This is a genomic window from Pseudoalteromonas sp. SR41-4 (genome assembly GCF_014163985.1).
Lineage (GTDB): Bacteria > Pseudomonadota > Gammaproteobacteria > Enterobacterales > Alteromonadaceae > Pseudoalteromonas > Pseudoalteromonas rhizosphaerae.
The window spans coordinates 1-57,671 of record NZ_JACJEI010000028.1 but is presented as its reverse complement, the minus strand read 5'-3'; the positions used below and the strand labels follow the sequence as shown (position 1 = coordinate 57,671).

Genomic DNA, 57,671 nt, shown 5'->3' with positions numbered 1-57,671 from the left:
CGCCGACAATAACGACATCAAATTCCATGGTTTCGCGTTCGACCATATTAACCTCTTTTATGTGACGGACCTGTGCCTTTACGAGGGCAATTTCATACTTGCAAATGAAACGTTACAGGCGATGAATAGTTTAAGGTTATTTTAGGTTGACGTTTACGTCAACAGGAAGTAGTCTGATTTCATAAAATAAATAGGTTGACGTACACGTTAGCTTGTAGGTTTAAATAATTATGGAGTTCCTATGAAAGTTCTCGTTCCAATAAAAAGAGTTATCGACTACAACGTAAAAGCACGCGTTAAAGCAGATAATAGCGACGTTGATCTAACTAATGTGAAAATGGCACTTAACCCATTTTGCGAAATTGCCATTGAAGAAGCTATCCGCTTAAAAGAGGCGGGCACTGCCACTGAAGTAATTGCTGTAACCATTGGTGCTAAAGCATCTCAAGAACAATTACGTACAGCACTGGCACTGGGCGCCGATAAAGCGATTCATATTGAGACTGACGAAAAATTAGAATCACTGCACGTTGCAAAGTTGCTTGCTAAAATCGTCGAGCAAGAAGCCCCTGAACTGGTGATTTTAGGTAAACAGTCGATTGATTCAGATAACAATCAAACAGGTCAAATGCTGGCGGCTCTTACCGGGCGCGGGCAAGGTACGTTTGCATCAAAGGTCGACATAGCAAATGGCACTGTTAATGTGACGCGTGAAGTTGATGGCGGTTTACAAACAGTGGCATTAAAGTTACCGGCTGTAGTCACAACAGACTTACGTTTGAATGAACCTCGTTATGCATCATTGCCAAATATTATGAAAGCCAAACGTAAACCACTTGAGGTAATTGCAGCTGATAGCTTAGGTGTAGACTTAACCCCGCGTATCGAACTTGTTGCGGTACATGAACCGGCAAAACGCAGTGGCGGTATCATTGTTGATGATGTAGCGCAGTTAGTTGATTTATTAAAAACACAAGCGAAGGTGATTTAAATGAAAACATTAGTTATAGCAGATCATGACAATGGCAGTTTAAAGCCTGAAACTTCTAAAACCATAAACGCAGCATTAAAGCTTGGTTTTGCTGTTGATGTACTAATTGCTGGTGAAAACGTAGCACCAATGAGTGAAATAGTGGCCAGTATTGCAGGTGTAAACACCGTGCTGGTGGCTGATCATAGCGAGTATGCGCATCAGTTAGCTGAAAACATCGCAGATTTAGTATTATCGCTTGCGCCAGATTATTCGCATCTTGTTGCTAGTGCTACTACAACGGGCAAAAACTTTATGCCACGTGTTGCCGCATTACTTGATGTTGCACAAATTTCAGAAATCATTGATGTGGTTGACGCTGATACATTTAAACGCCCAATCTATGCCGGTAATGCCATCGCAACTGTAAAATCACTGGATAGCAAAAAAGTGCTCACCGTTCGTGCAAGTAGCTTTGATCTGCAAAGTGAGCAAGCTCCCGCTGAGAGTCGTGTTGTTGATTCTGTGTTTAGCAGTGAATTAAGCGCATTTGTAAGTGTTGAGCAAACCGAATCTGAGCGCCCAGAGTTAACTGCTGCGCAAGTGGTTATATCAGGTGGACGCGGTATGCAAAATGGCGAGAACTTCTCATTACTTAATGGTATTGCCGATAAACTAGGCGCGGCAATTGGTGCGTCTCGTGCTGCGGTTGACGCAGGCTTTGTACCAAACGATATGCAAGTGGGTCAAACCGGTAAGATCGTTGCGCCTAACTTATATATTGCTGTAGGTATTAGTGGCGCAATTCAGCACTTAGCGGGTATGAAAGATTCTAAAGTGATTGTGGCTATCAATAAAGATCCCGATGCGCCAATCTTCCAAGTGGCGGATTATGGTTTAGTAGCAGATTTATTTGATGTGCTACCAGAGCTTGAACAAGCACTCTAATTTATAACGATTCTGGTTGTTAAAAGCTGTTGTGATCAGTTCGCTGATCACGCGGCTTTTTTTCTTTTATTTTACCAATCAGAAAGTCTGTAATATCTAACTAAGCAATTACCATGAATAAAGAGTATCACCTGTCGTTTAGTGAGTTGGGTGCATTATTTTTTAACACAGATTGCCTTTTTACACTTTTTTTGCGCAAAATGTCAGGACACGCTAAGCTGAGGCTAAATGACTAGAAATTTAGAACTAAAAAATTAATAATCAATAAGCTAGCTTCACCCTTATCCCTTACATTTTTTAGAATACGTTGAGACCTCGCAGTGAAAACCAAAGCAATCCGCAATTTTTATATCAATGAAGAGCAGTCGGTCTATTTGCTTTCGCACCATGACGCAAAAAAACACCGCCAATGGTTGAATATCTGTATTAAGCAACTCACTAATTTAGGCTACAGCCAGGTTGAAATGATTGGCTCGGGTGCTTTTGGATTTGTATTTGCGGGTTTAGATGAGCGTAAACTTCCTTGGGTGTTTAAATTTTCACGTATCACCTTGGCGCAAAGTGTACGTGATCGACTTGAGGACGAAGCGTATATGCTCTCGCAAGTTGATAACCCATTAGTGCCTAAGTTTTATGCTTTTGAACGGATAAAAAAGCAGGGCATTTTAATGATGGCCCGCGCGCTGGGCGAAGACTTAGAAAAAGTATCACTTAAAAAAGGCCGCTTTAGCGCCGCAGCAATCACCAGTTTAGCGCTAAAACTGCGTAATGTATTAATAGACCTTCGCACTCAGCAAAATGGCATAACGCCACAACCGATTGTGCATGGCGATATCAAGCCTTCTAATCTAGTGTGGGATGAACATACCCAAGGCTTATCGCTGGTGGACTGGGGCAGCTCTGTGTATGCCCAAATAGACAGTAATGGCGAGCCAATTACCAGTAACTTTATGGATTTAATGTCTGGCGATTTAAGTACCACCAATGCGCGGATGGGGGATGTGTATTTTATTGGTGATGAGCAAATGTCAGGTGCTAAATCATCGCCGCGTTTTGATGAGCAAGGCGTGGCGTCCACCTTATACGCACTGGCTTCTGCACAGTCATGCCGATTTGGCGCGCAAGTGATCCCAGCCAGTTCATTAGGGCTCCCTATGGAGCTTGCAAAAGTGATTGACGGTATGCTCTCTAAAAATAAAATTACAAGAGACGGGGCGGGTGATTACTTTATGCGTAATATGCCTGCTATGGCTAAAGCATATTTACCAGAGCTCAATTTAGCTGAAAATGTGCGAGCCAATATTCCATTTTGGTTTGGTAACGATGACGAACGACCTGATACTGTGGTTTATAGCTCACGTAAACAATTTTTACGCCAAGCCGACCACAATCAACAACTGCTTGATGTAAATGACGCTCAATTGGACCGGTATTATAAAGAATTCCTGTTTGATACCGGTGATACTGAAAAAGCATTTTTAGCCTCTATCAGCCGATTAGCAAAATACCCAGTAGTAGGGGGCTTAAGCTTTCATTGGAAAGAAGAATCACTGTTCGTTGAATCATCACTGATCATGCATGATGAAAGTTTAGGCCATGCTTTTACCCAAGCGGTTAATAATACCGTGATGTTGGCACAAGGCATTCATCAAAAAGGCTTATTTAAGTGTTGTTTATTTGATGCAAGAAAGACCATTCAACTGGAGCGTGATGGCACAGGGGCATTTAAGTTTGAACAACTTCCAGAGCTTGACTATGAGGTAATGAATTTAAAAAGCTCAGAAGTCACCCGACCACATTCTTATTTTGAAGACGGTAAAGATCCGGACGAGCAACTGCAGCTACCTAAAAAAGTGATCAAATGCGTATTTGAGTTAAACCAAATACATCATACCGGCTGCATTATTTTTGAAGCTTTACCAGATAGAATGAAAATACATCATTATTATCGTTTGTTAGATGGCACTAAAGAAGCACAGTTTAAGCGCTTGCTTAATAAGTTGATGCAATATGCGGTGAGCATTACTGATGTGGGGGTTGCCGGGTTTATGAAACTACCTTACAAAAATACCCGTGAGTTTGCCTTGTGTGATCGCCAGCCTGATTTTTTCTATCCTAAAGATCCTAAACGTTTTGGCGCTTAATTTTGCCGTGTAAATACGTTAAACTAATGCATCAAAAAAAGGATAAATAATGGCAAAAACTAAGCCCGCAATCACTATGCAAAGCTTTGGTATTTATACAAAGTGGGACTCATCATCAAAAGCCTTACCGCAAATTCAAGCATTTACCACAAAAGTACCGGCACAACTCGATGTGGAGTTTGGTTTTATCATTAATATTAAAAAAGCCAAAGGCGAAAAACTTCATTATTGTATATACCATCCTGATATACCGGATGCTGATGGTGAGGTAATGCCACCATTTGACGGCTTTGAATACGTTAAAGACAATGACTGGCACTTTTACCTAGGTGATACCTTGTGGCAACCCATCAGCAATAAAATAGGTGACTGGCGTATGACCATAGAGCTAAACGGCAAACTGATTGCAGATAAAACATTTTCAGTGTTTGAACAAGAGTCAATGTCAGAAATTGAGTTTTGGCAAAAGCGCGGGTATTAAATACTTTATGTGTATATAGGCTTATTGTATTTGTAGTAAGTCTAATTGTTGAAAATAAATTAGGACGAGGTGGTTACTCCACCTCATGAAATAAATTAGATTTTAATTACTTTGAGCCAGCTCTTTTCTAATAATCTCTGCGCCTGCGGTTAACGCATTGAGCTTACCTCTTGCAACTGCGCGAGGTAGCGGGGCCATACCACAGTTAGTACACGGGTAGAGCTTGTCAGCATCGACAAACTGCAGTGCTTTACGTAGCGTATTTGCCACTTCCTCTGGTGTTTCTATGGTATTGGTGGCAACGTCAATGGCGCCTACCATTACTTTTTTACCGCGAATAAGTTCAAGTAGTTCCATTGGTACATGAGAGTTGTGACATTCTAATGAGATAATATCAATATTAGATTGCTGCAGTTTTGGAAATGCTTCTTCGTATTGTCGCCATTCTGAGCCTAACGTTTTTTTCCAATCTGTATTGGCTTTGATGCCATAACCATAACAAATATGTACGGCCGTTTCGCATTTAAGGCCTTCAATGGCTCTTTCTAAACACGCAATTCCCCAATCATTTACCTCATCAAAAAACACGTTAAATGCAGGCTCATCAAATTGAATGATATCAACCCCCGCAGCTTCTAGTTCTTTGGCCTCTTGATTAAGAATTTTGGCAAATTCCCAAGCGAGCTGTTCGCGGCTTTTATAATGGTCATCATAAAGTGTATCTATCATGGTCATAGGACCTGGTAGCGCCCATTTGATCGGTTGTTTGGTTTGGCTGCGTAAAAACTTAGCATCATCAACAAAAACCGGTTTTATACGACTAACAGGGCCAATGACTGTCGGTACACTGGCATCATAGCGATCACGAATTCTCACCGTTTTACGGTTTTCAAAATCTACACCGTTAAGGTGCTCAATAAATGTGGTAACAAAGTGTTGGCGTGTTTGCTCGCCATCACTGACAATATCAATACCTGCGCGTTGTTGCTCTTGCAGAGAGATCCGTAATGCATCGTGTTTGCCGTCAATTAATTCATCACCTTGAAGTTTCCAAGGTGACCAAAGAGTCTCTGGCTCTGCAAGCCATGAAGGTTTAGGTAAACTGCCTGCAGTTGAAGTCGGTAATATTGTTTTGCTAATAGATGTTTTCATAATAAATAATGCCATTTATTTGGGTTAACTTTTTAAGTTGCGATTGAATCTAACGATTGAACTCGCTATTACGCGTAATTAGCAGACCATTGCTCAAGCACTGTTTGATATGGCTTGATGAAGTGCTGCTCAGCAAATTTCCCCTGTTCATTCGCCAATTTACTGCGCTCTTCACGGTCATAAACAATTTGCGTGAGTGAATGATCTAGGTTCTTCAAATTTGGTTGATATGATTTCCCCGCAGTCGCATTGGCATTATAGATCTCTGGTCGGTAGATTTTTTGAAATGTCTCCATTGTGCTAATAGTGCTAATAAGCTCAAGATGAGTGTAATCATTTAGCAAATCACCAACAAAATAAAAGGCTAAGGGCGCTACACTATTTGGCGGCATAAAATAACGCACCTGCAAGCCCATTTTTTTGAAATATTGCTCAGTCAAAGACGGTTCATTTGGCTGATATTCAACACCTAACGCAGGGTGTTGATTTTCAGTACGATGATAGGTCTTGTTATCCGAAACACTTAGGCATATTACTGGCGGCTTTTTAAAGTGCTTTTTGTAGCTGTCAGAACTAATAAAATATTTAAATAGTTTGCCATGCAGCTCGCCAAAGTTATCAGGAATACTAAATTTAGGCTGATCTTTATTATGTTTTTGCAGTAATACGCTAAAATCATAGTCGCGCACATAGGAGGAAAAATTATTTCCTACAATGCCTTCAATGCGTTTGTTAGTGTGATGATCAACAATATTTGTTTTCAATATTTCAATCGATGGAAAGCTATTACCACTGCCAGCAATATCCATATCAACAGAGATGATTTCAAGCTCTACAGAATAACGATCCGCTTTTGGGTTATCCCACTGCGCCAAGGCATTAAAACGGTTATCGATCATTTTTAAGGCGTTGCGTAAGTTTGCTTGGCGATAACTGCCTCTGGCCAAGTTTGCAAAATTGGTAGTGATACGTGTATTAGCTGCTGGATGATAATTTTCATCGAGACAAATACTCTTAATAGTAAATGTGAAATCTTTAGTCATTGTGATCTGTATCCAATTATCTGATTTAAAACCTGCGTTTATGCTGTGCTCTTGAGCGAATTAACGTTACTGATCTCTCGGTAAGTGATGTTCACAGTTTTTGTGTTGTGCCTGATGGCTTGATTAAAACCGCTGTAAAACTGTGTTGCCTCTAAGAGTTGAGCTATTTATACGTGTATCGGTACATGAATAAAAACGGTTTAATTTCACCTAAAACATGAGCTGTATTCATCAACTAATAATATTGCACGCCATTAGCGATAAATTATCTGAAGTGGCACTTGAAAAAACAGAGTTCCAACTTGGCTATCCAAACATTTAGACTTCTAGGCGGGTGACTTGTATTTATTTCATCTAAAACATGAGGATTATTCAGGGCTTAATGTAGCCAAATATATCAATAGGCATCAGTTATATTGATATACTCGCGGCCAATATGGTGAGTGATAGCTGCTCAATAGGAAATAGAATCGCATTCATTTAGCATGAGTGCTCCCAAATTATAATAAGAGATAAACGCAATGAGTGAATTGATAATGTTGATTTTATACTGCGCCTTACTTGGCAGTGGCGTAGGTTTTTTAGCAGGGCTGCTAGGTATTGGGGGCGGACTGGTTATTGTTCCTGTGTTGAGTATTATTTTACTGCATTTTGAAATTCTACCAGCTGAGCAAGTCGTTATTGCCGCAATTGCAACGTCATTAGCATCAATATTATTTACATCAACGTCTTCCGCAATCGCACATCATAAAAATGGCAATGTTCCATGGACTCTTGCTCCTTGGGTAATGACGGGCGTTGCACTGGGGGCGCTTATCAGTGGCTTTATAGCGGCACTATTACCTGAGCAGGTTGTTCGCTTAGTGTTTGCTGTCACAGTGGTACTTATTGCGATAAAGATGTTTGTAAGTAATAAGCGTGAGCCATCGGTTGAGCGTGACATGCCCAATAAAGGTGTGTTAACCATTATGACCACTATCACCGGCGGCTTGTCTGCGATGATCGGTATTGGCGGAGGCGCGCTTTTGGTACCATTGTTAACGTTCTTCTCAGTCGATATGAAAAAAGCCATAGGGTGTGCATCCGCATGCGGCATTGTTATCGCATTATTTGGTTCAATTGGTTACATCAGCTCAGGTAGCACTGTGTACCAGCTTGCCGATGGATTTACTGGATTTGTGTATTTACCAGCGTTATTCGGTATTATTTGCACATCCTGGTTTACCGCCCCGTTAGGCGCCAAAGCCACCCATCACTTACCGGTTTCTTTGATCAAAAAAATCTTCGCCGCATTGTTGCTAGTAACCGCTGTCAAAATGATTATGTATTAAATGAAAGGGTGCTGCAGTGATACGATTAGAGCCAATAATTAATCAAATCGGCTCTATTTACGTAGGCTAGCTCTTTAAGCGCAGCGAACCTTAATTTCTTTGTGAATAATTCACTAAAATTTTATTGCACAAAGAGGAAAGAATGAGAAATAAATGAGGGCTTAAATCTGAAAAAGCTAAGTCGTTTTTTAAATGAAAGTACATTAGAACATTTATGAAAAGTATCCGTATAAACGCAACAAAGCTGGCACTGCCAGCTTAATTATTAAAACATTTGTTAGCACCTAGCACCTAGCACCTAGCACCTAGTTACCCCAAGGATTACTGGCATTTGAGCGTTGTTTACGCGTCCGTGCACGATCTTTGGCTTCTTTTTTCGCTTGAATACGTTTTGCGTCGCTAAAACTTAACTCACATGGTTCACCCGGTTTATGATCTTCAGGAATAACGCGGTCACGTGGTGGTAGTTCATATTGAACATCATCGGGTTTAGGTAGATTTTTTAATCTATAAAGATAAAAGTTTTCAACTTTATCTTGTGCCCACTGGGTTTTACGCAAAAATTTAACTGCAGATTTGATGTCAGGGTTGTTTTTAAAACAATTTAGCAGTAGATAAGCATGTAAAAGCTCCCACCCATATTGATCAACTAACTCTGATACAACTTGCTCAAGTTTAACGCCTTGTAGCGGGTTATTGCCGAATAAATCTTCATTACTCATGTTTTACACTCTTTTCTAAAATCTAATCCCAGAATTATAATTTTTATCACGATAATTTGATACAAGAATATCAAGTCAGTTTGCTTGTGTAATTTACATTTGTTTACTTTATCGGTAATATTAGCGCGCTTTAATAAGCATCGGCATGACGCCACAACATTGGATGATAGATTTAAGGAATAATATACATGGGTCTTTTTAATAAAATTAAAACACAAGCTACCACTATTGGTTCAAATATCAGCGAATCAACGTCTAAACTAAGCTCTGATATGAGCACCTCAATGAAAGAGAACTCAAAGTTATCGGCGATCCGCTCTGAGATCACTTCAATAGAAGGGCAGCTAAATATTGGTTATCAAGATATTGGTAAAAAATACGTCGAAAATTTACTAGAAAACCAAGGACAAAATATCGAAAGTGCTTTGCAAGAAGCATTAAACCGTGTTGAACCGTTACTTGAGAAAAAAATTGAGCTTGAAGATGAAGCTATTGAAATTGAGAAAAAGCTAAAAGATCAAATCATCATTCAAGAAAAAGCAATTTTTCAAAAAGAATACGATCAAGAAAAAGAGAAGCTTGAAAAAGCCGTTAAACTTGATGTGATCTCTGTAGCAGAAAAAGAACAGAAATTAGCTAAAGCACGATTAAAGCTTGATAATTTTGACACTATTCGTAAAGTTAAAAAACAGTATGAAATGAGTTTAATTTCAAAAGACGAATTAAACGAAAAGCTTGCTGCTTTAGGCGTGTAATGACGAAGAAATTAAAGCTTCTTTTACAAGAAGCTTTAATAATACCAATTGAGTTAAATATTTAACCATTCTGGAGGGCTAAAAACTACGTCAGTAATTTTTCAAGTAGAACAACGGCATGTCAAAATTCCTGTCTTGTTATTACTGCATTTCTATGTCGCTATAAATACTTAGTAACTTAACACGATTGGTATAACTTTTTTTTACTGTTGGCAATTTACTACTACACGGCCTCGGATATTTCCGGCCATCAGCTCATCAGCCGCGTTAATAACCTGCTCTAAATTAATTTCAGTCGATATTTTATCTAAGTAGCTCTGCTCAACAAGCTCACCTAGACGTTGCCATGCTTGGATGCGGTCGACCTTAGGACGCATTACACTGTCTATGCCGATTAATGAAATACCACGCAAAATAAACGGCGCAACGGATGCAGGAAAATCCATGCCTTGTGCTAAACCGCAAGCAGTAACAACACCGCCATACTTTAAAGAAGCACAAATATTAGCAAGGGTATGACTGCCAACTGAATCAATGGCTGCAGCAAAACGTTCTTTTGCTAATGGCTTACCTGGATTTGATAGCTCATTTCGGTCGATCACTTCAGAGGCGCCAAGTTGTTTTAAATGTTCGCTTTGATTTACACGACCTGTTGCTGCAACTACGGTAAAACCTAGTAGATTAAGTAAATAGACGGCAAAACTACCTACACCACCGTTTGCACCCGTTACTAAAATATCACCAGAGTCGGGAGTGATGCCTTGCTTTTCAAGCGCAATAATACTGAGCATCGCGGTGTAACCGGCAGTACCAATTTGCATGGCCTGATTAGGTGTTAACGACGTTGGGAGTGGGATCAACCAATCGCCATTAACAGCGGCTTGTTGAGCCAGCCCCCCCCAGTATTTTTCGCCAACACCAAAGCCATTTAGTAATACCAACTGATCAATAGCGAACTCGCTAGAATCACTGGCTATTACTTTACCCACTAAATCAATACCCGGCACCATAGGAAATGAGCGCACCACGGGGCCTTTTCCTGTAATAGCTAGACCATCTTTATAATTTAGGGTGCTGTAAAGCACATCTAGTTTGACAGGGAGATTGGGTAATTCGCTATTATTTAGTGTTTGTACTGACGCGGTATACTTATCGTCAGTATTATTTATAACAATGGCTTTAAATTGATTGTTCATCTGGACTCCATTTAGACCGATCGTCTTTTAATTGTTATGCAAAAAGAGCAATTACTTAAGCCGTTACCTAAGCAATGCACGTAAAAACATTTCAGTATATAAAATAAGTGGCTGAGTATTTTTAGTTAGCTTGGCACGCATTACAGCACCTTCCCAGCCAATCCAAAAAAATTCACTCATTTGTGTGGTATTCACGTTGGCTGCAATAACACGCTCCTGCTGAGCTTGTGCCAGGCAAACTTGCACATGTTGTTGCCAAATCTCGTAACTGGTCAATAGTTTATTTTTAAAGTCAGCGCTGAGGTGGTTTAGTTCCTGATTTAAATTACCGACTAGACAACCGCGACTAAAATCGTACTTTTGCATACCCCTTGCTGCACTTTGGGTGAAATTGATTAGTCGCTCTAAAGGAGGGATATCGCTTGCCCCTAGATAGCGAATAAGTTTAGCAACAAAGTAATCGTTATAAGCGTCTATAACAGCTAAGCCGTAGGCATCTTTATTATTAAAGTAGTGGTAAAAAGAACCTTTTGGAACACCTACTTTTTTTAAAATAGTATCAAGTCCTGTGGCACTGAAGCCAAACTCGGTAAGTGTTTCTACCCCCGTAGCAATAAGTAATGCTTTGGTGTCGGCATTACTGCGGGCAACTTTTGGTGGGCGACCACGTCGTGGTGGATTTTGACTGTTTTTTAGCATAAACACATATTAGACCGATCGTATTTATATATGCAAGGATTAATTATTAAACAATTTAAAAAAGTGTACGTGAAATGTGGGCTAATTAAGTGCGAATAAGCCGCAGTAAAGTGGTCTGAAATAAGTTCAAAAATTAAACTTCTTTACTATTAATGAGTTGAAATAAATTTGTCATAATTACATTTTTTATAGGAACTTCATCCATAAACCGCAGTCACAATTAGAGCAGGAAACTGCGTGTTAGTGATTAGATAGTCGTAATTTTTTGTACATATATGGGTCGCACAGAAGATGGTACGACCACTTTACTTTTTTATATGTTAATTCATTTTTGCATCAGCAGCTTAGTTAAAGTCAATTTATTTAATTGCTTTTGTGATTTGAATTTAACAGTTTTATTAACTATTCATTAAATGTAGATGTCACGAACACTACAAATATATAAATATAAAAGGTGAGGATTTACCTATGAAGAGACAGAAAAGAGATCGGTTAGAAAGAGCTCATTCTCAAGGCTTTAAAGCAGGCCTCGCGGGCCGTTCAAAAGACCTATGCCCTTATCAACAAGTAGACCCAAAATCAGAGTGGTTAGGCGGTTGGCGCGAAGCGATAGAAAATCGCAATATGTATAAAACCTAATTTTTAAGTATTGAATTAAAGCAAAAACGCCGCTGTTTATGAAACAGCGGCGTTTTTGTAGCTGGGTTTTAATAAAAAATTAAAACGCGCTAGTATCTTGGAATAAACCAACTTTTAAATCTTTTGCTTCGTAGATAACGCGGCCATCTACTTCAACAGTACCATCAGCCATCCCCATGAATAATTTACGTTTAATAACGCGCTTCATGGTCAAACGGTAGGTAACTTTTTTTGCTGTTGGTAAAATTTGCCCAGTAAATTTAACTTCACCTACACCTAGCGCACGGCCAAGACCAGGACCACCAGACCAACCAAGGAAAAAGCCAACCAGTTGCCACATTGCATCTAAACCAAGACAACCTGGCATGACTGGATCACCTTTAAAGTGACAAGCAAAAAACCAAAGATCAGGGTTAATATCAAGCTCAGCAACGATTTCACCTTTACCATGCTCTCCACCGTCATCAGTGATTGAGATGATACGATCCATCATTAACATGTTGTCACTTGGTAGACGACAATTGCCTTCTCCAAACATTTCACCTTGACCACATAGGATCAAATCTTCTTTTGTATAACTATTTTTAGGTTCCATAACACTTTTCATCGCTTAGAAATTGCCACGTACTTTAGCGTACACTTGTACGCTAAACAACTCGGAGCAGTTAAAAAAATAATTTATTTGCACGAAATACCACCGCTTAGGTGAAGAACATGCTAATTACACGATTAAATCGCGCAATTACTAGCAAAAATCATTATAATTACCGTGATTTTTTAACCAGTATAAAGGAAGTTTATGATCCTTTTTGTTAACGCACTTACCGTAATTGATTTTTCTTACTTGTGTAATAAACGAGGCGCAGTTGGCGAGAGCTGGATTGTTGATTTAACCTTGCATGGCAAGTTAAATGAAGAGTCTATGGTGCTTGATTTTGGCTTAGTTAAAAAGCAAATCAAAGGCATTATCGACCAATGTATTGATCACAAGCTGGCCATTGGCAACCAAATTAACGGCCAAGTTGAAAACCATGGTGACTACACAACACTTGATTGTACTTTTGGTGATGATCACCACTTAGCAATGAGCGCGCCAAACCAAGCGTTTTGTTTAATTGATGCTGATGTTATTAATGAGCAGTCAGTTATTGAATTTTTAATTGCTACAATCATGCCGCAGTTACCAAGCAATATCGATAAAATCGAAATTGAGTTAAAGCCAGAGCATAGTAAGAGCTTTTATTATCACTATAGTCATGGCCTTAAAAAGCACGACGGTAATTGCCAGCGTATTATTCATGGTCACCGTTCGCAAATTGGTATTGCCCTTGATGGAATGGCAATGCCACGCTTACAAAAGCAATGGGCTGATAAATGGCAAGATATTTATTTAGCGACAGCAGAAGATCAAATTCAAGCGCCGCAGCTACAGCACATCAGCGCCAAAGAAAATGACCTCTGTTTTGCCTATACCGCCGCACAAGGCTATTTTGAAATGGCAATAAGTAAAGAACGGTGTGATATTTTACCCATTGATACTACGGTTGAATGTATTGCAGGTTACCTTGCTGAGCAAGTTAAAGCGCAGCATCCTGACAATGACGTAAAAGTCACAGCATACGAAGGTGTGGCCAAAGGGTCCATTTGTTATGCGTAAATTATTAGCCGTTTCGTTATTTGCTACTGTGAGCTTTTTTGCTGATGCAGTGGAGCTAAAAGGTCACTTAACCCAAGGCGGGTTAGTGACGGGTCAAATTGATGGGGTTAAGTCAGTTATTTTTAATGGCCAAGCATTAAAAACCACCGCACAAGGTGATTTTGTATTTGGCTTTGGCCGTGATGCTGAATTAACCCATCAATTAGCCTGGGTTGATGCAGACGGTGTCAAACATCAGCAAGCGATTGAGATCACTAAACGTGATTATAAAATTGATAAAATTACTGGAGTGGCAAGTAAATATGTGTCACCGCCAAAAGCGGTAAGTGAACGTATCAGCCGCGAAGCTGTGGCAGTAAGAAATGCCCGAAAAGTTGACTCTGAGCTTAGGTATTTTTTAGATCCAGTTTACAAACCTGCACAAGGGCGTATTTCGGGTGTGTATGGTAGCCAACGCTATTTTAATGGTGAGCCTCGTCGGCCACATTTTGGTTTAGATATAGCCAACAAAACAGGCAGCCCTGTTTATGCGCCTGTCAGTGGTACCGTTGTTTTTGCTGATAACGACCTTTATTACTCTGGCGGCACTTTAATTTTAGATCATGGCCACAGTGTCACGTCTACCTACATACACTTAAGTAAGCTTGATGTAAAAGTAGGGGATACCATTAAACGTGGTGATAAAATAGCTGAAATTGGTGCGACTGGTCGTGTAACTGGTCCTCATCTGGATTGGCGTTTTAATTGGAAAGGCGAACGCCTTGATCCTGCACTTATGATGTTAGATAAATTAGCAAACCAAAAGTAGAGAACATGACAACTCAAGTAAACCGTGAAGAAATAATTGCTCAGCGCATTAAAGACTCAACGACTTCGGTCACAAAAACAGTATTTCCTGGGCGCACTAATCACCACAATACCTTGTTTGGTGGTGATGCATTGGCATGGATGGACGAAGTTGCATTTATTGCTGCAACGCGCTTTTGCCGTAAACCATTGGTAACCATTTCATCAGATAGAGTTGATTTTAAAGAAGCTATTCCAGCTGGAACCTTCGCTGAATTGATCTCAAAAGTTGTGCATGTAGGCAATACAAGTTTAAGAGTCGACGTTGAAATATTCTTAGAAACAATGCACAGGGATGATAAACACTCGGCAATTACTGGCAGTTTTACATTCGTTGCGGTCGATGACAATCACAGACCTACGCCGGTTGTATGCGATAAGATGATTTATGGTTTTTAAACCGAGTTGTTAAGTTAAGAAAGCACTTTTATGGTGCTTTCTTTGCTTTATAAAAAGAACACATCATACTACATTACACTATTTTATATCTTTAGCATCTTCGTTAAAAAAATAATTAAGTAACCAAGTAGGGGACTTAATCTATTCTCTACTTGGTTACTCATATTCAAGGTATTAAAGCACCATAGCGGCTATCCAGCCAAATATTAGTAATGGAATATTAAAGTGGATAAAAGTAGGCACAACTGAATCCCAGATATGATCATGCTGACCGTCAGCGTTTAAGCCGGAAGTTGGTCCTAAGGTTGAATCGGAAGCAGGGGAGCCAGCATCGCCTAAAGCACCTGCGGTTCCCACTAAAGCTGCGGTTGCCATCATTGAAAAGTTAAGCTCTAAGCACAGTGGCACAAACAAGGTTGCTATTATTGGCACTGTGGAAAATGAGCTGCCAATCCCCATGGTGATCATTAAACCAACTAATAAAATTAGTGCAGCTGCCAAAGGTTTGTTGCCATCAATAATCAATGCGGCGCTTTGTACTAAGCTAGTCACATCGCCTGTCGCTTTCATTACAGAGGCAAACCCTTGAGCTGAGATCATGATAAATCCAATCATTGCCATCATTGCTACGCCTTTACTAAATACGTCGCTATTTTGCTCCCACTTAACTACGCCAAACAAACTAAAAATCATCACCCCAACTAAGCCACCTAAAATCATTGAACCACTGACATTTTGTGCTGCTAAAGAGGCTAATACCGCTGTAATACCGACTAACAATACTTTTTTAGGTTGTTCTACAACCACATTAGTTGCGTGCTCTTGATGTTCATCATGCTGATAATCCCGACGTTTTCTATAACTGATAAACACAGCTACAATTAACCCAACTAACATGCCACAGGCAGGAATGATCATCGCTATAGGTACTTGGGTATTAATGATATCTAAGCCATTTTCCACTAAGTTTTTATGTAAAATCGAGTATAAATAAATTCCACCAAAGCCATAGGGTAAAACCATATATGAGGTTGCTAGACCAAACGTTAAAATACAGGCAATAGCACGTCGGTCTAACCTTAGTTTATTAAATATAACCAGTAGCGGGGGTATCAAAATTGGTATAAAAGCTATATGGACTGGGACTAGGTTCTGCGATGAAATTGCACACACTAAAATTATCAGTAAAATAAAATAGCTTAAATTCGTTTCGCTATTACTACTATTGTTATTTACTTTAGCGAGTAGTTTTGCAGCTAAAATGCGCGTTAAGCCTGATTTTGAAATCGCAACAGCGAATGCGCCTAGCATTGCATAGCTTAGAGCGATCTCAGCTCCGCCAGAGAGGCCTGCGTTAAATGCGTTTAGGGTATCGTTTAAGCTAAGTCCGGCGGTTAAACCGGCGACTAAAGCACTTAAAGTCATAGCAACAATTACATTAACGCGGGCTAAAGTAAGGCCAAGCATTAAAATAACGCCAATCACGACTGCATTCATAGAGTTCTCTTAGTTGTTGTTTTAATTAATTTTACCAGATTTTTACTGTGTTTTTTACGATAAGCGCTAAATATTAGCTGGCGATAACGCACATCGGAGTATAATTGCGCAAATTGCATGATATATGTCCGCTTGTTAGGCAGCTGTTGAGCTGCATATGCTAAAAATTGCAGCGGCGTTTGATTTGACGGTGCAGAAATACCTTGCTTATTACACCAACGCACAACAGTAAGGTAGTCTTTTGCGAGTGAATGCGCTGGCGATTCTGGCTTTTTAGGCCAAGACAAATACACAAAGTAACAAATAAAGGCTAAACATACGGTTGCTATCACCATCAGTGAAATTTGCCAAAGCTGTTTATTACCGAATAATTCTTTTAGCAGGGAAGATTGCTTTTGCTGGTCAAAACCTAACACCCAATTTGTCCATTGGTAATCAAGATTTTCAAGCTTAAGCCTTAACCAGTTAATACCAGCAATATTACTCAATCGTAATAAGCCAAAACTCAAGTTGCTAGTAAATTCGCTATTAAGCTGCAAGTGCTGTGATAAAGATCCGTTTAATCGTTCAGGTGAAACAACCGCAGTTGCATCAAAAATTTGCCAACCTTTATTTTTTATAAATACTTCAACCCATGCATGGGCATCATATTGATAGACGCTCATATAACTATTTTGTTGATTATACTCACCACCTAAGTACCCCGAAACAACGCGGGCAGGAATACCAACACTTCTAAACATAAATGCAGCTGTGCTGGCATAATGGCCACAAAAACCACGTTTATTAGCAAATAAAAACTGGTCAAGGGTGTTGTTACCGGTAATTGGATCGGGCGTTAAGGTATAGCTAAAGTTATTATTGGCAAAGTAGTCATACAGTGCTGAATAAAAAGCCTGATCATCGTTATTATGTTGTTCATACAGACGTTTAGCTAAAGACTGCGACTGTAAATTAGTCTCTTTAGCTAAACTAAGCTGCACGTTTTGATAGTGTGCAGAGCGAGAGAGTTCAGCCAAGCTAAAAGCATAACTCTGGGCTGTATAGCTAATACTATTAGCTAAAAAACGTTTCCGCAGTAGTAATCCATTGCTGGTTGTTTTTACATCTTGATGGGCCGAGTCGGCAAACTGTAAACCATAAAGCCAAGGCTTAGCGCCAGGCTCTGCAAAAATTTGATAACTATATAATGGTTCACCACGTTCAGCTGATGTGGTTTGGTCAATTACTTGTTGGCTTTTTAAAATGTCCGATATTAACCAGCGTTTCCCATCAAACTCATCATGTATAATCGCTCGCCAGTAATAGGGGGAAGATGGCTTTTGCTGATCAAATTTAGCTCGAAATACTAACTCATCTGAATTAGACAGTTTGGCTATATCAAATGGATCAACACTTTCTGACAAACCGGTTTTAGCGAGTTTTGGCCCCGGTAATTGCCAAAATGCGGGAAGTTTCGGTAACAATAATAATAAAAATATCGCTAAAGGTAGTGCTAGCAACAAAAGTTTGCAGCTGTCTTTAGCTGCAATTTTTAAACTATGTTTAGATTCAATCAGCGCTAAAAGCGCAAAATTTAAAATATATAGCATGCTAATTACTAGCGTAGCAAATAAGCTCTGAGAAAATAGATATACTGTTGAGAGACTAAAAAAACTTAACAAAATGATAGTTTGATAATGCTTTTTTGTATTGGCTTGCAGTAATTTAAATAAGCTAGAGAGGATCAGCATCGCAACAAATAAAGTCACCGTATCGCTAAAACCTACGTCATAAAACAAGATCAATAGACTCAAACCGGCCAAAGTATTTGCTAATATGGCATTGGGTTTATTTCTTTTCAATAAGGTAACGGCTAGATTCCAAATACACAAACTAGCTAATAATGTATTAAATAGAGGAGGTAACTCAGTAAAAATAAAACTCAGCACTAAAATATAAACAATAGATAACGACAAATTGATCGCGGTTAAATTATCAGTGACTTTCATTTTCATCCTTTGCAAAACGGCTTAGTGCTTCTAAACACTGTTTACAATGTTCTTTGGTATCACTGATCGCGTATAGTCCTGCTTCTAATTGCAGGCCATAACTAACGCCTTGTGAGTAAGCCTGAGTGACTAAATAGCTTAATTGTTGTAGGCGGGATTCGGTATTTCCTTGTAACTGATTAAAATCAAAAACAACACTTTGGGCTGAATAATTTACAAACTCTTTTACCATTAATTGCTGAGTTTTTGCGTAATGTTTCCATGATATTCGTTTCATATTCATACCAGTTTGATGAATATTTAAACCATCAAATTCATCACTACCATGGCTGTTTTTATGCAGGCCATCATCAGTGTTGTGGTTATTTTGCAAACTAGCTTCATGCAATGGTTTGAGTTGTTGCGGGTAGACAAATACCGTATGTGCTAATTGCATGTAGCTCCATACTGATACTAATCCAAACGGGTACTTGCTGATTATTTTTAATCGGCGCAAGGGGTATTCACCACGTTCTTTTAATCCTAAATCTAAATTAACTATTTGCTTTTGACTGGTTATTTCATCAACGGTTGTGAGGGTTTTATTTTCATAAATAAACTGCAATGATTGACATTTTTTTTCGGTTTTTAGTTGCAGCTCTAATAATGCAGAGCAGGGAGCATAGCTAGCTATATGATTTTTATAATCAATTTTTAATCCTTTAAGATTGCTATAACCCATAAGTAGCGAAAATATCATTACGACAAGCATTAAATAAGCCATCGCTAAAATCAGATTATTCTGATAATTAATGCCTAATATAAAATTAAGCATAGTAACCACTAAAAAGCTCACGCCCAATTTTGATGGCAAAACATATATTGTGTTATGCGTTAAGGTAAGATGTTCGGTATTATGTTTATTTCTTACTAATAGCTTGAATACCTTAGCTTTAAACTGAAACCAAAAAGTAGGGCGCTTTCCTGTTTTATTGTTCATACCTTAAAGTGGCACATCAACAGTATTTATTAATTGTTTGATCTGTTGTGAGCTAACATCATGCTGCAGACCTAAACGATGTTCGCTAACACTAGCAAAAATAGTTTGGACATCATCAGGGGTAACAAAGTCACGACCATCAATAAACGCCCATGCTTTCGCGGCTTTGCCAACTGCAATACTGGCCCGTGGAGATAACGCATTAGCAAATTGGCTGTTATTTCGGGTAGCAGATACAAGCGCCAAAATATAATCAACAACTGGTTCACTTAACATAACAGCACTTACTTTATTTTGTATTTCAATTAATTGTTGTGTATCGATACGTACAGGTAAGTGTGCATAATCACGATTATGTTGGCCTAAAATGAGTTTACGTTCAGCTTCTTTAGGTGGAAAACCCAAACTAATACGCATAAAAAAACGGTCTAATTGAGATTCAGGTAAAGGATAAGTACCTGATTGATATAAAGGGTTTTGAGTTGCTATAACAAAAAATGGTGTTGGTAGGGCATGCTTATCACCATCCATAGTAACTTGGTTTTCTTCCATTGCCTCTAATAAAGCGCTTTGTGTTTTTGGACCTGCGCGATTTATTTCGTCCGCTAAAACAACTTGACTGAAGATAGGCCCTTTATGAAAAGTAAATTTATGCTCATTGGCATTAAAAATACTTGAGCCCAGTATGTCTGAGGGTAATAAATCACTGGTAAATTGTACTCGTTGATATGATAAACCTAATACCGCAGCAAGTGCATGCGATAAAGTGGTTTTACCCATACCTGGCAAATCTTCAATTAATAAATGACCTTGGCTAAATAAGCAGGTTAACGCGAGTTTTATTTGTTGCTGTTTGCCAAAAATAACCTGAGATAAATCATCAATGATCGCTTGTACGGTCTGTTGCATAGTAACCTTGTAGGTTGATAAATTACATTAAATAAGTTCGAGGCGTTTCATCACAGTATCAACTTTTTTAGCATTAAATGGCTTTGCAATAAAACCTTTAGCACCTAGTTCCCAAGTATTTTGAACATTTTCAAGGCTGTTATGGCCAGAGCACATGACAACATGTGTATGTGGGTAATTGTCATTTAAGTATTCAAGAATTTCTGTACCATCGGTATCGGGAAGTTCAATATCGAGAAAGATAACATTCGGAGACTTTTCATCAATCAACGTTTTAGCCGATTCAAAATCTCTGCTTTCAAGAATATCTTCAAAACCTAACTCAGTTAAGATCTGATTTAAGTAGTCACGTATATCTTGAACATCATCAATTATTAGGATTGGTTCTAACGGGCGCACAAATTCCATATTGTTTACTTCTTGTGATACAGCTTAAATTGTATTTTTAATACTATGCTAAGCGATAATGAAGCTCAAGAAAGATACTCGAATTAAACTGTATTATTGAAATAAATCATCACTAAGTCCGATACCGTCTAGTATTGGACTTAGCAGGTGGTTCTAGGTGTGTATTTGCAGAGGTTCGCATTAATATATTTAATAACCTATAATTTATATTATGTTAAATAGAGTGAGTTTTATAAGTAACAACCTAATTACCGTAATTAATAAACGCTATTTTCCCTACTTGCATGCAAATTTAGGTTAAATCAGTTACACCAATTTCAAACACCTAACTCACACATAACTAATTGTTAATGGCTGGTTGTTTAACTTTGACTCTAAACGCACTTTAAAAGCTGTTTTATATTAGCTGACTTTGAGCGCTGCTCATTTACACACAACTATAATGAGCTGCCGATGTTTAAACTTTACCGGCAGCTATGATGGTATTTAACCCTGGCCTAGCTCTGCCGTGATCATAAAATCTTGGTACGATATTTTTACTTGGTTGCCTATATAAGCAAACGTATTTGGTTTTTGAACAGCGTTCATTAGTTCGTGTACTTGCTCAATTGCCAGTTGGCCAGTTAAGAACTTTTCAACTTGAGTGCTGCTAACTGTAACAGCGCTACTATATATAGGTGCGTTTTTACGTGACATTCCGTTTAGTATATTCACAGGCAAGTGCCCTAGCGTTAATTGCTAGCTATCTGGTATCGACTTTTTAAGCGCTAACTTTGCTGCTGTTACTTAAATTTCAACCATATTTACTTACTAATCATTTTTAACTTTACATAATTATATTTGTAAACCATGTTTATATTAGTTACTAATGTAAAGGAGTACGATATGAAACTTATTTCTATTATTGCTGTTACATCTATACTTTGTGGTTGCAGTACATACTTTAAAAAATCCTATATATCTATTGCCGATAAAAATGAACAAACTGTTGGTACCCTCTTTGTTTGGGAGCCAGATACCAGTGCTGCAGTTATCTTAAACGATCCAGATGGAACAATTAGAGCTTGCATGCAAACTGCATTAGCTATTAAAACAACCGATAGCAAAGGTGAAGCAACTATTTCAGAAGCTATTTTGAACTTGTCCAAAACTGCCGCAAGTGTCTCAACTAGTCAAGGCACTAGTTCTGAAAAAGCGCTTGCGCTGGCTGAGTTATCTGGTTCAATTAAGCAAACTGCAAATATTTTAACAACAACTACTGAACGAACTGCTTTTTTGAACATGGGATTATTTTATATTTGCCAACTATCTGCAAATAAATCAATATCTGAATCTACAACTCTACAATTAACATCTGAGCTTATTAAACAAACCGTTACAATGCACAATAAAGAATAAAATTTTGAGTTTCAGCCAGTTAATATCATTTTTAAAAGTAATAAAATCATATTAACGGTAACCCCCTACTCCGGCCACTATTGGATTGTTTCTGCATTAAATAAATACCAATAGAATAACCTGCAGATGCGAGTTTGTCTGAAAATTTCATTTAAAAGTCTTTATGCTCATCATGAGTGATATAGCTCCAAACTAATGCCGTATTCAATATTCGTGATAGTTATTTACATAGAGTGACTAATAATGGTCTTTATTTCTTCAAATATCATTTTTTCAGAAGTCATGCTAAATTAATTCTATGCAAAATTTTTTGCTAAATAACATTATCGATAATATCGATGATGTTGACTTCGGTATTTTAGAAAAAGTAAAAAGAAAAGTTAGCAGTAAATAATGATAAAGGTTTACTACATGTAGCTATTGTATTCACATACATAAGAACACTCCGTGTTGTGGACAATTGTTAGTATGTACCTTAAAAAATATTCACTGGAACTTTATTTATGCATTTTGGCAGTTGAAATAGATGAAGTTAATAAAACTAGCTCAGAACTTCTCCAACTAATATTAGTGATTAGTAGCTAACACTTTGGTTGAAAAAGTTTTAGAGAAATTACTTTATAAAAAATTGCCTACAAGACGTGAACTTCTGATGTGCAAAAGTTACAACAATACTGACTCAAAAGCTTTTGACTGTCATGAGTGAGGTATTTGTTGATACTGTTGCAGATGGATCTTTGTCTATGGCGTAAAAAAGGATATTAATATGCTTAAAAATACATTTAAAATTGCAACTTTACTGTGTGCAACATTAACGATTTGTAATGTTGCAGCCCTTGCTCCTCAAGCAGATCGTGCAGTTATTCAATATATGAGTGCAGATATTTTACTACCAGATAATTCATTGCTTAATGTTGATATGAGCTTTGATTGTGGTAGTGACTTTTCTAAAACGGCGATGATTATAACCAGTGATGCAGGTGCGCATTTACTTGCTACTGCATTTGCAAGTATGTACGGCAACGCAGCAGGTGATCAGGTTTTGCATAGTTGGAACACTAAAGTAAATGAAGCTGACCCTCGAAAGCCTACATTTCTAGTTGTAACTCCTCCTGAAAATGCTCATGAAAATTGGTATAAAAGTACTATATCAAAAGGGGTTAAAAAAACGTTAAATTATCAAGCAGAATCATTAACATCTGAACGTTCTGATGATTTAAACGTAGAGTTACCAATTGTAAAGCCATATTGTGGTTCTAGAGATCACAGGCCAACATCGGCACAATAATGGTCACTAGGAAATGTGTAAGCCAATTTGATTGGTAATAATAATAAAATGGACACCATTATGAACAAGTTACTATTTTTAATCTTCTTTATGTTGAGTAGCACTTATTGTTTTGCATTTAACATGCAGCATTTGAATGCCGCTACCCAAGATAATAACAAGAATATTTATTTTTCTTCACATGATGGTGTCTATCGTTTCGATGGTAGTCATTACCTAAACCTTTCGAGTATCTCTATTTTACCTAAGCGTTGGACAAGTGATGTTATCTTTCAATCACCAGGTTATTTGTATATAGCCTATAAAGATAAAGAGGTGTGGCAATTTAATCTAAATACGCTTGAAGCCGTTAAACTTAGTGATATCGCAGCTAGAAAGCTGGCAGTAAATAATACATATTTATTTATGTTAGCTAGAGAGCAATTAACGTTACTTGATCTAGAAACATTTGAAGTTACTGAGCCGCTTGGTAAAAAAGATAAGATGTTTGATGTATCTGCCTCAGCCAACCATGGGTACATTATGGCAAATGACGGTGTCTACGTGATTAATAATAGGAGTGTACGATTAATTGATGACACACATGTTAGTGACGGAGAGCTAGTTGCTACACCTTACGGAGTGATTTATTTTTTAAATGATCATATGACATCATATTCATACTTGAATGACATAAAAATTGTTAATGACGACATTACAAGTGCAAGACATCTGCGCTTTTCACCTCCATATTTTTTGTATTATGTAGACCGTGGCTCTATAAACCAAGCTGAAATAACACAACTATCAGTGTTACAAAAAGGCATAAACTCCCATCCTCAAGCATATAAAGACTTGTTTGTTGATGATGAACAAAATTTATGGGCATTAGATGTTAATAGCTTTGAGGTCGTTTCATCTAAGGTCAGACTCGATCGTCTTTCAATTGCTTCGATTTACAATGTGATCGCAACAGTAAATGGTAAAACCTGGATAGGCTCTGATAACGGGCTTTATATTTACTCTGACGGTCACTATTCTGCTCTTAACAATTTGAATCAGCAAATCTCAAAACTTGGTTTTTCTGTCACTGCATTACAGCAAGAAGGTGACACGCTGTTCGTTACTACTAATTTAGGTGCATATGCTATTAACTTGACTACACAGCTTGTTACTCAGTTCTTTAAAGGTTATGTAATTAACTTAGCAGTTATTAATAAACAGATTTACTTATCCACAAATGATGAGGGAGTTCAAATATTTGATTTAGCCCTTTCGCAACTCGATTCAGGGTATATCAATAAATTTCTATCGCATAAGACTGCTTGGGCAACTAAAAACCTTGGAGGTATACTCTATATTGCTAATGAAAAGGGGTTGATATCTTTTAATCAACGGGGTGATGCCTCGATTGAACTTGAAAAATATGCACCTATCGCAGATATTCAATTGTTAGGTAATACACTTTATGCAGCAACTTACGGCAGCGGTTTATTTAGAAAAATTAACGGTCAGTGGGAATCTATTGTAAGCCCGCTATATATTAATGAGCTACATTCATTGAGCCAAGAGCTCTATTTATCTACTAACCATGGTATTCACAAGTTTAGTATGGATGATGCTTACACTAATCTTTTAGAAGGTACAGGAGATCATTCTTTTACACCAAATGGAATATTAAGTATTAGTGATAAAATTGTTGCGGTTAGCAACCAAGGCGTAATAAGAGTTGAAAGAAAAAAGCAAGAAACTATACCAAATAGTCGTATTAGTTATATAAGAACAAACACTAAAACGTACTTAAATCCAGAAACGTTAAAAGTGAATAACTCTGGCTGGCTTGATATAGCTTTGACTAATTATAGCTACACGCTTAGCGATCACATTAATTATCAATACCGCTTAAATATGAGTGAATGGCATGATATCCCTACCCCATTAATACAATTAAATAAGCTAAACCCTGATAATTACACATTAGAATATAGAAGCAAAGTTAATGGAGGTATGTGGAGTAAGCCACAGTCTTTCAATTTTTTTGTAAGTGGGCCTTGGTATAGCTCAAATAGTGCTTTGTGGTTTTATGCTTTAATACTAATTAGCTTATTTTTAGGTGTTGCTAGCTTTGTATTCTTTTGGTTGCAGAGTTTTCACCGTGTTTTTAAGTCACATCAAAAGCAATTACAGCGTGAAGGGCTAAGTGTTGCTGCTATAAACTTAGCAAACGGCATAGATTTATGTGGCGGAGATCAAATAATGGTATGTAAAGGCCTTGATAAACTTAAAAAAGCACATGAAATTTTAAGCCCTATTGCTAATAGCCATGCAAGCCTTGGGCAGAACGACTTGGCTACAGCGATTGATATGCTACATATTAAATGTTTATCAAGGGATGGTATTAAGTCGGAATTCAATATCACGCTTGGTAATGAAGTTCTTACTAAACAATTACAGTGTGATATTTATGCGGTGTTATACCATGCTGTTGAGAATATATTTAAACATGCAAGTGCAACTAAAATAACAGTTCACTTAAATAAGATCGATAACAAGTTAATATTGCAGGTACTAGATAACGGTAAAGGCCTATCAATGTTTACCCGCTCTATAAATTTTGGCCTAGGTTATTACGTGATGAATAGTATTGCAAAAGAATATAAACTGCCTATTAAGCGAAGCTCTAGCAGCAAAGGGACTAAGGTAGTAGCCCAATTTCCAGTGATCTTACAACCAAAAAAAATTCAAAAAAGTGAGTTACATACAAGCAAATATCAGCCAAATTAATGGCTGAACATATGGCAGCTGTTGCTGCTCAGCGGTTATACACTTCAACGTGCACTATCAAGCGCTGATCTGATTAATGCAGCGCCGCAGTAAATGGGATGTTTTTACATATTTCAGCTTCAGCGATAAGAATTTCTTCTAATCGCGAATCGACCTCATTTTTATCAAAATATTCATAAGCCAGCTCGACAAATAAGTTTTTATGTTTTTCTTCTGATTTAGCTATTGCCACATAAAAATCTTTTTCTTTGCCGATTGGTAATGCTTGTGCAACTAAAGAGAAACGCTCGTGTCCCCTCGCCTCAATTACGGCACCTACTAATAATCTATCCATTAAAAACTCGTCGCGGCCATTTCTAAAAATCGCGCGAATTTTTTTTACGTACGGATCTTTTTGGTCGTTACCTAAGTTAACATCACGATCAAGCAATAGCTTTAATACTTGTTTAAAGTGGATCATTTCTTCCAGTGCTAAATCGGTCATTGCTTTTACAAGCTTTTGGCGATCTGGATAATGCGACAACATCGACATAGCCATACCGGACGCTTTTTTTTCTGCAGCGGCATGATCTTGTAAAAAGGTGTCAAAGTCTGCCATCACAGCTTCGGTCCATGCAAATGGAGTGTGGTATTTTAATTCGAACATAAATATTTTACCTAAAAACTAATGGCGAGATTTTAACGCAATTGAACTACAAAATCTTGTTACAGCAATAATTTTTAATTACCTTGAGTAGTTACTTCTTATCAAGATGTTGGGTATAGATATTTATCGATTTTACCATTTGCTGTTGATGCAACTTTTAGTGGATGTTTTATTGCATTCCAAGCTGTTACCTTGCCGCCAATATTCATTTTTTCAAACTTTGTCAGTTCAGTTTGTAATTGCAAAAAATCACAAAGCTGATTAAAACTGTTTGGATGGGCTATATCTATTGATAAAAAGTCAGCTGCTCGCTTAGCAAAATAGTTATGTGCAGCACTTTTGTGTTGCTCATAGCATTGTTGTAAATAGGCATCATTGTGTAACTCATTAATAGAAAAACTACCAAAGGTATGCAGATAACAACGCTTAATATGTGGGTTAAAACCCCCATCCTCTCGCATTAAGTTGGTGTGCATTCTCAGTAATAATTGGCGAATTGAAGGCAGCCACTTTTCTGCTTCCCGCTCTAAATAGATAAATTTAGCACCTGGATAAAGTGAATCTAAATATTCGTAATCATTAAAAATTGGTGTGTCAGCAATCACTTGCGCTTGGTTAAAACATTGCTTGGTATAGGCTGTATGGGCACAACTAAAACCAAGTTGTAAAAATGCATGGCATACACTGGTTGTGCCCGTACGAGGTAGGCCAATTATAAAGATTTTAGTTATTGGATTCATAATGACTTGTGGAACTGAATGCTTTTTTCTGGAGTAAACCATAATGCACTGTTGTTAATAGGAGTTAAGTGAGGAAGATGTGTATTTTCTAATTTTATAATCATTTTTTCTTGTAATTTTGCGCTTGCAATAATTTCAGCGAAGTGGCGATTAAATAATTTATCAAACTCACCATTTTGATGTGCTTTTTCTAGACCAATTTTAATTGCATTATGTAAATCATCGCGCTGCGAGTTAACAAAAAAGTAGATCGCTGCTGGATAATTAAAAACGACATTAGGCACCGTAGTAATGTGATCGCTTGCATCAAGCTGCTTTAATTCCCAATCAACTTCTAAAATTGAACGAGGAAATGCATCCCCACGTCCTTTAACAAGCATATTAAATAAGGAGTCATAACTTGTTGATGTTGAAACTTGAAAACCGTTATCGCTTAGAATTACCGTGTCTGGCCAGTCATGTCCTTGAATAAAATAAAGCTTTTTAAGTTCAGATGGCATTTTTACGGCTGTAAATAATGAAAGTTTGTCTTCAGTAGTAAGTAGTAAACGCCAACCATATAAACCTTTATAAATTGGAATTCTAATAGGCTTAAACAACTGCTCTCTTTCTATACTTGTCATTGACCATACTACATTAACCAGCTCACCGTGTTCTAGCTCTTTTAAAGAACGGCTTTGTACCATTTTTATCGATGATTGTAAGGTATACGCTTGGCCACTATATTTTAGTGCAAGTTTGAGTAACTCTAGCGGATACCAATTATCTAGTTCGTATTCACGCTCTGGCTTAGGATAAATAACATTCAGTGTTTGACGCGGATCATTATGATCAACAGCTGCACTAACAGGGTTTACTATCAATGATGTAGAAAGTGCAAGCCATGTACAAAACATTTAGAAAAAACGACCGAGCAGTAACGCAATTGCACTTAACGCGAGGGTTGCAAAGGTTGATAGCATGCCTATAACTCTAAGTTTTAAGGTATTATCATTAATCGCAATGCTGTGGCATACGCGACCAAATACTAATAAAGTCCCTAAAAGATGGCAATAATGACTGCTTAAACCTTGGTACTCTGCTAAAAAAATAAGGATCAGCGCGAAAGGTACGTATTCAATAAAATTACCATGAGCTCGCGTTGCTCTCAGTAGTTGTTGGTTATCGTTAGTACCTAATGATATTTGATTTGCTTTTCGCACTTTTACAACATTTATACTTAAATAAATATACATAAAAGCTAATATGGCTGCGTAGAAAGATATGATCACAATAAACCTAATTTTTATCTAATAGTTTATAAGAACTTGTGTATTGCCAAGTCCCCCTAATAATTCGTATTACTATACAACTATTGTTATTTAAATAACAAATGATAATCAACCTCAGAAAACAACATCACTTATTTTAACCTTTGTATGGTCTTGCTACTGAGATTAATAGAATGACCTTATACAATGCCCTCTCAATGACGTCTATTATTTAGACGATTTCGTCGCATATCAAGCAATAAGCTAATATTGTAGTCAAGACGCTCAATGCGGTCCGTAAAATTAAAGTTACAACATCTTGCTGCTTGCTATTAGGAGTCCATATACTAAGTAAGTTTTAAGCCTCCAGCTAATAAAACATGCATATATTGGAAACGTTATTATTAATAATTAGACGTAAAACAAAGTTTGTTGTTAAGCTTACTGCATAAATTAGCTGTTGTTGGTACAACAACTAAGTCATCTTAGGGTTTCATATATGTTCACTCCGCGAAAAATTGCCGATAATTACCGAGAATTAGTCAGTAGTATCGGTTTCTATCCATCGTTATTATCAGTGATATTTTTATTGTTTGCTGTACTTGTAACAACTACAGAGTATACGTCTTTTGTTATGGAGCTTAAATCGCTGCTTGAGGTACTATTGGTTGATAGCGAAGAAAATGCACGAACGATTCTAAGTACATTAACGGGTAGTATTATTTCGCTAACTGTTTTTAGTTTTTCTATGGTTATGGTCGTACTTAATAGTGCCAGCGCAAGTCTATCACCAAGAGTATTACCGGGGCTTATAACGCGTAAATCACATCAACTTGTTTTGGGCTTTTATCTCGGCAGTATTATTTTTTCAATCGTTATGCTGATCAACATCCGGACTATGGATAATGGTGAAATAGGAATTCCTTCATTGGGCATACTTTTTTCACTTGTTTTTGGCCTGATATCGTTAGGCTTTTTTGTATTTTTCATCCATTCAATTTCAAGGGCTATTCAAGTCGATAACGTATTAAACGACTTATATAAGAATACTAAAAATGAATTGAAATCGATTATTAGCATGCAAAAAGATAACCCTATCGATGTATTTCCTAACTTTGACGATTGGTCGAGTATTTCAAGTAAAACAGAAGGTTACTTTAAAGGCGTGAATAGCGATAAACTATGTGCCCTTTGCCAACAACATGATATAAAAATTTATGTTGTAGTTAAGCAGGGTTTTTTTACTGTTGAAGGCTATCCGTTTTTAAAATGTAATCATGATTTATCTGATAACGAGCAACTCCTTGAAGATCTACTTAATTGCTTTATTTTTTATATCGAAGAATATGTAAGTGACAATTATAGGTTTGGAATGACACAGATTTCAGAGATTGCAGTGAAAGCGATGAGCCCGGGTATTAACGATCCTGGTACTGCGGTAAAGGCGATCGATATGCTCAGTATTTTACTCATTGATCGATTAAGCATATATAACGTTAATTACTCTTTAAAACATAGTGATGATAAACAGCCACTGTTATATTTCCATGAAACATCATTTGATGAATTATTGCATGATAACTTCACGCCAATCCGCAACTATGCAAAAAGTGATGGTTATGTGATGAATAATGTACTCGAAGCGTTCAAAAACATTTTGTTCAGAACCCACCAGAACAGTAAAGCAGCGCAGAGTCTATTTACTTATTTAGATGCTATTATCGATGATGTAAATGAGAATATTAGTAATCAGTATGATCGCGACCAAATAATTAATATGCTTAATGCTATCGCGAGAATCTCCCCTGAAATGGGAGATAAATTGGTGGCGAAATTTCGCCACCAATGAGTTGGCTGTTAATTTTTAATTAGATAAATAGCGTAACTGTCTGCCGAAATTGTGATTTCGCCGGCATGATAGGCATCAGGGACGAAACTGCCAGAATTACTGTCTGACAACATGGTTTTTTCAGCACGCATATAAGGTTGAGCTGATACGTTCATAGGGGCATTTGAAGCACTATACAAACCTTTGAGTTCTACGTCATAATCAGCAGCAAATTCTTTTGCCGCTGATTTTGCATCTGCAATTGCCATTTTTTGCACTTTCTTTTGCAATGACTCAAAACGACTCGATGTGAACTCAGTTTGGTTTATTTCATTAATGCCTGCGTTCACTAAACTTTGCAGCAGTAATGGATATTTTGTTACATCCGTCAGTGTGAGTGAAAGTGTGCGACTAACCCGGTAACCAATAAAGTCTTGCTTACCTGTTTCACGGTTGTATTGATTTTCTCGGTTAATTGAGATTTGTGAACCATAAATACTTTTTTCATCAATCCCCTGCTGCTTTGCTAATTTAATCGCTTTAGCCATAGTTTGATCAGCTTTTTGTTTAGCGCTCATCAAGTCCTTATCAACTTCAACAATTGCAACGCCTAACTTTACATTATCGGCAATAGTGGAGATTTGCGCTTGGCCTTGAATGTAAATGTGTGGGGCATCTGGTGTACTGGCTGCAAATACATTGAAACTTAGAGTCGCGGCTAACAATGGTAAATAACGCATACATATCCTTAATAGTTTTAATAACGTTATTAGATACCGTACGCGGTTAATTTAAAATGAACAAGCATAAAAAAACAGGCCGAAGCCTGTTTCTAGATAATTTACTAGTTAATCAGCAGTGATCACTTAGATACTACAACGTTTGTAATTACGGTATTTTGGTAACCAGTAATTTCTGTCAATTGCCGCCCATAACATATCATCGCTGATCTCAAGTGCAGCCCCCTCTTCGATGGCTTTTTTAGCCACACCAAAAGCAATGCGTTTACTCAGTGTTTCAATTTCTGTTAGTGCAGGTAATAAACTCCCTTTACCGGTATTAGCTCGAGGTGATGATTCTGCCAATATTTCACTCGACACCATGAGCATTGCATCAGTAATACGGGTGGCCTTCGCCGCAATGACACCTAAACCAATACCAGGGAAAATATAGCTGTTATTACATTGTGGGATTACAAATGTTTCACCGTCATAAACAACCGGTGCAAATGGACTGCCAGTTGCAACAATCGCTTTGCCTTGTGTCCAATTGATCACATCTTCAGGTAGTGCTTCAACTTGCTTAGATGGATTACTTAACGGGAAAATAACGGGCTGTTCGCATCCATTATGCATGGCGCGAATAACTTGCTCAGTAAATAAACCAGGTTGCCCTGATACACCAATGAGAATATCAGGAGCTGTGCAGTGCATCACATCTAGCAATGACGCGTATTCACCGCTGTATGTCCAATCAGCTAATTTATCTGTAGGTTGGGCAAGTGCTTGCTGGAAGTCGCGCAGCCCTTCCATGCCTTGTGTTAACAAACCAAAACGATCAACCATGAAAACTTGGCTGCGGGCTTGCTCGTCAGAAATACCTTCCGACACCATTTGTGTAATGATTTGTTCGGCAATACCACAGCCTGCGGAGCCTGCACCTACGAACACTACCTTTTGTTCTGATAACTGTGCACTCTTCACACGACATGCAGCAAGTAACGAACCAACTGTAACCGCCGCTGTGCCTTGAATATCATCATTAAAACTACAAATTTCATCACGGTAGCGTTTTAATAAAGGCATTGCATTAGGTTGTGCAAAGTCTTCAAATTGTAATAACACATTTGGCCAACGACGCTTAACGGCTTTAATAAATAGATCTAAAAATTCATCGTATTCATCTTGTGCAATACGTTTATGGCGAGCACCCATATACATAGGATCGTTTAATAACTTTTCGTTATTCGTTCCTACATCAAGCATAACCGGTAGCGTATAGGCTGGGCTTATGCCACCACAGGCGGTATAAAGTGATAGCTTACCAATTGGAATGCCCATGCCACCAATACCTTGGTCGCCTAAACCAAGAATACGTTCACCATCGGTGACAACGATAACCTTTACTTTGCCTTTGGTCGCATTACGTAAAATATCATCGATTTGATAACGGTCTTCATAAGAGATAAATAAACCGCGCGCGCTGCGATAAATATCTGAGAATTTTTCACAGGCATCACCCACGGTTGGGGTGTAGATAATAGGCAACATTTCTTCAAGATGGTCACGCACTAAACGATAGTAAAGTGTTTCGTTGTTATCTTGGATGGCGCGTAAATAAATGTGTTTATTTAGGTTGTCTTTAAAACTTGAATATTGTTGATAACAACGTTCAACCTGCTCTTCAATCGTTTCATAGCGAGGAGGCAGTAATCCCGCAAGGTTGAAACTTTCACGCTCTTTTTGAGTAAATGCACTGCCTTTATTTAAGAGTGGCGTTTCGATCAGACCTGGGCCTGAGTGATGAATATAAAGATAATTTGGGTCAGTATTTGTAGTCATAAGTCCAAGCTTAACGAAGTCTTTAAGTTACGATCTGTCATTATTACTGTTGAATATTAAAAAGCAATGATATTCAATCTTGTCAGACCATTAGGAGAAAATAAGACGTGTGCGCTTAACACACACGTAAAAGTAGATTGTACATTAAATCACGATGTCAATTAAGGCTTATTCACTGGCATTTCGTGCTCTTTAAGAACAATACTTTGCTCACTTAAAGCGATCCCTTCGCGGCGAGGATCTGCGGCACCAAATAAAGTGCCATTGACGACTTCAACCGCATGCAAGCCAGAGTTTAAATCGACGACTTTTACTGTATGACCACGTTTTTGTAAATCAGGAATAATCGCCTCTATAGCGGTGCCTTTTTCAACACTTGTATAATTATTACGATTAGTAATTCTTGGTAAGTCAATGGCTTGTTGAGCAGTTAGTTGCCAATCTAATACGCCAATAACTACTTGCGCGACATAGTCGATAATTCGGCTACCGCCAGGTGAGCCGACCACTAAGCGTAAACTGCCATCGTTATTAAACACCATCACCGGTGACATTGAGCTGCGCGGGCGTTTACCTGCTTCAACGCGGTTGGCTAATAATTTGCCGTTTTTGCGCGGCGACAAGGCAAAGTCGGTTAATTGGTTGTTTAATATATAACCGTTCACCATAACCGTTGAACCAAACGCCATTTCTATTGAGCTGGTCATTGATACCGCGTTCCCTTCACTGTCAACAATAGATACATGAGTAGTAGATGGCAATTCATACGCATCATCTTGTGCGTAACTCAGTAATGGACGAGGTTGCCCTGCATAGGCTTTTTCGTCTCGCTCACTTATTAATTTTGTCCGTTGCTCGATATAGCGTTTATCGAGTAGCTCATTAGTAGGAATATCTGCAAAATCGGGGTCGCCCATATACACATTACGATCCGCAAAAGCGAGTCGCGATGCTTGGCTAAAATAATGCAGGGCTTGTGCAGAATTAGCTTTAAATTGACCCATGTTCTTATCTTCAAGCAAAGCGAGAATTTGTAACACCGCGACTCCGCCACTGCTCGGTGGTGCCATGGAACATACTTTATAACTGTGGTACGGGGTGCAAACTGCGTCACGTTGTTTACTTTTATAATTAGCTAAATCGGTTAATGCTAAAGTACCTGGTGCCACAATAGAATGAGTGACCGCAGCAACCATTTGCTTAGCGTTATCGCCTTTATAAAAAGCATCAATGCCTTTACTGGCGATTTTTTTGTAAACTTCAGCAAGTGGTTGGTTCGTTTTAACAGTGCCAACAGCAAGCGGTTTACCATCTGGAAAAAAATAATCACGGATCACTGGAAGTGTTGTCACCCCAGGGTTTATTTGTTTGGCTAACAAAGCATGTAAACGCGGTGATACTACAAATCCTTGTTCAGCAAGTTCTATGGCCGGTTTAAACAGTTCCGCCCATGCAAGTTTGCCATATTGTTGATGCGCTTTAGCAAAGGCATGCAATAAACCAGGTACACCCACTGAACGGCCGCCAACCACTGCTTCAATCCAAGGTGCCGCGTTACCTTTTTCATCTAAAAACAATGTTTCGTCAGCATTACTTGGCGCTGTTTCGCGGCCATCAAAGCTGGTTAGCTTATTATGACCTTTGTCAAAATGCAGCATAAAAGTCCCACCACCAATTCCTGATGATTGCGGCTCGACCAAGGTCAAGACTAATTGCGTTGCAATGGCAGCATCGACTGCACTGCCGCCCTTAGCGAGTATGGTTTGTCCTGCTTTAGCAGCATAGGGGTTTGCCGCAGCAACCATATACTGCTGACCAGTTACATGTTGCTTAAGTTGATGGCCTGTAGCGGCTTCTGGCTCGCGTACTTCTCGTGGTGTTTGAGTGGCTAAAACAGGTAAAGTGAGAAGAGTTAAACTAAAGACGACGCTGGTTTTAAAAGGTAAAAACATAAAAAGACCTTAATTGCATTGAGATGTTTGGCATCTTAAAGTTAAACGGGCACAATATGCAAAATTTTGCTGTAAAAATAAGAATAAAATGGTCAATTTACCACTTCAACCCCGATATATTTTACCCCCGCTGTGTTTAATGGCATTAAGCGCCCTATTTGCAGCGTTTAATTTAAATGATGTTTTAGAGTTTAATCGCCAGCTCATTGACCAAGGCCAAGTATGGCGTTTGATCACGAGCCAATATGTGCATGCTAACTGGGCGCACTTAGCATTAAATTGTGCCGGTATCGTACTGATATGGGCGTTACATGCTGAGCATACAAAACCGACGCAATATGCATTGCACACCTTATTTTTGGCTGCTTGGTGCGGTATTGGTGTTTACTTTTTTTGTCCTGAGATTCACATTTACACCGGATTGAGTGCACTACTGCATGGTGTAATTGTGTGGGGGGCAATCAAAGATATTGAAGTTGGCATGAAAAGCGGCGGTTTATTGTTTATCGGTATTTGGCTTAAAATTGCTTATGAACAATTTCATGGCCCCAGTGCTGAAGTGAGTAAATTAATTGACTCTCGGGTTGCTGTTGATGCTCACTTAATAGGTGCAATTGGCGGAATAGTACTCGCAACGCCACTGCTGATCAATTATATAAAAAAACGCCAAGCATAAGCTTGGCGTTGTCTAACATTTAAGTGCTTATAAACTTTCTTTAAATAGTTTATGAATACGACGGTATTCATCTAACCAACTAGAAGGCTGTACAAAACCATGTGGTTCGACTGGAAATATAGCCGTTTCAAAGTTTTCTTTTTCAAGCTCAATTAAACGCTGTACTAAGCGTACTGAGTCTTGGAAAAACACATTATTATCAACCATAGGGGCGTTGATCAATAAGCGGTTTTTAAGTCCCTGCGCATAATATATAGGCGAACTTTTTTCATACGCAATTGGATCAACATCTGGGTGATTTAAAATGTTTGATGTGTATGGACCATTATAGTGTGCCCAATCGGTAACTGGACGAAGCGCAGCCCCGGCTTGAAATAAATCAGGCTGAGTAAATAACGCCATAAAGGTCATAAAGCCACCATAAGAGCCGCCATATGTACCCACAGCACCGGTATCAACATTGGCATTTTCAGCCATCCATTTAACACCATCGGCTAAATCTTCAATTTCTGGGGTACCCATTTGACGGTAAATCGCCGTACGCCAATCACGTCCATAACCTTTTGATGCACGATAATCCATGTCCATCACTACATAACCTTCAGAGGCTAGTAATGAATGAAACATAAATTCGCGGAAGTAACCTGACCAACCCATGTGTGAGTTTTGTAGATAACCTGCACCATGGTTAAAAATGATCGCTTTGCGGTTTTTGCCGCTCTCACCTTCTACATAGTCTGCTGGGTAATATACTTTAGCGTATACCGGTTGTTCAGTATGACTTGACGGTACCGCAACAATTTTAGGCGCAATTAATTGTTTTGCTAAAAATTCACTCGATACTGTATGAGTTAGCTGCGTTGCAGTTGTATTCGCTTTTGCATCAGCAACATATAACTCTGGTGGAGCCATGATTTTGGAATGTGTTAACAATAATTTGCTTTGATCAGGGCTTAATTTATAGTCGGTCATACCGTCTAAGTTGGTTACTTGCTCTGATTTTGCCGTTTGTGGATCAACGCGGTAGATCTCATATAGACCAGGATGCTCAACATTGGCTTTGTAATAAATTGCACTGTCGTCATCTGTTAGTGTGAGGTTCGATACGACAAACTGACCTTTGGTAAGTTGTGTTGCTTTACCATTGAGTGGTTTTTTATATAGGTGGCTATAGCCAGTTTCTTCAGATAAATAATACAAGGTATCTGAATTATTTAACCAGCCAAAATCGTTATAAGCATAGTTAACCCATGCATCATCGTGTAAACGGTGTTGTGAAACAAGTTTGGAATTTTCAGCATCAACAGTAGCTAACCAACGGTCTTTGTTATCCCATGCTTCAAGCATAATCGCGACTTGCGTGCCGGCTTTGTTCCAGACGATAGCACTTTGATCCCATCCCCAATCCATCATTAGGTTGATAGCACGAAGTTCTTTTTTAGATTCATATGTTTTGCCGTCACGGGCATAGTTTTCTTTTTTAACTGCCGCTAATACATCTTCATCAAAACCAGGTAAGGTATCAAATGCGAGTGCTGTTTGCGTTTGCTCAGTTAAATCTATGTAGATAACTTGCGAGGTTTGTGGTTTTTCATCAGCAACACGACGACGTACTTTTTCAGCTTTTACCCGTGCATCATCAGCAATATAGTTTGGCATGATGTCGGCTTCATCTCGCCAAGGTTTGGCCTCAGTGACAACAGCAATTAATGCTTTACCATTTGGTGATAACTGCACATCGGCTAACTCATTGCCTTTACCTAAGTAAAACTGAGCATCGGCAATTGAACTATTTTGCTGGTTGAGTTGCTCTTTGCGCGCTTGTTTATCTTTTTTATTTTTATGAGTCAGCGCAATGTAATCAATCAGTTTATGCTGTTCTTTAGCGATGTAAGTTTCAGGCTCTGTAACTCCTTTTGGTGCATCGCTCAAATGAAGATTTACAAGCTCAGCTTGCAGTCCCGTTGCCAAATCTACTTTATAAAAAGTGTTTCCTTGACGATAAGCTAAATTACCATCAGTTAAAAATTGTGGTTTAGATTGTTTAGCACTGTCGTGAGTAATTTGTGTAATTGCACCTGTATTGATGTTCTTTACAAATATATTACCTTCAAATACATAGGCTTGCTGTGTACGATCCACTGAATAAACAGCATCACCAGCCCCTAATGTATGCAACTTATTTAACGCTACTTGGCTTGCCGCTTGGCTATCAACAGCTTGTGTAAATAAGTCTCGAAGCTCATTACCTTGTTGTTTTTGCGCATAGACAACTGTTTTTGAATCAGCAGCCCAAAACGCACGCTCTGCTTGGCGGCCTAACCAATCAGGATGAGCCATTGCTTGCTCAAGTGTGATCGCGCTGCTACCTGTATCTGCAGGTGTTACAACAACGCTGGCAACAGTTGGTTGTGGTTGCTCTTTAGGGGTAGATGCGGTTGATTGACAACCTGACAACATAACGCTGGATGCTACGGCAAGTGCAATTAAGGTTTTTTGAGTAGAAGATTTAAAAATCATAGGGCTTCTGTAAGGTTATTGTAATTCCCCCAATTTAAGCAGAAGCGCCTATGTAATAGCAATTATTTCAGACAAACAGCCAAACTTTGCTGTTTAATAACCAAGTTACTTTATAGAAATATCTAACCACACCATGCGATGATCTGACGATGCATTACGATCTTTAATTAACCGGTATAACTCGCTACTTTTAGTTGGCCAAAATACCCCACCGTCATGGACTTCAATGCCATAAGTTGAAGGCAAAACATAATCTGCACGAGCTTGCCAGTAAGCTGTGTAAGCCGCAGCATATTTTTCACTGTAAGTGGTTTTAGCGCCCTTACTAGTTGGTGTAAATTGACTATTTATTAATGAGTTTTTTAAAAGTTGATCCGTTGTATCTGGGCGTTTTTTATCTCCTTCAGGAGCCGCATTTAAATCTCCGACTATAACAAATCGTGATTTTTCAGCTAACCCGCCTTTGACACCATGATCGTCATAGAGGTAATCTGCGCTGGCGATATAATCTTTAATCAAACGTACTTCATCATGATTACGTAAGCCGTTTCTATCTTCAGCACCATCAAATACAGGAGGCGTTGGGTGCGATGCAATAACGTGCAGCGTTTTACCTTTTACAGTAACCGGAATATCCCAAAACGATTTTGAGCTGAGCCTCAAAGCTTGCCACTCTTCGTTGTTATACCAATTTTCACCTGTAGTTGGATCAATTGGCATTTTAGCATTTGGCATATCTTTGTATTTAAAGGTTTGTAAGGTACGAATTTTATCAAAATCAATTGGGTAGCGAGATAAGACGGCCATACCATAATGGCCTTCAAAAAAGCCAAAACCAAATGCATCCCCTTTAATACCAGTTGCTTGGCCGTCATTATCTAGATCAAATGGCGTTTTCAAACCTGTGTTTACTGGGCCAACATAGCTGTACGGATAATCTATAGCGGGCTGTTTATTTTGGCTTTTAGCAAGGTAGTGCGTTTTAAAATAATCAATGCCTTGCGCTTTGCTGACATAATCAAATTCATTTAATAATAAAATGTCAGGGCGAATACGTTGAATGATCTCGGCAATATTTTTGATTTGTGGATGATTTGTTTGTAACGCATTTACCAGGCCATTAGGATCAACGTCCTTATCATTTTCAGCATAATTTGTTGCATCCATGCTCACATTAAACGTGGCTACACGTAAAGATGATGCGGCCAATGCTGAGTTAGAAAAACCACTGATTAATAGGCACGCTAATGTGGCGATAGAAAACTGCTTCTTCATACGATATATCCATCTAAAATTAATAACAAAATGACACTACTTACGACTATCCATAAAATAATTGCCATTATAAAGGGCTTTAGTCCTGCTTGTTTTAATACAGCCAGTGATAAGCCACTGCCAATTAAGAATAAAGTCATTACCAATAGTTGTTTTGCTACGGTGTTGATCAGCTGCCAGAGATCCGTAAATTGAGGCAAATACGTATTGATCAATGCAGCAGCTAAAAAACCAACAATAAATAAAGGAATGCTGGCCTTTTCTTCTGAGCGCCAAAAGACACCTGCAATCGTAGTGTAGGGAATGATCCACATCGCACGTGTGAGCTTAACTGTTGTAGCAATACTTAGTGCCACAGCTCCATAAGCTGCTGAGGCCCCTACTACACTGCTTGTATCATGAATAGCTAACGCTGCCCATAAACCAAATTGGTGTTGGCTTAAACTAAAGTAATGACCAATGGTTGGAAATAGTAGCAAACCGACACCGTTTAATAAAAACACTACACCAAGTGCAATCGCTACTTCGTGATCTTTAGCTTTAATTACAGGCGCCATCGCTGCAATCGCACTGCCTCCACAAATGGCCGTACCGAATGATATTAATACACCTGTGTTACGATTTAATTTAAAGACTTGCGTTAAAATTTCACCAAGACCAATGATCGCTGTAATACTGACTATGGTCAGTACCAGCGAACTGCGACCAACTTCAATCACCTGATTAAAATCAACAGCAAAACCTAAGCCAACCACCGCGGCTTTGAGCATCCATTTACTCGCCTTTTGGGATAGCTCTGCAAATGGATTACCGAGCAAAATAGCAAACATCGCGCCACAAATTAGGGCACTACCACCACCAATCCAAGGGGTGATACACAGGCCAAAAAAAAGCAAGTATAGAGGCTTTTTAATCCGATCAGACACAGACAAAATAATCCCTTCGTTACGAGCGCACAATCTTTGTAGTGAGCTTATGCACAACTGGCGCTACAAGAATTACGGTAGGAAATGCGACACAAAATGCAAAAGCCCACGCCGCTAGCCAAATAGAAACTATGTTATCAATTAAACCAACATTAAAAATTGAAATTACCAATGACATAAAACCAGACATAAATAATGCCATGAAAAAAGCGAATACCACGGTTCTGTATTTAGCGCTAATCATAAAACCATTCCTCAAGTAAAAAGCCGAGATAAACTCGGCTTTTTTAGTTAATTTAAAATCAACGCGGTGCTGGCCGCTAATACGCCGGGATAATCTTCCTCCGGAAGATACTCCGACAATTGTGCTAAGCGTTCACCTAACTCATGAAGGTTCGCAGCAGATACATTAATATGGCCCATTTTACGACCAGGCTTTGCTGTTTTACCATACCAATGACTCGTAACCTCAGCAATGCTTAGTACTTGCTGAGGAATCGCGGCTTGTCCGAGCACATTCACCATTGCCGTAACACGCTGCAATTGTGTGCTACCTAATGGCAGCCCAGAGACTGCACGCATATGATTTTCAAATTGACTGCAATGCGCGCCTTGTTGGGTCCAATGACCAGAATTATGAACCCGAGGAGCAATTTCATTGACCAATAACTGCCCTGCCACATCGAAAAACTCAATCGCCAATACACCAACGTAATCAAGCTCATTAGCCAATTTATTAAATGCATCTTCGGCTTGTTGTTGAATCACAGATTTTTCTTTACCGGCGATAGATAAGGTTAAAACACCATTGGTATGCTGGTTTTCAGTAAGTGGGTAAATAGCGGTATTACCACTTTTATCGCGAACACCAATGATTGATACTTCACGATCAAATGGGATCATTTGTTCGGCAATAATAGTGTGTGGCGCGGATTCAGTACCGGAGGCAATAAAATCAGCCATTTGTGACCATATCTGCTCAATTTGATCATCTGATTTTAAACGCCACTGGCCTTTCCCATCGTAACCGGCTTGACAGGTTTTGATAACTAATGGCTTACCCAAGCTAGCAACGGCTTGTTCTAAATGGGCTTTTTCAGTGATCAACTGATATGGTGCGCACTTAACTGCGGTTTTACTTAGTAATGCTTTTTCTAGGGCGCGATCGCCACCCGTTTTAATCGCGGCTTTACCCGGATAAAACTTCTTGCTTGCACAGCATAGCGTTAGCACATCATCAGGAATATGCTCAAACTCAGCGGTGATCGCATGAGCGTCTACAATTGCTTGCTCTAACGTTGTAGTATAGATTTGCCCAGTTAATGGGTGAACAATTTTTTTACTACCAACATCATACGCAACCACATTTAAATTCAATGGCGCACCAGCTAAACACATCATACGTGCTAATTGGCCGGCTCCTAAAATTAAAATAGTCATATTACTCTGCTGGATTTGGGTTAGCTAAAATAGTTTCGGTTTGTTCTTTACGGAACGCTTCAACTTTGGCAAATATCTCCGGTTGCTGACAACCTAAAATCTGTGCAGCTAATAATCCTGCATTTGCAGCACCAGCTTCACCAATTGCTAATGTACCTACTGCAACACCTTTTGGCATTTGGCAAATCGACAGCAATGAATCAATGCCATTTAACGTTTTAGACTTAACCGGCACACCTAATACTGGTAACGATGTGAAAGCAGCGGCCATACCTGGTAAATGCGCTGCACCACCGGCACCGGCAATAATTACCTTAATACCACGTTCTGCTGCTGAACTTGCGTAATCAGCGAGTAGTTGAGGAGTACGATGAGCCGATACAACTTTAGTTTCGTAAGCGATGCCAAATTTATCTAGCATGATCGCCGCATGTTCCATAGTTGGCCAATCTGACTTGGAACCCATAATAATGCCAACAGTCATAAATACTCCTCAGTAATGGTTTTAATACCTATAGCGGACTTATGTCCGCATTAAAGGCGGTCATTATACACGTATTAATTGTTAAATTGCGAATATCGAGTAACAAAAAAGCCATGACTAGCATGGCTTTTTGATCAGTATGTAAATTGAGCTTTAGCCTTCTTTACTGGCTAAATATTCAGAGTAAGTACCTCTGAAATCAATTATTTTGCCGTCTTTGATTTCCCAAATACGGGTTGCAACTGAGGATACAAATTGACGGTCGTGAGATACAAACATCAACGTACCTTCATATGCTTCTAGCGCAAGGTTTAATGCTTCTATTGACTCCATATCCATGTGGTTCGTTGGCTCATCCATTAATAGGATATTTGGTTTATGCATCATAATCTTACCAAATAACATGCGGCCTTGCTCACCACCAGATATTACTTTTACAGACTTTTTAATATCATTTTGTGAGAACAACATACGGCCTAAGAAACTGCGAACAACTTGTTCATCATCGCCTTCTTGCTGCCATTGCTCCATCCACTGGAATAAGTTCATATCGGTGGCAAATTCATCAGCATGATCTTGCGCATAATAACCGATATTGTGGTTTTCAGACCATTTAAACTCGCCTTGCTTCGGTGCCAAACGACCTGCTAAAGTATTTAACAGTGTTGTTTTACCAACCCCATTTTCACCGATGATAGCGATACGCTCGCCTACTTCAACTAAGCCTTCAAGGCCAGTGAACAGCATATCGTCAAAACCTTGGCCTAAGTTTGTTAATTCAAGGGCATTACGGAATAACTGTTTTTCTTGCTCAAAACGAATGAACGGTGTTTGACGTGACGATGCTTTAACTTCATCTAATTGAATCTTGTCAATTCGCTTGGCACGAGATGTTGCTTGCTTTGCTTTAGATGCATTAGCTGAAAAGCGCGAAACAAACTGTTGTAGCTCGGCAATTTGATTTTTCTTCTTGGCATTTTCACTTAATAAGCGTTCACGAGCTTGCGTTGCTGCAAACATATATTCGTCATAGTTACCTGGGTAAATACGCAATTCACCATAGTCAATATCAGCCATATGCGTACATACAGAGTTTAAGAAATGACGGTCATGGGAAATGATGATCATTGTGCAATCACGTTGATTCAGTACATCTTCAAGCCACTTGATAGTATAAATATCCAAGTTATTAGTTGGCTCATCGAGTAGCATGATATCTGGATCTGAAAATAACACTTGCGCAAGAAGCACTCGCAGTTTAAAACCAGGAGCAATCTCTGACATCGGACCGTAATGCTGATCAGTTGCAATACCTACGCCCATTAGTAGCTCGCCGGCTTTAGATTCTGCAGAATAGCCATCCATTTCAGCAAACTCAGTTTCAAGATCGGCAACCTTCATGCCATCCTCTTCACTCATTTCAGGCAAGCTATAGATACGATCACGCTCTTGTTTAATCGCCCACAGCTCTTTGTGGCCCATTATTACAGTATCAATAACTGAATATTCTTCGTAAGCGAACTGGTCTTGGTTTAGTTTAGCAACACGTTCATTTGGATCAGTACTTACATTACCAGCTGACGGTTCCAATTCCCCACTTAAGATTTTCATAAATGTTGATTTACCACAGCCATTTGCGCCAATTAAACCATAACGGTTACCTTCGCCAAATTTAGCTGAAATATTCTCAAATAACGGTTTAGCACCAAATTGCATGGTGATGTTAGCTGTACTGATGATAGCGCTACCCTCCAACGGGGAAAATCAAAGAAATAAAATTGGCTGGAGTGTAAACCAAATAGGCCTATTTTTCCATGAATTATTAGCTTTGTGAGCTATAGCTGCAACGCATTAAAATAAGCTAATTTGGATCAATTTATTGTGCTCGCATTTTGTCGCCGGACAAAAAAGGAACAGAAATTAACAATTCAAATTTCCTCTATCATTTTTTAATGATATTTTTTCACTTTAGCCATTAATTTAGCTTTGTTAGTCTGCGCGACCAAAGGACAATGATAGATAGCACACAAGGCAATATCAAATGAATAGAAAATTAATTGGGGTCATTATCGCAAGCGCTTTGATGGCACCGAGCGTAAACGCTGTTGAAGTTTATGATGACGGAAAAAACAATTTAACCATCGGTGGTTTTATTGACGCCAGAATAATCCACACACAAGGGCAAACTGAAATAGTTAATGGTGCATCACGGATTAGCTTTGATTTTAGCCGCAAACTAAAAGATCAGTGGTCAGCTTTAGCCTTATTAGAATGGGGTGTAAACCCTGTTGGCAGTAGCGATATCATCTATAACAACCGCTTTGAATCTATTCAAGATGAATTTTTATATAACCGACTTGGTTATATAGGTATAGCGCATGAAAAATATGGCCAAGTGACAATAGGTAAACAATGGGGGGCTTGGTACGACGTAGTTTATAGTACTAACTATAGCCTAGTTTGGGATGGTAATGCAGCCGGTGTTTACACCTACAACAAAGACGATGGTGCAATTAATGGCACCGGGCGCGGTGATAAGTTATTGCAGTATCGTAATACGTTTGGTGATTTTAGTATTGCAACTCAAGTGCAATTTAAAAATAATGATTTTTATACCTGCGATATTGAAGCCATTTCAGAAGCTGCTTGCCAGACATTGTGGGAAAGTGGCAGTGATCTTGCTCAACAAGTAGAATTTAATTCAACCTATGGGGCAGCCGTTACCTATTCTGTAAGCGACGACTTAAAACTTACTGCCGGGTTTAACCGCGGTGAACTAACCGTAAATTACGCAGCAGGACGTATTCAGTCTGTTAATGATTTTATTTATGGCGCAGGTGTTACTTGGGGTAATTTCAACAATGATGGCCTTTATTTTGCCGCAAATATCAACAAAAATGAAAATCATGATACCGATAACTTAGGCCGTCTGATCAAAGACGCGATTGGGGTAGAGTCATTATTATCTTATAAGTTTGATAATGACATTCGTACCTTCATTGCATATAACCTCTATGATGCTGGAACAGATTACGTGATCCAGCCAAATTTTAACGCCGATCCTAATGACAACTTTAAACGTCAATTTACAGTACTTGGCTTTCACTATCTATTCGACGAAGATACGATTTTTTATATTGAAGCACGTAAAGACTTTAGTGATTTTTCAAGTGCCGATAAAGAGCAAGAATATCAAATGGGTCTATCAGAAGATGATGGCATTGCATTTGGTTTTCATTACACATTATAACTAGAACACTGACAGGCTGATTATTTAATCAGCCTGTTTTGCTAATATTAACCACCCGCTGCGATCACACTTTTTTGCTTTACCTTTAGTTGCAAACGCTTTTGTCAAAGCCAAATAACCTTCCTTAGGTCCTAAAATTATCCAGAACATTAAAATTCCCCCCGGTAATAAAATTGCTTTAAGTAATGGTCCTAGCATGTAAGAATAAAAAATAATAAATGGGATAAATAGTCCGTAACCAATAACTTGTTTGATAAAGTTCATATAAGTTCCTTGTTTAAATGAGCGCGCTCATAAATATAATTGAGCGCAGTCACTTTTTCAAGTAACTTCATCTTTACTATCACAAGTTAAATATAATTAATTGATATACAATGAATAAAAAAACGCAAACCTATAATAAAATTCTTACCTCGGCTTGGCTGTTATTCTTAGAGCAAGGTTATGCTCATACATCTACACGAGAAATTGCAAAAGCGGCTAATGTGGCCGTTGGTACTGTGTTTAGTCATTTCGAAAATAAAATCGACTTACTAAAAGCAGGAATGCAGCAACAAATAGATACGATCATTCATCAGGCTAGTTTAACTGATCGCCAACATGCACCAAGGCTAAAGTTACGTCATTATGCCCTACCGTTGTTTGAATTTTATTGTAATAACATTGAATTTAGTAAAATATTGATAAGCGATATGATTTGGCAAGCTGCTTTTTTTGAACAGCAAATGAGTGAGTTTAAAAAACGGCTGTTCAATGAACAGCAAGAGTTTGACGATATAAAAGCAAGTGTGATGTTAGATTGTTATTTTATGACTATTATTTCAGGATTAAATGAACCTGCGCCAGAACCTGAAAAAATGCTACGTCAACTCACCAGCAAAATATCTATTCTTTAGCGACAACTTATTTCATGGTGTGTTTCACTTTGGGCATTAAATTTAAGCTTTAACTTAAAGTAATAGCGATTTTCTATGGTTAAGTGCAAACTCTGTAACTTATCTATTGATAAATTAAACGTCGTTAGTGTGTAAATAAAACTCACCTTCTGAACCCCTACTAATTCGCTGCAATTACCGACTGTTTACTGATATTTTTTGATTTAAGACGTTGTCGTTGTATCAATGAAGATCCCTCCATAGCCAAATAAGCATAACTCTTGTGATACGTTTAATCGAATTACTAACTTTGATTTATCAAGCTCATGATTCTTCTTGATAGCTTTTAGTTGAAAATAACTTTTTATGCAGAGTTATCTTAATTAACAAATATAGTATGATGTGTTCTTTTGTGGTTTATTACTGTCTTATTATTTAGTTAAGCATATTAGTTTATTGATGAATTATAGAAATCGAGTGCCTGCTTAACACTATGCACCGGGTTTTCCCTGTGCTCTAAACCTTCATTAATTCTGCTATTCCAAATAATATCATTAGCATATATGTTAAGGCTATTATTAAGACCAGCAAAGGCACTTAACATTAAAGGATGCTCGGCGCCTCCTACTGTTATATAGAGCGACAGCGGTATGTTATCGTCTGTATTGAGGCATCGTTGCGATAAGAATCGATCAAACTCTTTTACAACGGTCATATCGTCGTACCAAGCAGCCGGACTAAATGCAAAATAACCGTTAAACAGCCAAGGCTTTGTACTCATAGTGTATAAAACAAAACTCCCTCCTGCTGAATAGCCCGACAAAACACGATTATTATCTAGCTTATAATGTGATTCTAAATACGGTAATAACTCACCTTCAATAAAAGCCAAAAATTGATCAGCTTGACCAAATAATTCTGGTGAATTTTCACTTGCTGGTCTTGCTTGGGTATTCACATCTTGGCGTGCATACGGTGGGACTAAATCTCGATTTCTAGTAAAGGTCCAAAATTGATTGGGGATCGATACCAAAATTGTATCCTGCTGCGCTGGTAGCTCAGCCATCACTGAATCCCACTGCGTAAGATTGAAGTTACCGTCGGTTCTAATGATCAAGGAGTAGCGTTTATTTGGCTCAAAATTGCTAGGTAAACGAATAAACACTTTCCTATTTTCATCCAATACCTGCGAATAAATTGTGATGTCTTTAAAATTTGACGTGTAATGCGCGTTGTATTTATAAATGACAATAGTGCATGCAATGAAGGCGGCTATACTCAATAGAATTATGATTGCAGTGCGATTAAGTTTTTTTAATAGAAGCACAGCTTTCAGGTAAAGATTGTTTTAAAAACAATACCCTTTCTGTATTTTAATTAAACTACCGTTATGTAACAAAGTATGATTTACAGTTGATACGCCCATTGTTCACTCGCTACATGAGTGAATTTAAAACGGCGAAGTAATTGCTGGCTTTGGGTGTTTTCTATCGCCACTTTAGCCTTTAAATTAGTAATACTCAACTCATTGCCTAACTGCGTAACAACGGCTGTTATATTTGTTAGCATGAATGCTAATGCTTCAGACATATACCCATTCCCCCAATAATTTGGAGACAATTCAAAACCTAACCAAGCAGTATCTTCTTCAATATCATATAAACCAATGCAGCCAATCAAGGTCGACGTATTTAATAAGTACATTCCAAAGCGCAGCGTATTTCCTTCATACATGCCAGTAATATCATCTTGGATCAGTTGTTTTACGTCATCACGCGTAAGTGGCACTGCATAGTCATTAAACTGAGCAACTAACGGCTCAGACAAAATAGCCCACAACGCACTACAGTCCCTATGCTTAATTGGCTTTAATGTGATTCGACTTAGTGCAAACTCATTGTTCATAAATAAAATTAAATTACGGCTTTAAAGCCCGCTATTATTCCCTTAAGATACCCGCCATACAAGTTAATAACTGAGCTAATTATGAATGACGAATTTAAAGTAATACAACCTACAACCACAGTGTATTGCCCAAAGCGCGGTGAAGGTTGGACCCTTACAGGTATTACTAGCATTAATGAATTTACATCTGTTATGTTTGATGGTGTGCGTTATACGTTACCTGCACGTGAAATCATTGAACAGTTATTACCTAACCAGCTTGCTCGTGAACAAAAATAGCCACAACTTAAAATTCCCCGTTAAAGATACAAAATAAAGCCTTTAGTATTATAAAACACCTCAATTTAGCCAGCATTTCGTGTATAAATGCCAACCGTTCGTTAAGATATGTTGCTTTTGTAATCAACCATTAGGATAATTGTACAATACTTTGAGGTTAATAACGGATGCGCTCGGCTTATAGGAATTAAGCAATACAATTTTGGGAACAAGGATAGGCAGCTATAAACCAAATTGTAATTACCTCAGACTAACTATAGCTGTAACAATGGATCCTCGTTAAAAGGCCTACTCTAAATGAAAACAACACTAAAAATTACAACCCTGTCTGTTGCTATCCTTTCATCTTTGCAAGTTGCGCATGCAAACCAATGTAACGGTCAACTTTATGGTATTAATGCTGGACGCGGTGACACCGGTATTATATTTAAACTAGACGAATATACACAACAAACTCAAGCACATTCTAGAGCTAAATACAGCTCTTCAGCGCTTGCTCATATTCCGGAAACAAATCGCTTGTATTACATCTCAGCACCTCGCCCTATTGAATATCAAGTAGATGTTGAGCACTTAGGTTTTAATTCAACAGAGCTCAAATCTCTACCTATTAGTGGCAGTAAGTTTAAGTACATCAAATTGGCCTATGTTGATTTAGATACAAACGAACATGTTGAAGTTGGCAGAACAAGTAACATGTATCGTTTAGTGTATGACCAACAAAATAATCGCTTACTTGGATCATATAAAGATAAGCTATACGCGATCGATCCTGAAACTAGCGAAACAACTTTACTTGGAAATATTACAGGCCTTGAAAATGACCAAGGTATCTGGCGTGGTGACATGGTATTTAAAAATGGTGAATTAATCTTAGTCACCAGTACAAGTTTATATACTGTGAATGTGCAGGAACTTACGGCAACAAAATTATCTGATCACAACTTAACGACTGTCACAGGCGCTGCACTTAACCAGCAAGGTGATATTGTATTAAGCCGAACTATTTTAACTGATCTAGGCCATTCTAATAAATCTGAGTTGTACAAAGTAAATAAAAACACTGGTAATACCTGCCATGTTGCAGATTTTCCAGTACGTTTAAATGATTTAGCAACTAATTTTAACGAATCAGTTGCATGCTACGATGCACCAGTTTGCACCGTGTCAGATATTCCAAGCTTTACTATTGTACCGATTGTTGATTCAATAGACGAAGGTAGCGCATTATCTTATAAACTAGAGCTAAGCAATAGTTATGAACAAGATAGTGATATTTATGTATCGACTTCAGCAGGAACAGCAACAAGTAGCGACTACAGTTTCTCTGATCAAGTCATTACTATTGCGGCAGGTGAAACAACTGCTTCATTTACAATCCCAACAATTGATAACGATGACTATAGTGAAACTAAAACCTTTACCGTCAATGCCGTTGCTCAGCTTAATGTAACTGGTTCAAGTTCTCTACCAGCGTCTATCTTAAATGATGATGCTCAGTGTATTGCCGAGAATTACACACGGATCAGTTACTCTTTTATCTCTGAAAATTCTGGTTATAATAATGATTGGGGTATTAAGGTTAATAACCAATATATTAAATTGTTAGATGAGCATGGAGCATCAGGTTATTACGACGTTAAAGCCAGTGATTCAATCGTTTACGTACTTTCCGTGAACGGTAATGCAAACAATCTTAAAACAGCCTATAAAGCCAGTGGTACTAAGCAATATTGGGAAGATCAAAACGACAGAGACTACAATGACTTCGTCGTAAATGTCACAACACAACCAATTCAAAAAGGCTGTAATTAATCTGAACTTAGGATAATAAATCCCTTACCCAAGGTTCAGGTAATTCATAACTTTCCTGTTTATCATTATCAAATTTACCCCACAAAAAAAGCCAGCATCGCTGGCTTTTTTTGTGGGGTAAATTGAAAATTAACGTAACGCGTTAATTCGACCATAAAGTGGTGGGGGTGAAGAGAATAACTCAGCCATACCTTATACCAATCGACTTAAATATTTAACCATTCTAGCGGGCTAAATAAAGTGCTGACTGCGTTAGTGATTTTTTATGTACGACTGCATGGATGCAGGAGGTAGAGCAATGCAGGAGCAATTGCCGAGAACAACTACATGTCAAAATTCCTGCCTTGTTATCACTGTAAATGGTCAGTAACTTAACACGACTAGTATTAACCACTAGCAATACCCACCATAACAATAAAATAGACACCCACTTTTAATAATCTCAGACTAAACATGATTTTTATCTGGTAATTTTACTGTGTCCCCTAACATGCTCTCAATTTATCATGCAAATAAACAACTCATGATAAAAAACCTAAATAACAAACACACTAAAAAGTGCATTATTGCAATGCGCAGCTTTTTTTTTGGTTGACGTTTTAAGCAAGTAGCTTTTCTATATTATGAACAAGACAATAAAGTTGCCGCATAATGCAATGAAAGCATTACTTTCGTTTTTCCGAGTAAGGTCAATTTATTCATGCATTTTTAACTGTAATATTGCACAGTTTACTTACAAGCAAACAGGCTCAATTACAGCCTAACCTTTTACCATTCCTTAAATAAAAAGCTTTCATCGCCCTATTGAGCTGTCTTTTTGAGCTTCATTCTGTCGATGTAACTTACTTGCAGTCTTCCAACGCTTATCGACTAACCGTGGGTTTAGAACACAGGATCCCCCGTATAGTAATAATGTGTTACAGGCGACAGTGGTGTTTTTATAAAAATAGTACGCACTAATTAGATACGCAGTTTAATCAAGTTGAAGGTTAGTGATCGACTCGCCATATCCATATAGTGTGGTATCACCAGTACCAAAAGTAGGCGCTTGGAAGCGAAAGCTCTTGTCAAAGCTCAAAAACAAAAGGCATTAACATTGCGCTAGGCAATGACTATTTAGCGTCACAAGGTTTAGTGTCATTGAGAGATATTTGGATCAATATTCATGATGGGAGATGAGCCGCCCATTGCACTTGCTATTAATAAAAAGCGCATGATGAGCAGTCTGGGGCTTGATGTTAGAGACCCCCGGCTATCCGATTTGCTCTCACTCTTTAATCAACACCCATCGCGCGGTTTTAACCCACTTTTTTAAACAGGCAATTTCTTCCATACAGCGTAGTTCATTTAAAATCGACAAATACTGCTCTTCATTTGACGTATACATAACAAATGCATCACCTTCGCTATCAAATTGAACAGATGCAAAATGTGTATTTGCTCTCACAACTTGCTCTATAGATGGGCCATTGCCGCTAAAACCATAGGCATTAAACAACTCTGTGAATGATCGCTTACCATCCTTTAAATCAATTTCCACAGGGATCGTAATTGAAAAATAGGTCTCATCAGAATATATGATTGGAGGATAATATTCTGTAATGTCAGGGTTAGCCAGTGGACGAATCCAATAGAACACGAACAATACGAGTAAAATGCAAACTATAATTATTTTCAAAATTTTCATCCTTGAGAACTAACGCTGAGTTTTACGACAATTTTGATGCCGCGAAGCGGTGTAACAAGTAAAAATGACACACCCATTTTAAAATCACTTAAAAATAGCATCAAATAAGTTCAGATCAAATCAATTTACCGCCTAAAACTCATTCAAAATTACATTTACAATTATCTTGGGAAGCTTTTATTCTACAAATCCAAAATTACTGACATGCAAGCCCTTGCCTTGGGGCAATATTTGACGTTTTAGCTGGGTATAAGTACTGGCCAGTAGTTTTTCGCTGTTGTTAACGTTGCTACATTTTGCTGGTTATTCATTACGGCGTAAGCACATACATAAATACAAAATGTCTTTGCGACTAAAGCAAGTAACTTGCCTTCCCCCCCCCCTCTGCGATGTTCATAAGACTTTCCTGTAAAGCAGTCTTCACCACATAAAAATGCTCGGCGAATACAACGTGAAACACAGTGGTAATACTTTGTAGCGGCACCATGATTATTTTTCACACTAATTAAAACTTAGAATTTAGCTTTGTAAAATGCAAAAATTAAGGTGAGTGTCTTACTTATTTATTATTTATAAATTAAACATTGGGTTATCGTTAAAATTAGAGCCCAACTAAATAAATTATTTCAAAATCTAGAAAAAGCCATATTACTTATCTATATGTTCAAATAAATTGATAGGCTTTATTAACAAACAGGATACGGCTGTTACTTTTGTTTATTGCTTAATTGTGTTTTGATGAATTACCTAAAATTTAGATCCCTTTGGTTCTTAAGTAGCTTCATTTATAACAAAGCGAATAAAGTTTAAAAATAAGAAGAGAAAATAATGACAAAACTTAATAACAATAGCGTAGTTATATTAAGCGCAGTTCGTACCGCTATCGGCAGCTTTGGTGGTAGCCTTAAACATTTCACGCCCGCCGAGCTAGGCACTCTATGTGCGAAAGAAGCACTAGCCAGAGCCAAGCTATCACCCAACCAAGTTGGCTCAACTGTAGTTGGTAAAGTAATTCATAACGGTCCTAAAGACGCATACCTTTCAAGAGTCATTGGGCTAGATGCGGGGTTACCTATTAGTAGTCACGCAGTAACTCTCAACCGATTATGTGGCTCTGGCCTTGAAGCCATTATACAAGCCGCACAACAAATTCAATTAGGTGATGTAGATGCAGCCCTTGCTGGCGGAGCTGAAAGCATGAGTAGCTCAGCTTATACCCTCGAAAGTAATCGCTGGGGGCAAAAAATGGGGAATAGCATCATGCAAGATGAACTCACCTCCACATTACAAGACCCATGGGATAATAACCCAATGGGAATAACCGCTGAAAACATTGCAGATAAATACACTATTAGCCGCGACCAGCAAGACGCTTACGCAGCAAAAAGCCACCAAAAAGCCGCAAAAGCAATTGCTGCAGGCCATTTTAAACAGCAAATACTCCCTATTGAAATCAAATCAAAAAGTGGCAGCCATATTTTTGATACTGACGAACACGTGCGAGCCGATACCACAACCGATAAGCTCGCTACATTAAAGCCCTACTTTAAAAAAAATGGAACAGTTACCGCAGCAAACTCATCAGGTATAAACGATGGCGCAGCCATGTTGGTACTCATGTCTGAGCAAAAAGCGAATGAGCAAGGCTTAAAACCTCTTGGTCGATTAATAGGTTATGCCAGAGCGGGCGTTGATCCCTCGTTAATGGGCACCGGCCCAATTCCTGCGGTAAAACACGTATTTGAAAAAACAGGCTTAACCATTGATGATATGGATGTAATTGAGTCTAACGAAGCCTTTGCAGTACAAGCTCTGTGCGTTGCAAACGAATTAAACTTTCCTGCCCATAAGGTAAACCCGAATGGCGGTGCAATTGCCTTAGGCCACCCTGTTGGCGCAACGGGCGCAATTTTATCAACTAAATGCTTGTACGAACTCAAACGAATTAATGGCAAATATGGGCTAGTCACAATGTGTATTGGCGGTGGGCAAGGCATTGCAGCCATTTTTGAAGCGCTTTGATTCTAAGTTTGTAACAACTATTTGATACCACATTAGGTTTAAACATAAGAGCTTTATTCACAAGGAGAAATAACAGACGCTTTGCTGTTAGAGGAAACAAACAATGTGAAAGGCTATTTTTCTTCTCGTTTGCTCCTCTTTCATTTTTCTTTGTGCAAATAGCTCTTTAAAGGCTTTTTTCACAAAGGGAGCAAAGCGCTGCTACACCTTATAGGTTAATAACAAACGCTTTACTTCAAACCTCAGCAAGCCATTCGTCTACAAAACGTGTTTTAAAGTTAACTTTCTTACGCCTAATAAAACACCACCAAATGAGATTAAAAATAATATTGGTAAAAACAGTAATACATCAGTGTTGTCTATATCTGTAGCTGGGCTACCAATAACCGCCAGCGTATTAATTAACAGCAGTATTAAACTTGATTGCAGGTAGCCCTTGTAACCAATAGCTCCTGCAAACAACAGCATAATAAATGATCCTGATATCGCAGGCGTAAAAGGTGCAGCGGCGAGTAACATGCAAACAAACGAAAATATGACAGCACAACCAATTATTATTTTAAACATAACATCCTCCATGGTGTTTAACAGTTAATTCAATATAGCTTAACTTAAAGCACCTTATCGTGCCTTTTTTCCACCAGCTATTTATAGCTGTATTATCAAAAATCGTATTCCACCTAACAGGCTTCAACCAAATTTTTGGTTTATCAATAACCCCAATATAAAACTACTTATTTCCAAACTGCCGCTCACAGGGCTCGCCATCTCTATCTCCGTCCATTTCATTATTTTTAATTTTACAGCCGTTTTATCAGAGACAGAAAAAGCACAAATTCCGCCACACATAAATGCTATTTGAAAGCTAGATAGCGAAGAAAAACTAAATTGCAGAGAATACATGTACTGCCCTAATAACTGTACAAAGGTAGCCATGCCTAAAATAATCAAAAATGGACATACAACTAGCGTAAACCAAAACCAAATACGTTTAATGCCTTTTATAATTAATACCTTCCATAAAAAATCCTTTTCCTTAATTTAACTCAGTAATTAATTAGCCAGTGAACCACCAGCATTTTATTTTAAAAACAGCTTATAAAATTGCCGCATGAATTTGATGTCTGAAGTCAAGATTTGACCCCTTTGGTTTTTAAAATAATTAATAATGGGCATACAACTAGCGTAAACCAAAACCAAATACGTTTAATGCCTTTTATAATTAATACAAAAAATCCTTTTCCTTAATTTAACTTAGAGATTAATTAGCTTGTAAGTCACCGGCATTTTAAAAGCAGCTTATAAGTTTGCCGTGTGAATTTGATGTCTGAAGTCAAGATTTGACCCCATATGGTTTCTTTGGTTGAATAAGGTTGCCGCATGAGTTTGATGTCTGAAGTCAAGATTTGATCCCTTTGGTTTTATAACCATGAACTGCATTTTTTTTCGCAATTAACTTCAGGTATTTCGCCAGGGGCACCTGACTCCATAAATAAAGCATCTAATTTTGAATGACTATAATAATGTGCAGCTAGAACTGAAGACACTGCACCAATAATCGAATTGGGTATATTCGAATTCAACGACAACTCCTTAATGCCTAAAGCCCCAATAAGGGGCTGATAATAGCTTGCTAAAATGTGAAACGAAGTGGAACCGAGCAAACTGTTAGCAGTCCCGACTTTATTGGATTGTTATGTTTACATACCAAACCAACTAGTCATTTTGAAATAGACCACTTTAGTTTCGCCATTTGATGTTTCAATGGTTATAGCATCGTATACATCATTGCCGTTGGAGAGCATAGATTGACTTACTTTTTTAAAGTTTGGATACTTCTCTTGCAGCCATTGATTCTCCATTGGTATACCATCAAAGCTACTTTTAGCATTAGGAAAAACAACTGCATTTTCAAACGAGCTACCTTCAATCCCATCATATGAGGATGAAGTTGAAGCACATCCGACCATAGCTAGACAAAATACTAAAATAGATAATTTATACATAACTTTCCTTGTAAACATAACACCTAATTAACAGGCAAAAAATGGTTGGCTAAAATGTGTAGCGAAGCGAAACCGAGCAAACTATTTTTAGTCCCGCTTGATTGGCTTATAGTTATATGCAATTTACGGGATGCCAATTTCCCATAGTTGTTCATTACTTAAAAGCTCATTTGTCCCGTCATTTGCTTGGATTAAACCTAAACAATATTTATTAGAAATAAAGAGCTTGTTAGTTGCCAACATAACGACTACCACATTACCTAATTCATGTGGCTCTAGCCAAACATTTTGGGTAAATATTTGACCATCTATTTCTAATTTAATGTCAACGCAAGGCATCAATTTACCATTGATAAATTGATCTCTTAAAAACTCTAATTTGGCATAAATGCTAGATTCATTCATTTTGCATATAACGCCCGCTTAAATTGCGTAAAAAGCTGGCTTTGGTTTTGCTCCGCAAAAAATATGAGCGCTTTTGGAGTCAAATTTAAAGCCCTTGTAGTTATATGTATTAAGCACAAAGCTTAATTGCTATCTCTTTACCGTTATTCCAGTACATATGAGGCCTAATTTTGTCAGAATTTAAAATATCAGTAACGCTATTATACTGATTAAAAAATGGAATAAGTTTAGAGGCTATAAGATTTGTTAATCTTGTAATTTTAGCTTCTGTATTTAGGCCTGACTCAAAATCAGACAGCCTATAAAAATCTCTAATTTCTTCATCAGAACTTAACAGCTGCTCAAATCGAAAGCGTAAATGGCAATCTAGTTCTTTTGGGTAGTCTACTTCTTTTGTTGCTTGAAAATAGATACCAACATTAAAGTAAACACAACCGCTGTTCCGAGAACATTGGATGTTGAACCACTTTGCTAATTCACCCTCAGCACAAGCCCAAGAAGCCCCTTTCTTTTTAAATCCAAAAGCTTTGAATTGAGCTTTTAATGCTTCTTGAAGTTTTTTACTTATAATCGACGACATATAGTACAACCTCAAAAATACATATAGACATAATGACTCCCACACGGTGTTAGCCTCCGCTTTTCGTGGGTTAGCTTAATTCAAAGCCAGAGCCATAATTAGTTTGTCAAATAACTAAACAGCAGAGGCTAACATGAACAAACATAGCATACTTTTTATCGGACTTGATACACATAAAGAATTCAATGAAGTCGCCTATATTGAAGAACATAGAGGTGCACAACCTGTTCACCTTGGTCGAGTTTCGTCTTCCAAAATTGCCGTTCAAAAGCTTGTTCGTCAGTTTGAATCTAAATACCCTGGCGCAACGCTACACTTTGTTTATGAAGCAGGC

At 38.2% G+C, this 57,671-nt stretch carries 56 protein-coding genes and 2 pseudogenes (1 of these 58 running past the window's edge); 21 read left to right on the top strand and 37 right to left on the bottom strand.

The window, feature by feature from the left end; translation table 11 throughout:
- Nucleotides 1–46: the beginning of an electron transfer flavoprotein-ubiquinone oxidoreductase gene (locus H5180_RS18605; RefSeq protein WP_182758805.1), read on the bottom strand. It extends 1,601 nt beyond the left edge of the window; the window shows 46 of its 1,647 coding nt (coding positions 1–46); the start codon lies at nucleotides 44–46; the stop codon falls past the left edge of the window.
- Between the two features lie 195 nt (nucleotides 47–241).
- Here H5180_RS18605 and H5180_RS18600 point away from each other — a divergent pair, with 195 nt between their 5' ends.
- The 4 genes from H5180_RS18600 to H5180_RS18585 all read left to right on the top strand — a co-directional run bounded on the left by H5180_RS18600 (nucleotide 242) and on the right by H5180_RS18585 (nucleotide 4,543).
- Nucleotides 242–991: an electron transfer flavoprotein subunit beta/FixA family protein gene (locus tag H5180_RS18600; protein ID WP_149981096.1), complete on the top strand. Its 750-nt coding sequence runs from the start codon at nucleotides 242–244 to the stop codon at nucleotides 989–991.
- Nucleotides 992–1,918, top strand: coding sequence for an electron transfer flavoprotein subunit alpha/FixB family protein (locus H5180_RS18595; protein WP_145233926.1), 927 nt, complete (start codon nucleotides 992–994; stop codon nucleotides 1,916–1,918). It begins immediately after the preceding gene.
- 320 nt (nucleotides 1,919–2,238) lie between these two features.
- Nucleotides 2,239–4,062, top strand: coding sequence for a protein kinase domain-containing protein (locus H5180_RS18590; protein ID WP_182758804.1), 1,824 nt, complete (start codon nucleotides 2,239–2,241; stop codon nucleotides 4,060–4,062).
- 49 nt (nucleotides 4,063–4,111) lie between these two features.
- Nucleotides 4,112–4,543 (top strand): DUF3859 domain-containing protein, encoded by a 432-nt coding sequence (locus tag H5180_RS18585; RefSeq protein ID WP_182730930.1) that lies wholly within the window; start codon nucleotides 4,112–4,114, stop codon nucleotides 4,541–4,543.
- Nucleotides 4,544–4,645: 102 nt separating this feature from the next.
- On the opposite strand, the gene H5180_RS18580 is transcribed toward H5180_RS18585, so the two are convergent.
- Complete coding sequence (locus H5180_RS18580; RefSeq protein ID WP_182758803.1) at nucleotides 4,646–5,695, bottom strand: methionine synthase; 1,050 nt, start codon at nucleotides 5,693–5,695, stop codon at nucleotides 4,646–4,648.
- A gap of 68 nt (nucleotides 5,696–5,763) precedes the next feature.
- The gene (locus H5180_RS18575) at nucleotides 5,764–6,738 is read right to left on the bottom strand and encodes a DUF1852 domain-containing protein (protein ID WP_182758802.1); all 975 of its coding nucleotides are present in this window, start codon (nucleotides 6,736–6,738) and stop codon (nucleotides 5,764–5,766) included.
- A 521-nt stretch (nucleotides 6,739–7,259) separates the two neighbouring features.
- Here H5180_RS18575 and H5180_RS18570 point away from each other — a divergent pair.
- Nucleotides 7,260–8,069, top strand: coding sequence for a sulfite exporter TauE/SafE family protein (locus H5180_RS18570; RefSeq protein WP_182758801.1), 810 nt, complete (start codon nucleotides 7,260–7,262; stop codon nucleotides 8,067–8,069).
- Between the two features lie 305 nt (nucleotides 8,070–8,374).
- Here H5180_RS18570 and H5180_RS18565 read toward each other — a convergent pair whose 3' ends face one another.
- Entirely contained in the window at nucleotides 8,375–8,791 is a 417-nt protein-coding gene (locus tag H5180_RS18565; RefSeq protein WP_145233938.1) for a VF530 family DNA-binding protein, read from the bottom strand.
- Between the two features lie 188 nt (nucleotides 8,792–8,979).
- On the opposite strand from H5180_RS18565, the gene H5180_RS18560 reads away from it, so the two are divergent.
- Entirely contained in the window at nucleotides 8,980–9,546 is a 567-nt protein-coding gene (locus H5180_RS18560; protein WP_149981103.1) for a hypothetical protein, read from the top strand.
- A gap of 203 nt (nucleotides 9,547–9,749) precedes the next feature.
- Here H5180_RS18560 and H5180_RS18555 read toward each other — a convergent pair whose 3' ends face one another.
- Both H5180_RS18555 and H5180_RS18550 read right to left on the bottom strand, forming a co-directional pair.
- Nucleotides 9,750–10,742 (bottom strand): MDR family oxidoreductase, encoded by a 993-nt coding sequence (locus H5180_RS18555; RefSeq protein ID WP_182758800.1) that lies wholly within the window; start codon nucleotides 10,740–10,742, stop codon nucleotides 9,750–9,752.
- A 63-nt stretch (nucleotides 10,743–10,805) separates the two neighbouring features.
- Entirely contained in the window at nucleotides 10,806–11,441 is a 636-nt protein-coding gene (locus tag H5180_RS18550; protein WP_145233944.1) for a TetR/AcrR family transcriptional regulator, read from the bottom strand.
- 468 nt (nucleotides 11,442–11,909) lie between these two features.
- On the opposite strand from H5180_RS18550, the gene rmf reads away from it, so the two are divergent.
- Nucleotides 11,910–12,080, top strand: coding sequence for a ribosome modulation factor (gene rmf, locus H5180_RS18545; RefSeq protein ID WP_016707188.1), 171 nt, complete (start codon nucleotides 11,910–11,912; stop codon nucleotides 12,078–12,080).
- Nucleotides 12,081–12,159: 79 nt separating this feature from the next.
- Here the strand turns inward: rmf and fabA are convergent, their stop codons facing one another.
- Nucleotides 12,160–12,675: a bifunctional 3-hydroxydecanoyl-ACP dehydratase/trans-2-decenoyl-ACP isomerase gene (gene fabA / locus H5180_RS18540; RefSeq protein ID WP_145233946.1), complete on the bottom strand. Its 516-nt coding sequence runs from the start codon at nucleotides 12,673–12,675 to the stop codon at nucleotides 12,160–12,162.
- Nucleotides 12,676–12,879: 204 nt separating this feature from the next.
- On the opposite strand from fabA, the gene H5180_RS18535 reads away from it, so the two are divergent.
- From H5180_RS18535 to H5180_RS18525, 3 genes are read left to right on the top strand one after another with little or no spacing between them, the layout of a single operon-like run.
- On the top strand, nucleotides 12,880–13,737 hold the full coding sequence (locus tag H5180_RS18535) for a 6-carboxytetrahydropterin synthase (RefSeq protein ID WP_149981106.1): 858 nt from the start codon (nucleotides 12,880–12,882) through the stop codon (nucleotides 13,735–13,737).
- The gene (locus H5180_RS18530; protein WP_182758799.1) at nucleotides 13,730–14,545 is read left to right on the top strand and encodes a M23 family metallopeptidase; all 816 of its coding nucleotides are present in this window, start codon (nucleotides 13,730–13,732) and stop codon (nucleotides 14,543–14,545) included. Before H5180_RS18535 ends, H5180_RS18530 begins: the two co-directional genes overlap by 8 nt.
- A 5-nt stretch (nucleotides 14,546–14,550) precedes the next feature.
- On the top strand, nucleotides 14,551–14,982 hold the full coding sequence (locus tag H5180_RS18525) for an acyl-CoA thioesterase (RefSeq protein ID WP_064666260.1): 432 nt from the start codon (nucleotides 14,551–14,553) through the stop codon (nucleotides 14,980–14,982).
- A gap of 174 nt (nucleotides 14,983–15,156) precedes the next feature.
- Here H5180_RS18525 and H5180_RS18520 read toward each other — a convergent pair whose 3' ends face one another.
- From H5180_RS18520 to H5180_RS18495, 6 genes are all read right to left on the bottom strand, one after another.
- Nucleotides 15,157–16,479: a Na+/H+ antiporter family protein gene (locus H5180_RS18520; RefSeq protein WP_182758798.1), complete on the bottom strand. Its 1,323-nt coding sequence runs from the start codon at nucleotides 16,477–16,479 to the stop codon at nucleotides 15,157–15,159.
- Nucleotides 16,476–18,470, bottom strand: coding sequence for a DUF3488 and transglutaminase-like domain-containing protein (locus tag H5180_RS18515; RefSeq protein ID WP_182758797.1), 1,995 nt, complete (start codon nucleotides 18,468–18,470; stop codon nucleotides 16,476–16,478). The genes H5180_RS18520 and H5180_RS18515 overlap by 4 nt, the downstream gene beginning before the upstream one ends.
- The gene (locus tag H5180_RS18510; protein WP_182718843.1) at nucleotides 18,457–19,284 is read right to left on the bottom strand and encodes a DUF58 domain-containing protein; all 828 of its coding nucleotides are present in this window, start codon (nucleotides 19,282–19,284) and stop codon (nucleotides 18,457–18,459) included. Before H5180_RS18510 ends, H5180_RS18515 begins: the two co-directional genes overlap by 14 nt.
- Before the next feature lie 168 nt (nucleotides 19,285–19,452).
- The gene (locus H5180_RS18505; RefSeq protein WP_182732067.1) at nucleotides 19,453–20,358 is read right to left on the bottom strand and encodes a MoxR family ATPase; all 906 of its coding nucleotides are present in this window, start codon (nucleotides 20,356–20,358) and stop codon (nucleotides 19,453–19,455) included.
- 27 nt (nucleotides 20,359–20,385) lie between these two features.
- Entirely contained in the window at nucleotides 20,386–20,766 is a 381-nt protein-coding gene (locus H5180_RS18500; RefSeq protein WP_145233960.1) for a response regulator, read from the bottom strand.
- 486 nt (nucleotides 20,767–21,252) lie between these two features.
- Entirely contained in the window at nucleotides 21,253–21,480 is a 228-nt protein-coding gene (locus tag H5180_RS18495; RefSeq protein ID WP_259397336.1) for a hypothetical protein, read from the bottom strand.
- 171 nt (nucleotides 21,481–21,651) lie between these two features.
- Here H5180_RS18495 and H5180_RS18490 point away from each other — a divergent pair, with 171 nt between their 5' ends.
- The 3 genes from H5180_RS18490 (at nucleotide 21,652) to H5180_RS18480 (ending at nucleotide 26,215) form a co-directional block, all read left to right on the top strand.
- Nucleotides 21,652–22,164 (top strand): hypothetical protein, encoded by a 513-nt coding sequence (locus H5180_RS18490; protein ID WP_182732068.1) that lies wholly within the window; start codon nucleotides 21,652–21,654, stop codon nucleotides 22,162–22,164.
- Nucleotides 22,165–22,930: 766 nt separating this feature from the next.
- The gene (locus H5180_RS18485; RefSeq protein WP_182732069.1) at nucleotides 22,931–23,452 is read left to right on the top strand and encodes a hypothetical protein; all 522 of its coding nucleotides are present in this window, start codon (nucleotides 22,931–22,933) and stop codon (nucleotides 23,450–23,452) included.
- Nucleotides 23,453–23,512: 60 nt separating this feature from the next.
- Complete coding sequence (locus tag H5180_RS18480) at nucleotides 23,513–26,215, top strand: ATP-binding protein (protein ID WP_182758796.1); 2,703 nt, start codon at nucleotides 23,513–23,515, stop codon at nucleotides 26,213–26,215.
- A gap of 73 nt (nucleotides 26,216–26,288) precedes the next feature.
- Here H5180_RS18480 and H5180_RS18475 read toward each other — a convergent pair whose 3' ends face one another.
- The 4 genes from H5180_RS18475 to H5180_RS18460 all read right to left on the bottom strand — a co-directional run bounded on the left by H5180_RS18475 (nucleotide 26,289) and on the right by H5180_RS18460 (nucleotide 28,872).
- Nucleotides 26,289–26,861, bottom strand: a complete 573-nt coding sequence (locus H5180_RS18475) for a tRNA-(ms[2]io[6]A)-hydroxylase (RefSeq protein ID WP_182758795.1) — start codon at nucleotides 26,859–26,861, stop codon at nucleotides 26,289–26,291.
- Nucleotides 26,862–26,962: 101 nt separating this feature from the next.
- Nucleotides 26,963–27,592: a sulfotransferase family protein gene (locus H5180_RS18470; RefSeq protein ID WP_182732097.1), complete on the bottom strand. Its 630-nt coding sequence runs from the start codon at nucleotides 27,590–27,592 to the stop codon at nucleotides 26,963–26,965.
- 5 nt (nucleotides 27,593–27,597) lie between these two features.
- Nucleotides 27,598–28,497 carry a transporter substrate-binding domain-containing protein gene (locus tag H5180_RS18465; protein WP_145233366.1) on the bottom strand — a complete coding sequence of 300 codons (900 nt, stop codon included), beginning with the start codon at nucleotides 28,495–28,497 and terminating at the stop codon, nucleotides 27,598–27,600.
- Nucleotides 28,498–28,872, bottom strand: coding sequence for an MAPEG family protein (locus tag H5180_RS18460; protein ID WP_145233364.1), 375 nt, complete (start codon nucleotides 28,870–28,872; stop codon nucleotides 28,498–28,500). It lies immediately after the preceding gene.
- Between the two features lie 478 nt (nucleotides 28,873–29,350).
- On the opposite strand from H5180_RS18460, the gene H5180_RS18455 reads away from it, so the two are divergent.
- Nucleotides 29,351–30,700 (top strand): DUF2254 domain-containing protein, encoded by a 1,350-nt coding sequence (locus tag H5180_RS18455; RefSeq protein WP_145233363.1) that lies wholly within the window; start codon nucleotides 29,351–29,353, stop codon nucleotides 30,698–30,700.
- 8 nt (nucleotides 30,701–30,708) lie between these two features.
- Here the strand turns inward: H5180_RS18455 and H5180_RS18450 are convergent, their stop codons facing one another.
- The 3 genes from H5180_RS18450 to ggt form a co-directional block, all read right to left on the bottom strand.
- Entirely contained in the window at nucleotides 30,709–31,419 is a 711-nt protein-coding gene (locus tag H5180_RS18450) for an SIMPL domain-containing protein (protein ID WP_182732073.1), read from the bottom strand.
- A gap of 126 nt (nucleotides 31,420–31,545) precedes the next feature.
- Complete coding sequence (locus H5180_RS18445) at nucleotides 31,546–33,240, bottom strand: NAD-dependent malic enzyme (protein ID WP_145233359.1); 1,695 nt, start codon at nucleotides 33,238–33,240, stop codon at nucleotides 31,546–31,548.
- Nucleotides 33,241–33,401: 161 nt separating this feature from the next.
- Entirely contained in the window at nucleotides 33,402–35,192 is a 1,791-nt protein-coding gene (gene ggt, locus H5180_RS18440) for a gamma-glutamyltransferase (protein WP_182732074.1), read from the bottom strand.
- A gap of 88 nt (nucleotides 35,193–35,280) precedes the next feature.
- Between ggt and rrtA the strand changes: the two genes are divergently transcribed.
- On the top strand, nucleotides 35,281–35,868 hold the full coding sequence (gene rrtA, locus H5180_RS18435) for a rhombosortase (protein ID WP_182758794.1): 588 nt from the start codon (nucleotides 35,281–35,283) through the stop codon (nucleotides 35,866–35,868).
- A 27-nt stretch (nucleotides 35,869–35,895) separates the two neighbouring features.
- Here the strand turns inward: rrtA and H5180_RS18430 are convergent, their stop codons facing one another.
- The 7 genes from H5180_RS18430 to H5180_RS18400 all read right to left on the bottom strand — a co-directional run bounded on the left by H5180_RS18430 (nucleotide 35,896) and on the right by H5180_RS18400 (nucleotide 44,253).
- Entirely contained in the window at nucleotides 35,896–38,388 is a 2,493-nt protein-coding gene (locus H5180_RS18430) for a prolyl oligopeptidase family serine peptidase (protein WP_182735527.1), read from the bottom strand.
- A gap of 105 nt (nucleotides 38,389–38,493) precedes the next feature.
- A complete protein-coding gene (locus tag H5180_RS18425) occupies nucleotides 38,494–39,663 on the bottom strand; it encodes an endonuclease/exonuclease/phosphatase family protein (protein ID WP_145233350.1) in 1,170 nt (389 codons plus the stop codon).
- A complete protein-coding gene (locus tag H5180_RS18420; RefSeq protein WP_182758793.1) occupies nucleotides 39,660–40,595 on the bottom strand; it encodes a putative sulfate exporter family transporter in 936 nt (311 codons plus the stop codon). Before H5180_RS18420 ends, H5180_RS18425 begins: the two co-directional genes overlap by 4 nt.
- Nucleotides 40,596–40,608: 13 nt before the next feature.
- Nucleotides 40,609–40,833 (bottom strand): DUF2798 domain-containing protein, encoded by a 225-nt coding sequence (locus tag H5180_RS18415; RefSeq protein WP_145233348.1) that lies wholly within the window; start codon nucleotides 40,831–40,833, stop codon nucleotides 40,609–40,611.
- Between the two features lie 47 nt (nucleotides 40,834–40,880).
- Nucleotides 40,881–42,029: a 5-(carboxyamino)imidazole ribonucleotide synthase gene (locus H5180_RS18410; protein WP_182735528.1), complete on the bottom strand. Its 1,149-nt coding sequence runs from the start codon at nucleotides 42,027–42,029 to the stop codon at nucleotides 40,881–40,883.
- 1 nt (nucleotide 42,030) lies between these two features.
- Nucleotides 42,031–42,513 carry a 5-(carboxyamino)imidazole ribonucleotide mutase gene (purE, locus tag H5180_RS18405; protein WP_145233343.1) on the bottom strand — a complete coding sequence of 161 codons (483 nt, stop codon included), beginning with the start codon at nucleotides 42,511–42,513 and terminating at the stop codon, nucleotides 42,031–42,033.
- A gap of 153 nt (nucleotides 42,514–42,666) precedes the next feature.
- Complete coding sequence (locus H5180_RS18400; protein WP_145233417.1) at nucleotides 42,667–44,253, bottom strand: ABC-F family ATPase; 1,587 nt, start codon at nucleotides 44,251–44,253, stop codon at nucleotides 42,667–42,669.
- 301 nt (nucleotides 44,254–44,554) lie between these two features.
- On the opposite strand from H5180_RS18400, the gene H5180_RS18395 reads away from it, so the two are divergent.
- A complete protein-coding gene (locus H5180_RS18395) occupies nucleotides 44,555–45,763 on the top strand; it encodes a porin (RefSeq protein ID WP_182732078.1) in 1,209 nt (402 codons plus the stop codon).
- 24 nt (nucleotides 45,764–45,787) lie between these two features.
- Here the strand turns inward: H5180_RS18395 and H5180_RS18390 are convergent, their stop codons facing one another.
- Nucleotides 45,788–46,027, bottom strand: a complete 240-nt coding sequence (locus H5180_RS18390) for a hypothetical protein (protein ID WP_182758792.1) — start codon at nucleotides 46,025–46,027, stop codon at nucleotides 45,788–45,790.
- Between the two features lie 110 nt (nucleotides 46,028–46,137).
- Here H5180_RS18390 and H5180_RS18385 point away from each other — a divergent pair, with 110 nt between their 5' ends.
- Nucleotides 46,138–46,659 (top strand): TetR/AcrR family transcriptional regulator, encoded by a 522-nt coding sequence (locus H5180_RS18385; protein ID WP_149981170.1) that lies wholly within the window; start codon nucleotides 46,138–46,140, stop codon nucleotides 46,657–46,659.
- Nucleotides 46,660–47,086: 427 nt separating this feature from the next.
- On the opposite strand, the gene H5180_RS18380 is transcribed toward H5180_RS18385, so the two are convergent.
- Together H5180_RS18380 and H5180_RS18375 are read right to left on the bottom strand one after the other, a co-directional pair.
- On the bottom strand, nucleotides 47,087–47,965 hold the full coding sequence (locus H5180_RS18380) for an alpha/beta hydrolase (RefSeq protein WP_182732080.1): 879 nt from the start codon (nucleotides 47,963–47,965) through the stop codon (nucleotides 47,087–47,089).
- A gap of 80 nt (nucleotides 47,966–48,045) precedes the next feature.
- On the bottom strand, nucleotides 48,046–48,543 hold the full coding sequence (locus H5180_RS18375; protein WP_182758791.1) for a GNAT family N-acetyltransferase: 498 nt from the start codon (nucleotides 48,541–48,543) through the stop codon (nucleotides 48,046–48,048).
- 81 nt (nucleotides 48,544–48,624) lie between these two features.
- Here H5180_RS18375 and H5180_RS18370 point away from each other — a divergent pair, with 81 nt between their 5' ends.
- Together H5180_RS18370 and H5180_RS18365 are read left to right on the top strand one after the other, a co-directional pair.
- Nucleotides 48,625–48,822: a hypothetical protein gene (locus tag H5180_RS18370; protein ID WP_145233335.1), complete on the top strand. Its 198-nt coding sequence runs from the start codon at nucleotides 48,625–48,627 to the stop codon at nucleotides 48,820–48,822.
- Nucleotides 48,823–49,119: 297 nt separating this feature from the next.
- Nucleotides 49,120–50,637, top strand: coding sequence for a Calx-beta domain-containing protein (locus H5180_RS18365; protein ID WP_182758790.1), 1,518 nt, complete (start codon nucleotides 49,120–49,122; stop codon nucleotides 50,635–50,637).
- Between the two features lie 1,267 nt (nucleotides 50,638–51,904).
- On the opposite strand, the gene H5180_RS18360 is transcribed toward H5180_RS18365, so the two are convergent.
- The gene (locus tag H5180_RS18360; RefSeq protein WP_182758789.1) at nucleotides 51,905–52,276 is read right to left on the bottom strand and encodes a hypothetical protein; all 372 of its coding nucleotides are present in this window, start codon (nucleotides 52,274–52,276) and stop codon (nucleotides 51,905–51,907) included.
- A gap of 338 nt (nucleotides 52,277–52,614) precedes the next feature.
- Nucleotides 52,615–52,830, bottom strand: a pseudogene (locus tag H5180_RS18355) (hypothetical protein); the annotation flags it as partial.
- Nucleotides 52,831–53,152: 322 nt separating this feature from the next.
- Here H5180_RS18355 and bktB point away from each other — a divergent pair.
- A complete protein-coding gene (gene bktB / locus H5180_RS18350; RefSeq protein WP_182758788.1) occupies nucleotides 53,153–54,346 on the top strand; it encodes a beta-ketothiolase BktB in 1,194 nt (397 codons plus the stop codon).
- A gap of 258 nt (nucleotides 54,347–54,604) precedes the next feature.
- Here the strand turns inward: bktB and H5180_RS18345 are convergent, their stop codons facing one another.
- The 5 genes from H5180_RS18345 to H5180_RS18325 form a co-directional block, all read right to left on the bottom strand.
- Nucleotides 54,605–54,913: a DUF6419 family natural product biosynthesis protein gene (locus H5180_RS18345; protein ID WP_182758787.1), complete on the bottom strand. Its 309-nt coding sequence runs from the start codon at nucleotides 54,911–54,913 to the stop codon at nucleotides 54,605–54,607.
- Nucleotides 54,914–55,767: 854 nt separating this feature from the next.
- Complete coding sequence (locus H5180_RS18340; protein ID WP_182732099.1) at nucleotides 55,768–55,929, bottom strand: hypothetical protein; 162 nt, start codon at nucleotides 55,927–55,929, stop codon at nucleotides 55,768–55,770.
- A gap of 117 nt (nucleotides 55,930–56,046) precedes the next feature.
- Nucleotides 56,047–56,352, bottom strand: a complete 306-nt coding sequence (locus H5180_RS18335; protein ID WP_182732086.1) for a hypothetical protein — start codon at nucleotides 56,350–56,352, stop codon at nucleotides 56,047–56,049.
- 123 nt (nucleotides 56,353–56,475) lie between these two features.
- The gene (locus H5180_RS18330; RefSeq protein WP_145233317.1) at nucleotides 56,476–56,757 is read right to left on the bottom strand and encodes a hypothetical protein; all 282 of its coding nucleotides are present in this window, start codon (nucleotides 56,755–56,757) and stop codon (nucleotides 56,476–56,478) included.
- A 109-nt stretch (nucleotides 56,758–56,866) separates the two neighbouring features.
- Nucleotides 56,867–57,337: a DUF4304 domain-containing protein gene (locus tag H5180_RS18325; RefSeq protein WP_182732087.1), complete on the bottom strand. Its 471-nt coding sequence runs from the start codon at nucleotides 57,335–57,337 to the stop codon at nucleotides 56,867–56,869.
- 133 nt (nucleotides 57,338–57,470) lie between these two features.
- On the opposite strand from H5180_RS18325, the pseudogene H5180_RS18320 reads away from it, so the two are divergent.
- Nucleotides 57,471–57,671 (top strand): annotated as a pseudogene (locus H5180_RS18320) (IS110 family transposase); the annotation flags it as partial.

Excerpts from the sequence above, each read along its gene's own strand:
- H5180_RS18430 (WP_182735527.1), bottom strand. The coding sequence starts at position 38,388 with ATGATTTTTAAATCTTCTACTCAAAAAACCTTAATTGCACTTGCCGTA.
- H5180_RS18575 (WP_182758802.1), bottom strand. The coding sequence starts at position 6,738 with ATGACTAAAGATTTCACATTTACTATTAAGAGTATTTGTCTCGATGAA.
- H5180_RS18535 (WP_149981106.1), top strand. The coding sequence starts at position 12,880 with ATGATCCTTTTTGTTAACGCACTTACCGTAATTGATTTTTCTTACTTG.
- H5180_RS18480 (WP_182758796.1), top strand. The coding sequence starts at position 23,513 with ATGAACAAGTTACTATTTTTAATCTTCTTTATGTTGAGTAGCACTTAT.
- H5180_RS18425 (WP_145233350.1), bottom strand. The coding sequence starts at position 39,663 with ATGAAGAAGCAGTTTTCTATCGCCACATTAGCGTGCCTATTAATCAGT.
- purE (WP_145233343.1), bottom strand. The coding sequence starts at position 42,513 with ATGACTGTTGGCATTATTATGGGTTCCAAGTCAGATTGGCCAACTATG.
- H5180_RS18580 (WP_182758803.1), bottom strand. The coding sequence starts at position 5,695 with ATGAAAACATCTATTAGCAAAACAATATTACCGACTTCAACTGCAGGC.
- H5180_RS18530 (WP_182758799.1), top strand. The coding sequence starts at position 13,730 with ATGCGTAAATTATTAGCCGTTTCGTTATTTGCTACTGTGAGCTTTTTT.
- H5180_RS18450 (WP_182732073.1), bottom strand. The coding sequence starts at position 31,419 with ATGCGTTATTTACCATTGTTAGCCGCGACTCTAAGTTTCAATGTATTT.
- H5180_RS18570 (WP_182758801.1), top strand. The coding sequence starts at position 7,260 with ATGAGTGAATTGATAATGTTGATTTTATACTGCGCCTTACTTGGCAGT.
- H5180_RS18515 (WP_182758797.1), bottom strand. The coding sequence starts at position 18,470 with ATGAAAGTCACTGATAATTTAACCGCGATCAATTTGTCGTTATCTATT.
- H5180_RS18500 (WP_145233960.1), bottom strand. The coding sequence starts at position 20,766 with ATGGAATTTGTGCGCCCGTTAGAACCAATCCTAATAATTGATGATGTT.
- H5180_RS18345 (WP_182758787.1), bottom strand. The coding sequence starts at position 54,913 with ATGTTTAAAATAATAATTGGTTGTGCTGTCATATTTTCGTTTGTTTGC.
- H5180_RS18505 (WP_182732067.1), bottom strand. The coding sequence starts at position 20,358 with ATGCAACAGACCGTACAAGCGATCATTGATGATTTATCTCAGGTTATT.
- H5180_RS18330 (WP_145233317.1), bottom strand. The coding sequence starts at position 56,757 with ATGAATGAATCTAGCATTTATGCCAAATTAGAGTTTTTAAGAGATCAA.
- H5180_RS18385 (WP_149981170.1), top strand. The coding sequence starts at position 46,138 with ATGAATAAAAAAACGCAAACCTATAATAAAATTCTTACCTCGGCTTGG.
- H5180_RS18365 (WP_182758790.1), top strand. The coding sequence starts at position 49,120 with ATGAAAACAACACTAAAAATTACAACCCTGTCTGTTGCTATCCTTTCA.
- H5180_RS18390 (WP_182758792.1), bottom strand. The coding sequence starts at position 46,027 with ATGAACTTTATCAAACAAGTTATTGGTTACGGACTATTTATCCCATTT.
- H5180_RS18550 (WP_145233944.1), bottom strand. The coding sequence starts at position 11,441 with ATGCTAAAAAACAGTCAAAATCCACCACGACGTGGTCGCCCACCAAAA.
- rrtA (WP_182758794.1), top strand. The coding sequence starts at position 35,281 with ATGGTCAATTTACCACTTCAACCCCGATATATTTTACCCCCGCTGTGT.
- H5180_RS18600 (WP_149981096.1), top strand. The coding sequence starts at position 242 with ATGAAAGTTCTCGTTCCAATAAAAAGAGTTATCGACTACAACGTAAAA.
- ggt (WP_182732074.1), bottom strand. The coding sequence starts at position 35,192 with ATGTTTTTACCTTTTAAAACCAGCGTCGTCTTTAGTTTAACTCTTCTC.
- H5180_RS18465 (WP_145233366.1), bottom strand. The coding sequence starts at position 28,497 with ATGTTTTGTACATGGCTTGCACTTTCTACATCATTGATAGTAAACCCT.
- H5180_RS18375 (WP_182758791.1), bottom strand. The coding sequence starts at position 48,543 with ATGAACAATGAGTTTGCACTAAGTCGAATCACATTAAAGCCAATTAAG.
- H5180_RS18490 (WP_182732068.1), top strand. The coding sequence starts at position 21,652 with ATGAAACTTATTTCTATTATTGCTGTTACATCTATACTTTGTGGTTGC.
- H5180_RS18335 (WP_182732086.1), bottom strand. The coding sequence starts at position 56,352 with ATGTATAAATTATCTATTTTAGTATTTTGTCTAGCTATGGTCGGATGT.
- H5180_RS18555 (WP_182758800.1), bottom strand. The coding sequence starts at position 10,742 with ATGAACAATCAATTTAAAGCCATTGTTATAAATAATACTGACGATAAG.
- H5180_RS18565 (WP_145233938.1), bottom strand. The coding sequence starts at position 8,791 with ATGAGTAATGAAGATTTATTCGGCAATAACCCGCTACAAGGCGTTAAA.
- H5180_RS18560 (WP_149981103.1), top strand. The coding sequence starts at position 8,980 with ATGGGTCTTTTTAATAAAATTAAAACACAAGCTACCACTATTGGTTCA.
- H5180_RS18325 (WP_182732087.1), bottom strand. The coding sequence starts at position 57,337 with ATGTCGTCGATTATAAGTAAAAAACTTCAAGAAGCATTAAAAGCTCAA.
- bktB (WP_182758788.1), top strand. The coding sequence starts at position 53,153 with ATGACAAAACTTAATAACAATAGCGTAGTTATATTAAGCGCAGTTCGT.
- fabA (WP_145233946.1), bottom strand. The coding sequence starts at position 12,675 with ATGGAACCTAAAAATAGTTATACAAAAGAAGATTTGATCCTATGTGGT.
- rmf (WP_016707188.1), top strand. The coding sequence starts at position 11,910 with ATGAAGAGACAGAAAAGAGATCGGTTAGAAAGAGCTCATTCTCAAGGC.
- H5180_RS18595 (WP_145233926.1), top strand. The coding sequence starts at position 992 with ATGAAAACATTAGTTATAGCAGATCATGACAATGGCAGTTTAAAGCCT.
- H5180_RS18475 (WP_182758795.1), bottom strand. The coding sequence starts at position 26,861 with ATGTTCGAATTAAAATACCACACTCCATTTGCATGGACCGAAGCTGTG.
- H5180_RS18395 (WP_182732078.1), top strand. The coding sequence starts at position 44,555 with ATGAATAGAAAATTAATTGGGGTCATTATCGCAAGCGCTTTGATGGCA.
- H5180_RS18410 (WP_182735528.1), bottom strand. The coding sequence starts at position 42,029 with ATGACTATTTTAATTTTAGGAGCCGGCCAATTAGCACGTATGATGTGT.
- H5180_RS18455 (WP_145233363.1), top strand. The coding sequence starts at position 29,351 with ATGTTCACTCCGCGAAAAATTGCCGATAATTACCGAGAATTAGTCAGT.
- H5180_RS18585 (WP_182730930.1), top strand. The coding sequence starts at position 4,112 with ATGGCAAAAACTAAGCCCGCAATCACTATGCAAAGCTTTGGTATTTAT.
- H5180_RS18525 (WP_064666260.1), top strand. The coding sequence starts at position 14,551 with ATGACAACTCAAGTAAACCGTGAAGAAATAATTGCTCAGCGCATTAAA.
- H5180_RS18370 (WP_145233335.1), top strand. The coding sequence starts at position 48,625 with ATGAATGACGAATTTAAAGTAATACAACCTACAACCACAGTGTATTGC.
- H5180_RS18415 (WP_145233348.1), bottom strand. The coding sequence starts at position 40,833 with ATGATTAGCGCTAAATACAGAACCGTGGTATTCGCTTTTTTCATGGCA.
- H5180_RS18445 (WP_145233359.1), bottom strand. The coding sequence starts at position 33,240 with ATGACTACAAATACTGACCCAAATTATCTTTATATTCATCACTCAGGC.
- H5180_RS18485 (WP_182732069.1), top strand. The coding sequence starts at position 22,931 with ATGCTTAAAAATACATTTAAAATTGCAACTTTACTGTGTGCAACATTA.
- H5180_RS18510 (WP_182718843.1), bottom strand. The coding sequence starts at position 19,284 with ATGCTTAATTTTATATTAGGCATTAATTATCAGAATAATCTGATTTTA.
- H5180_RS18520 (WP_182758798.1), bottom strand. The coding sequence starts at position 16,479 with ATGAATGCAGTCGTGATTGGCGTTATTTTAATGCTTGGCCTTACTTTA.